The sequence below is a fragment of the Ectothiorhodospira mobilis genome (assembly GCF_016584115.1).
GTDB lineage: Bacteria > Pseudomonadota > Gammaproteobacteria > Ectothiorhodospirales > Ectothiorhodospiraceae > Ectothiorhodospira > Ectothiorhodospira mobilis.
The window spans coordinates 1-57671 of record NZ_NRSK01000004.1; the positions used below are offsets into that span (position 1 = coordinate 1).

45 protein-coding genes (1 of these 45 running past the window's edge) are annotated in these 57671 nt (G+C 67.1%); 2 read left to right on the plus strand and 43 right to left on the minus strand.

All coding sequences use genetic code 11. From position 1 onward, the window contains the following. The first annotated feature begins 271 nt into the window (after positions 1-271). Complete coding sequence (locus CKO33_RS02555) at positions 272-3436, plus strand: bifunctional diguanylate cyclase/phosphodiesterase (protein ID WP_200179004.1); 3165 nt, start codon at positions 272-274, stop codon at positions 3434-3436. Positions 3437-3601: 165 nt separating this feature from the next. Continuing rightward, a complete protein-coding gene (locus CKO33_RS02560; protein ID WP_200179008.1) occupies positions 3602-6787 on the plus strand; it encodes an EAL domain-containing protein in 3186 nt (1061 codons plus the stop codon). Positions 6788-6902: 115 nt separating this feature from the next. Here the strand turns inward: CKO33_RS02560 and CKO33_RS02565 are convergent, their stop codons facing one another. From CKO33_RS02565 to CKO33_RS02775, 43 genes are all read right to left on the minus strand, one after another. Further along, positions 6903-9917: a chemotaxis protein CheB gene (locus CKO33_RS02565; protein ID WP_200179010.1), complete on the minus strand. Its 3015-nt coding sequence runs from the start codon at positions 9915-9917 to the stop codon at positions 6903-6905. Positions 9918-10079: 162 nt separating this feature from the next. Beyond that, complete coding sequence (locus CKO33_RS02570) at positions 10080-11999, minus strand: methyl-accepting chemotaxis protein (RefSeq protein ID WP_200179012.1); 1920 nt, start codon at positions 11997-11999, stop codon at positions 10080-10082. Between the two features lie 195 nt (positions 12000-12194). Continuing rightward, positions 12195-13796 carry a peptide chain release factor 3 gene (locus CKO33_RS02575; RefSeq protein ID WP_200179014.1) on the minus strand — a complete coding sequence of 534 codons (1602 nt, stop codon included), beginning with the start codon at positions 13794-13796 and terminating at the stop codon, positions 12195-12197. Positions 13797-13925: 129 nt separating this feature from the next. Then, complete coding sequence (locus CKO33_RS02580; RefSeq protein ID WP_200179016.1) at positions 13926-14606, minus strand: hypothetical protein; 681 nt, start codon at positions 14604-14606, stop codon at positions 13926-13928. A gap of 73 nt (positions 14607-14679) precedes the next feature. Then, on the minus strand, positions 14680-15267 hold the full coding sequence (locus CKO33_RS02585) for a hypothetical protein (RefSeq protein WP_200179018.1): 588 nt from the start codon (positions 15265-15267) through the stop codon (positions 14680-14682). After that, positions 15260-16519, minus strand: a complete 1260-nt coding sequence (locus CKO33_RS02590) for a reverse transcriptase domain-containing protein (RefSeq protein WP_200179020.1) — start codon at positions 16517-16519, stop codon at positions 15260-15262. The genes CKO33_RS02585 and CKO33_RS02590 overlap by 8 nt, the downstream gene beginning before the upstream one ends. A gap of 22 nt (positions 16520-16541) precedes the next feature. Next, positions 16542-16964, minus strand: coding sequence for a four helix bundle protein (locus tag CKO33_RS02595; RefSeq protein WP_242472436.1), 423 nt, complete (start codon positions 16962-16964; stop codon positions 16542-16544). A 37-nt stretch (positions 16965-17001) separates the two neighbouring features. Beyond that, positions 17002-19701, minus strand: a complete 2700-nt coding sequence (locus CKO33_RS02600) for a hypothetical protein (RefSeq protein WP_200179028.1) — start codon at positions 19699-19701, stop codon at positions 17002-17004. Between the two features lie 9 nt (positions 19702-19710). Further along, positions 19711-20091 carry a phage tail-collar fiber domain-containing protein gene (locus tag CKO33_RS02605; RefSeq protein WP_200179030.1) on the minus strand — a complete coding sequence of 127 codons (381 nt, stop codon included), beginning with the start codon at positions 20089-20091 and terminating at the stop codon, positions 19711-19713. Positions 20092-20099: 8 nt separating this feature from the next. After that, positions 20100-21560: a hypothetical protein gene (locus CKO33_RS02610; RefSeq protein WP_200179032.1), complete on the minus strand. Its 1461-nt coding sequence runs from the start codon at positions 21558-21560 to the stop codon at positions 20100-20102. Next, complete coding sequence (locus CKO33_RS02615) at positions 21557-23056, minus strand: hypothetical protein (protein ID WP_200179034.1); 1500 nt, start codon at positions 23054-23056, stop codon at positions 21557-21559. The genes CKO33_RS02610 and CKO33_RS02615 overlap by 4 nt, the downstream gene beginning before the upstream one ends. Next, the gene (locus CKO33_RS02620) at positions 23056-23361 is read right to left on the minus strand and encodes a hypothetical protein (protein ID WP_200179036.1); all 306 of its coding nucleotides are present in this window, start codon (positions 23359-23361) and stop codon (positions 23056-23058) included. The genes CKO33_RS02615 and CKO33_RS02620 overlap by 1 nt, the downstream gene beginning before the upstream one ends. Before the next feature lie 50 nt (positions 23362-23411). Further along, positions 23412-26300, minus strand: a complete 2889-nt coding sequence (locus CKO33_RS02625; protein ID WP_200179038.1) for a glycoside hydrolase family 19 protein — start codon at positions 26298-26300, stop codon at positions 23412-23414. 2 nt (positions 26301-26302) lie between these two features. Next, positions 26303-27202, minus strand: coding sequence for a hypothetical protein (locus CKO33_RS02630; RefSeq protein WP_200179040.1), 900 nt, complete (start codon positions 27200-27202; stop codon positions 26303-26305). Then, a complete protein-coding gene (locus CKO33_RS02635; RefSeq protein WP_200179042.1) occupies positions 27199-28623 on the minus strand; it encodes a hypothetical protein in 1425 nt (474 codons plus the stop codon). Before CKO33_RS02635 ends, CKO33_RS02630 begins: the two co-directional genes overlap by 4 nt. 170 nt (positions 28624-28793) lie before the next feature. After that, positions 28794-29213 (minus strand): hypothetical protein, encoded by a 420-nt coding sequence (locus CKO33_RS02640; protein WP_200179044.1) that lies wholly within the window; start codon positions 29211-29213, stop codon positions 28794-28796. Between the two features lies 1 nt (position 29214). After that, a complete protein-coding gene (locus CKO33_RS02645; protein WP_200179046.1) occupies positions 29215-35661 on the minus strand; it encodes an N-6 DNA methylase in 6447 nt (2148 codons plus the stop codon). Between the two features lie 12 nt (positions 35662-35673). Next, positions 35674-40266 carry a pyrophosphatase-like OB fold-containing protein gene (locus CKO33_RS02650; RefSeq protein ID WP_200179047.1) on the minus strand — a complete coding sequence of 1531 codons (4593 nt, stop codon included), beginning with the start codon at positions 40264-40266 and terminating at the stop codon, positions 35674-35676. A gap of 165 nt (positions 40267-40431) precedes the next feature. Next, entirely contained in the window at positions 40432-40722 is a 291-nt protein-coding gene (locus CKO33_RS02655) for a PAAR domain-containing protein (RefSeq protein ID WP_200179049.1), read from the minus strand. A gap of 9 nt (positions 40723-40731) precedes the next feature. Then, the gene (locus CKO33_RS02660; RefSeq protein ID WP_200179050.1) at positions 40732-41211 is read right to left on the minus strand and encodes a defense against restriction DarA-related protein; all 480 of its coding nucleotides are present in this window, start codon (positions 41209-41211) and stop codon (positions 40732-40734) included. A 13-nt stretch (positions 41212-41224) separates the two neighbouring features. Next, a complete protein-coding gene (locus CKO33_RS02665) occupies positions 41225-41695 on the minus strand; it encodes a hypothetical protein (RefSeq protein WP_200179051.1) in 471 nt (156 codons plus the stop codon). Then, the gene (locus CKO33_RS02670; RefSeq protein ID WP_200179052.1) at positions 41692-42591 is read right to left on the minus strand and encodes a hypothetical protein; all 900 of its coding nucleotides are present in this window, start codon (positions 42589-42591) and stop codon (positions 41692-41694) included. The genes CKO33_RS02665 and CKO33_RS02670 overlap by 4 nt, the downstream gene beginning before the upstream one ends. Before the next feature lie 10 nt (positions 42592-42601). Further along, the gene (locus tag CKO33_RS02675; protein ID WP_200179053.1) at positions 42602-42979 is read right to left on the minus strand and encodes a hypothetical protein; all 378 of its coding nucleotides are present in this window, start codon (positions 42977-42979) and stop codon (positions 42602-42604) included. Beyond that, positions 42979-43479 (minus strand): hypothetical protein, encoded by a 501-nt coding sequence (locus tag CKO33_RS02680; protein ID WP_200179054.1) that lies wholly within the window; start codon positions 43477-43479, stop codon positions 42979-42981. The genes CKO33_RS02675 and CKO33_RS02680 overlap by 1 nt, the downstream gene beginning before the upstream one ends. A gap of 125 nt (positions 43480-43604) precedes the next feature. After that, positions 43605-44054: a holin family protein gene (locus CKO33_RS02685; protein ID WP_200179056.1), complete on the minus strand. Its 450-nt coding sequence runs from the start codon at positions 44052-44054 to the stop codon at positions 43605-43607. Further along, positions 44051-44851, minus strand: a complete 801-nt coding sequence (locus tag CKO33_RS02690) for an N-acetylmuramidase domain-containing protein (protein WP_200179057.1) — start codon at positions 44849-44851, stop codon at positions 44051-44053. The genes CKO33_RS02685 and CKO33_RS02690 overlap by 4 nt, the downstream gene beginning before the upstream one ends. Next, entirely contained in the window at positions 44826-45134 is a 309-nt protein-coding gene (locus CKO33_RS02695; protein ID WP_200179058.1) for a phage holin family protein, read from the minus strand. Before CKO33_RS02695 ends, CKO33_RS02690 begins: the two co-directional genes overlap by 26 nt. 9 nt (positions 45135-45143) lie before the next feature. Further along, entirely contained in the window at positions 45144-45521 is a 378-nt protein-coding gene (locus CKO33_RS02700; RefSeq protein ID WP_200179059.1) for a putative holin, read from the minus strand. Between the two features lie 22 nt (positions 45522-45543). Beyond that, positions 45544-45714 (minus strand): hypothetical protein, encoded by a 171-nt coding sequence (locus CKO33_RS02705; protein WP_200179060.1) that lies wholly within the window; start codon positions 45712-45714, stop codon positions 45544-45546. 43 nt (positions 45715-45757) lie between these two features. Beyond that, positions 45758-46516, minus strand: a complete 759-nt coding sequence (locus CKO33_RS02710) for a hypothetical protein (RefSeq protein WP_200179061.1) — start codon at positions 46514-46516, stop codon at positions 45758-45760. Continuing rightward, on the minus strand, positions 46513-47274 hold the full coding sequence (locus tag CKO33_RS02715; protein ID WP_200179062.1) for a hypothetical protein: 762 nt from the start codon (positions 47272-47274) through the stop codon (positions 46513-46515). The genes CKO33_RS02710 and CKO33_RS02715 overlap by 4 nt, the downstream gene beginning before the upstream one ends. Before the next feature lie 61 nt (positions 47275-47335). After that, positions 47336-48049, minus strand: a complete 714-nt coding sequence (locus tag CKO33_RS02720) for a hypothetical protein (protein ID WP_200179063.1) — start codon at positions 48047-48049, stop codon at positions 47336-47338. A gap of 9 nt (positions 48050-48058) precedes the next feature. Next, the gene (locus tag CKO33_RS02725) at positions 48059-49711 is read right to left on the minus strand and encodes a hypothetical protein (protein WP_200179064.1); all 1653 of its coding nucleotides are present in this window, start codon (positions 49709-49711) and stop codon (positions 48059-48061) included. A 14-nt stretch (positions 49712-49725) separates the two neighbouring features. Beyond that, positions 49726-50274 carry a hypothetical protein gene (locus CKO33_RS02730; protein ID WP_200179070.1) on the minus strand — a complete coding sequence of 183 codons (549 nt, stop codon included), beginning with the start codon at positions 50272-50274 and terminating at the stop codon, positions 49726-49728. 12 nt (positions 50275-50286) lie between these two features. Next, positions 50287-51963, minus strand: a complete 1677-nt coding sequence (locus tag CKO33_RS02735) for a hypothetical protein (RefSeq protein ID WP_200179072.1) — start codon at positions 51961-51963, stop codon at positions 50287-50289. 161 nt (positions 51964-52124) lie between these two features. Next, complete coding sequence (locus tag CKO33_RS02740) at positions 52125-52652, minus strand: hypothetical protein (protein WP_200179073.1); 528 nt, start codon at positions 52650-52652, stop codon at positions 52125-52127. Beyond that, positions 52653-53705, minus strand: a complete 1053-nt coding sequence (locus tag CKO33_RS02745) for a hypothetical protein (protein ID WP_200179076.1) — start codon at positions 53703-53705, stop codon at positions 52653-52655. Further along, positions 53705-54043 (minus strand): hypothetical protein, encoded by a 339-nt coding sequence (locus CKO33_RS02750; protein WP_200179078.1) that lies wholly within the window; start codon positions 54041-54043, stop codon positions 53705-53707. Before CKO33_RS02750 ends, CKO33_RS02745 begins: the two co-directional genes overlap by 1 nt. Beyond that, positions 54040-54525, minus strand: coding sequence for a hypothetical protein (locus tag CKO33_RS02755; RefSeq protein ID WP_200179079.1), 486 nt, complete (start codon positions 54523-54525; stop codon positions 54040-54042). Before CKO33_RS02755 ends, CKO33_RS02750 begins: the two co-directional genes overlap by 4 nt. Continuing rightward, complete coding sequence (locus tag CKO33_RS02760) at positions 54522-55247, minus strand: hypothetical protein (RefSeq protein ID WP_200179081.1); 726 nt, start codon at positions 55245-55247, stop codon at positions 54522-54524. The genes CKO33_RS02755 and CKO33_RS02760 overlap by 4 nt, the downstream gene beginning before the upstream one ends. Next, positions 55240-56061 carry a hypothetical protein gene (locus tag CKO33_RS02765; protein ID WP_200179083.1) on the minus strand — a complete coding sequence of 274 codons (822 nt, stop codon included), beginning with the start codon at positions 56059-56061 and terminating at the stop codon, positions 55240-55242. Before CKO33_RS02765 ends, CKO33_RS02760 begins: the two co-directional genes overlap by 8 nt. A gap of 45 nt (positions 56062-56106) precedes the next feature. Further along, positions 56107-57144, minus strand: coding sequence for a hypothetical protein (locus tag CKO33_RS02770; RefSeq protein WP_200179085.1), 1038 nt, complete (start codon positions 57142-57144; stop codon positions 56107-56109). A 40-nt stretch (positions 57145-57184) separates the two neighbouring features. After that, on the minus strand, positions 57185-57671 hold the final stretch of the coding sequence (locus tag CKO33_RS02775; RefSeq protein ID WP_200179087.1) for a hypothetical protein. 1037 nt of this gene lie beyond the right edge of the window; the window shows 487 of its 1524 coding nt (coding positions 1038-1524); its start codon lies off the right edge, out of view — the gene reads right to left on this strand; the stop codon is at positions 57185-57187.

The window sequence follows — 57671 nt, forward strand, 5'->3', positions numbered from 1 at the left end:
CCCCCCTGCCGCAGCCCCCTGCCCCAGCGGCAACAGAGGATGCCCTTCATCCCCTCACCTGCAGCAGTGGTGCAGTGCCGCGAAGTACATGTAGACTGTGTCCATGGGTACACGGGCCGGTCCCTGCGTACCCACCCTGATTCACCGGAACTCGGCATTCATCCAAAGCGGTCCCGCGGAGCCGGGCCAGTCCCCGTGGACCCCGTCGGCGTGGCTGGAGCGTACGCCAGCGGTGGGGGTCGGAGCCCCACTCCGACCAAGGACAGGCGTGTTGAAAGCATCGTTCCCGAAGGCCTTGCGTCCCGCGCCCGGCGCCCTGGTCCCATGCCTTATCTACGGCCTCTTCTGCCTGTTGCTGGCGGCGGCCATCGCCTGGGAACTGGGCACCACCCGGGAGCGGGACCTGGCCGCGGCCCGCGAGAACAGCCGGGCCACCAGCGTGCTGGTGGGGGAATGGCTGGTGGGGGCCTTCCAGGCCTCGGACCTGCTGCTGCAGGGAATCGCCCGGGACCTCACCCAGGGCCACGCCCCCCCACCCCGGGAGCAGTCGGCCTGGCTGGAGAGCCGGCGCGCCCTGCTGCCCAGCGCCCGGGCCCTGAGCCTGTTCGATGCCCAGGGCCGGCTCCTGCACACCACCCTGGAGGACCTGCCCCCGGACTATCGCATCGCGGACTATGAGCACTTCCGGGTCCTGCAGGAAGACGCGGACCGCCGCGGGCACGTCTCCCGCGCCTTTATCTCCACGCGCAACGGGGTGGGATTCACCGTGGCCCAGACCCGGGCACTGCAGGGCCCCGACGGGAGACTCAGCGGAGGCCTGGAACTGCGCCTGGGACTGGAGTTCTTCGACCCCTGGCTGCAGCGCATCGATCTGCCGGAGGGCAACAGCCTCACCATCACCGATGATCGGGGCCGCCTCCTGGCCCGCCGTCCCCGGGAGGATATTCAGCATTTCGGTCACCACCTGGGCCAGCGTTTCGACGAGCCCGCCCTGAACCGGCTCATCCGATCGGACCGGCAGTCTCTCACCGCCACCGTCCTCTCTCCGGTGGACGGCCGGCGGCGCATCTACACCGGCTACAAGGTGCCCGACCTGCCCTTTCTGGTACTGGCCGGGGAACCCTATGACATGGTGATGGCCGCCTGGTGGCGCAAGTTCTGGATCCTGGGCCTGGGGTGGGTGGCGGTGACGATCCTGAGCCTTTTGGTGCTGCGGGGGTATCTGCGCACCGCACGCTACGACCGCCAGCTCCAGGCCGGCCATGAATCCCTGCAGCGGATGAACCAGGCACTGAAGCAGGAGATCGGCGAACGCCGCGAGGCGGAGCGGGCCATCAAGGCCAGTGAGACCCGTTTCCGCGCCCTGTTCGACAACTCCCTCAGCGGGGTGGCGGTACACGAACTGATCCTGGACGAGGCGGGCCAGGCCACGGACTACGTCTTCACCCTGGTCAACCCCGCCTTCGAGCGCCACACGGGCATTCCCGCCACCGTGGTGCTGGGACGGCGCGCCACGGAACTCTTCCCCACCGCGGAACTGGAGCCCCTCATCGCCCGCTACGCGCGGGTGGGTCTGGAGGGGGAATCCATCACCTTCGAGCAGTACATGCCCTCCTCCGGGCAATACTTCAGTGTCGGGGCCTTCCAGACGGGACCCGGCCGCTTCGCCGCCATCATCGACAACATCACCGCGCGCAAGCAGGCCGAAGAGGACCTGCGCCGTTCCGAGGAGAAATACCGCTTTTTGGTGGAGAACAGCTACGACATCATCTACCTGTTCACCCCGGATGGACACATCAGCTTCGTCTCCCCCAGCTGGCGCCACCTGATGGGGCATGACCCCCAGAGCGTACTCGGCCATCACTACGCCGAATTCGTCCATCCCGAAGACCTGCCGATCTGTCACCGGGCCTTCACCTCGGTACTGCAGCACGGCCACATGGAGCAGGATATCGAATACCGTGTGCGCCATCAGGACGGCAGCTGGCGCTGGCACAATTCCAGCGCCATGCCCTCCCGGGACGGCCAGGGACACATCACCGGTTTTCAGGGGATCGCCCGGGGCATCACCGCCCGCAAGCAGGCGGAGGACGAGATCCGCACCCTGGCCTTCTTTGACCCCCTCACCCACCTGCCCAACCGCCGCCTGCTCATGGACCGGCTGGAACAGGCCCTGACCACCGCAGCCCGCACCCGCCACCACGGGGCCCTGCTGTTCATCGACCTGGACCACTTCAAGGTCCTCAACGACACCCTGGGCCACGATCAGGGGGACAGCCTGCTCATCCAGGTGGCGGAGCGCATCCGCGGCTGCGTGCGGGACGTGGACAGCGTCGCCCGCCTGGGCGGCGACGAGTTCGTGGTCATGCTGCCGGATCTGGGCGCGGAGCGGGGGACCGCGGCCACCCGGGCCGAGGGGGTCGCGGAGAAGATCCTGGCCGCCCTGAAGGTGCCCTATCTCCTCTGTGGCCGGGAGCACCACACCACGGCCAGCATCGGCATCACCCTGCTGGAGGCCCGCGGCATGCGGGTGGACGAGGTGATGAAGCGGGCGGACCTGGCCATGTACCAGTCCAAGGCCGCCGGGCGCAACACCCTGCGCTTCTTCGATCCCAGCATGCAGGCCATGATCAGCGCCCGTGCCGCCCTGGAGGCGGATCTGCGCCGCGCCCTCCAGGAGGAGGCCTTCCAGCTGCATTACCAGCCCCTGGTGGACGATGCCGGACGCATCACCGGCGCGGAGGCCCTGCTGCGCTGGAATCACCCTGAGCGCGGGCCGGTGCCCCCGTCGGAGTTCATCCCCCTGGCCGAGGACACGGGGCTGATCCTGCCCCTGGGACAATGGGTGCTGGACCGGGCCTGTGCCCAACTGGCCCTCTGGGCACGGGATCCCCATCGCCGGGGGATACGGCTGGCGGTGAACGTCAGTCCCCGCCAGTTCCGCAACCCGGAATTCGCCCAGGAGGTGCTCGCGGCCATCGACCGCCACGGCGCCCCCGGCGGCCAGCTTACCCTGGAGATCACCGAGAGCCTGCTGCTGGAGGACGTGGAGGACACCATCACCAAGATGAAGACCCTCAAGGAACGGGGCGTGGGCTTCGCCCTGGACGACTTCGGTACCGGCTATTCCTCCCTCACCTACCTCAAGCGCCTGCCCCTGGACGCGGTGAAGATCGACCGCTGCTTCGTGCGGGATGTACTCACCGACGCCAATGATGCCGCCATCGCCCGCACCATCCTGGCCCTGGGCGGGGCCCTGGGGCTGCGGGTCATTGCCGAAGGGGTGGAGACGCGGGAACAATGGGCCTGGCTCCGCCACCAGGGATGCCAGGCCCACCAGGGATACCTGTTCGGCCATCCGGTACCCGCGGATGCCCTCCCCGAGGGGCAGACCGACCCGGCGCAGGCGCAGCGGCGCGCCGGCGGGGAGGCCTGATGGGGGCGGCGTGGCGGCAAGTGCAGTATCATGGTCACGGCTCCATTGCGTGAAGCAGTTCACAAGCCCCAAGATATGCGCACCAAATACCCGACAAGCGGCCCGCAGCCGCCCGCTTCGCCGCAACAGCCGGCGCCGGCGACGCCCTGCGCCGGACCATGAGCCATGGCCCGAAGGATCTCCGACAACCCGCAACCGGCCACCATACACGAGCGCGCCCGCCAGGCCCTGCGCCGGGGTGAGTTCGACCTGGCGCAGCAGCTGCTGGAACAGGGCGACCTGGACCTGGGGCAGATCACCGAGCAGCTGCGCATCTATCAGGCGGAGCTGGAGATCCAGAATGCCGAACTGCGGGAATCCCAGCAGGCGGCGGAACAGGCCCTGACGCGCTACCGGGGCCTGTTCTCCGGCATCCCCGTGGCCGCCCTGGTGGTGGACCGCACAGGCCTGGTGCTGGAGTGCAACGCCCACGCCGCCGGTCTCTTCGGTCTGGATACCCGCCACCTGCGCCACCACTTTCTCGGGCGTCTCATCCACCGCCGGGACGAGATGGCCCTCAACCGTACCCTGGGCCAGGCGGATGAGGCGGGCAAGGGGCTGGCCTCCCAGGTGACCTTTCTGCGGGCCACCGGCGGCAGCTTCACCGGCGAACTGCACATCGCCCCCCTGGGCCCCGACGAGCAGGGCCGCCACCAGTTCGTCTGCGCCGTGGTGGATCTTTCCGAGCGCATCCACCAGGAACAGGCCATGGCGCGGGCCCACGAGCGCCTGCGTCAGAGCGAACAGCGCTACCGCATCCTGGCGGACTACTCCCCGGTGTGGGACTACTGGCTCGGCCCCGAGGGCCGCTACCGCTACGTCTCCCCCGCCTGCCTGGGGGTGAGCGGACATCCGCCACAGGACTTTACCGAGGATCCGGAGTTGTTCTCCCGCCTGCTGCTGCCCGGCGACCGGGAGCGCTGGCGGAATCACGAACGGCAGGTGCTGGAGGAGGACGCCGACGCCCCCCACGAACGCATGGAACTGCGCATCCAGCGCCCGGATGGCGAGATCCGCTGGATCGAACATGAATGCCGGGCGGTACTGGGGGAGGATGGCAGCTACCAGGGACGGCGCGGCATCAATCGCGACGTCACCGACCGCAAGCAGGCGGAACTGGAGGTGGCCCAGGTCAGCCTGCTCTACGCCACCCTGAGCGCGGTGAACCAGGCCATCATCCGCATCGAGGATGAGCAGCGCCTGCTGGACAACCTGGTGCGCATCGCGGTGCAGCACGGCGGTTTCTCCGGCTGCATCATCAGCCTCTGCCCCGAGGAAGGAGCGGTACCCGTACCCCGGGCCGTGAGCGGACTCCCGCCGCAGCGGGTGCCCACCCTGCCCATGGAGGAGGCCTGGGACCTCATCAACCGGCAGTCCTACGTCTACGCCAACCGCGACGACCCCGGTGCGCCCCCGGCCTGGAGCCGCTGGGCCCAGCACAACGACGTGCAGACCTTCGGGCACTATCCCCTCATCCGCAATCACCACCTGGTGGGGGTGGCCACCTTCCTCTCCGCCACCCGCGAGGCCTTCAACCCCCAGGTGGACCGGCTGGTGCAGGACATCACCGAGGACTTCTCCTACGCCCTGCAGCATCTGGAGCTGGAAAAGAAGCGCCGCGCCAACGAGGAGCGCCTGCGCCTGGCCGATCAGGTCTTCCAGGCCGCCGACGAGGGCATCATGGTCACCGACACCGACGGCCATATCGTGGCGGTGAACCCCGCCTTCACCCATATCACCGGCTACGGCGAGGACGAGGTGAAGGGGCGCCGGCCCACCTTCCTGCAATCCGGCCGCCAGGACGCCCCCTTCTACCAGAACCTGTGGAGCACCCTGCTGGGCACCGGCCACTGGCGCGGCGAGATCTGGAACCGGCGCAAGAACGGCGAGGTGTACCCGGAATGGCTCACCATCAGCGCCGTGCCCGGGGAATCGGGGCAGATCGAGCACTACGTGGGGGTATTCAGCGATATCGGCCAGGTGAAGGAGGCCCAGCAGCAGCTGGAGTTCATGGCCCATTACGACCCCCTCACCGGCCTGGCCAACCGGGTCCTGTTCCGCGACCGCCTGCGCCAGGCCCTGCGCCGCGCCCGGCGCCATGGCACCTCCCTGGTGCTGCTGTTCATCGATCTGGACCGCTTCAAGACCATCAACGACACCCTGGGCCACAATCTGGGGGACCAGTTGCTGCAGACCGTGGCGCGGCGCATGGAGCACACCACCCGCGCCTCCGACACCCTCAGCCGCCTGGGGGGGGACGAGTTCGTGCTGCTGCTGGACGGTGAGATGAACCGGGATGATATCCAGACCCTGTGCCGCAAGCTGCTGAAGATCCTCGAGGAGCCCATGCACCTGGACGGCCACGAGGTGGCGGTGAGCGCCAGCATCGGCATCGCCACCTACCCGGAGGACGGCGAGGACGCCGACACCCTGCTCAAGCATGCGGACCTGGCCATGTATGAGGCCAAGACCCACGGCCGCAACGGCTACGAATTCTTCGCCCCCAACCTGTCCGAGGGGGTGCTGGACCGGCTGAAGATGGAATCCGCCCTGCGCGGCGCCTCCGCCCGGGACGAGCTCCGGGTGCACTACCAGCCCCAGGTGGATCTGCGGGACGGCAGCCTGCTGGGGGTGGAGGCCCTGGTGCGCTGGCAGCATCCGGCCCTGGGGCTGATCTCCCCCGGACACTTCATCGCCCTGGCCGAGGAGATGGGGGTGATCGGGGAGATCGGCGCCTGGGTGCTGCGGGAGGCCTGCCGCCAGATGCGGGCCTGGCGGGACGCCGGCTTTCATGTACCTCAGGTGGCGGTGAACCTGTCCGTGCAGCAACTGGAGCGGGAATCGCTGGTGGAACGGGTGCAGGATGCCCTGGGGGATTACGGCCTCCCCCCCCGGTGCCTGGAACTGGAGGTGACCGAATCCCTCATCATGAAGGCCCCGGAGAAGACCCTCTCGGTACTCCAGCAGCTCAAGGGGATGGGGGTGAAACTGGCGGTGGACGACTTCGGCACCGGCTACTCCTCCCTCTCCTATCTCAAGCGCCTGCCCCTGGACCGGCTCAAGATCGACCGATCCTTCATCCAGGACGTGGGCCGGGACCCCAACGGCGAGGCCATCATCCGCGCGGTCATCGGCCTGGGGCAGACCCTGGGCCTGGAGACGGTGGCCGAAGGCATCGAGCAGGAGGGCCAGGGGGCCTTCCTGCTGCGCGAGGGCTGCCACATGGGGCAGGGCTTTCTCTTTGGCCGGCCGCGGCCCGCAGCGGAATGGGAGACGGACTGGGAGAGCCCCCCCCAGGGCAGAACCGTTTGACACCCTCCCCACGGCTAAAGCCGGGGGCTTCTCGCGCAATACTGGTGAACCGGATCCGGACCCTCCATGGCGTCCCCGTCGCATCCCTCCCCCGACCGGGGCCATGGGGACGGGATCAGTCCCGGGCGCGGGTGATCCAGTCGGTGATCTCCAGGCGGCTGATGATGGCCCCGCCCTCGGGGTGGTGCAGCTTGCCCACGTGCACCAGGAAGGCGGGGGCCCCCGGCCCCTCCCCCTGCCGGTACTCCAGGGCGAAGCCCTCGGAACGGCACGCCAGCACCCGCTGCAGTTCCTGCGCCAGTTTCTCCCCCGCGCCCTCCGCCTCCATGCGCCCGTCGCGGCAGCGCAGCAGGAAATCCTCCCCCGGTTCGGGCACCCCCATGGGGTCCTTGGGATGGGCCCGGGCGTAGGCCCGCCAGGCGGTGTTCACCATCTGCACCCGGCCCTCCCGGTCCAGCACCGCCACCTGGTGGCTCTGGGAATCCAGCACCGCCTGCAGCCGGGCCACGTCCCGCACCGAGGTGATGTCCACCAGGGTCATCACCGCGCCGCGGCTGGCCTGCCCCTCCAGGGTGTAGGGCAGGATGCGCAGCAGGTAATAGCGGCCCGAGGCGGCAGGCACCTCGTGTTCGCACGGGCGTCCCTCCCGCAGGCTCAGGCGCAGGTCCTGCATCAGTTCCGGGTAGTCCAGGCTGTGGGTGAAGTCATCGATGGGCCGGCCCACGTCCCCGTCCCGGATCTTGAAGATCTGCTGCAGCTCGGGGGTGAAGCGGGTGATGCGCAGGGACTCATCCAGGAACAGGGTGGCGATGGAGGCCGCCTTGGCCATGCTGTCCAGGTCCGCGTTCAGACGGTTGAGGATCTGGATCTTCTCCTGGTTCTCGGCGTTGACGGTGTAGAGTTCCTCGTTCACCGACTGCAGTTCCTCGTTGGAACTCTGCAGTTCCTCGTTGGCGGCCATCATCTCCTCGTTGGTGGCCTGGAGTTCCTCGTTGGAGGCCTCCAGTTCCTCGATGGTGGCCTGCAGGCTCTCCCGCGTGGCGGCCAGTTCCTGCTCCAGGGAGTGGATCCGGTCCATGGCCTCGGCATTCATGTCCAGGGCCGGGGTCTCCCCGTCCCCGGCAGGGGGATCCTCCTGGGCCTCGAAGGAGAGCAGCAGGAACGGGGCGTTGCGGTCCTCCCCGTCCAGGCGGCGCGCGCTCAGGCGCAGGCGCGCCGTGCTCCCGTCGGGCAGCTGGAAGCGTCCGGCCTCCGAGCGGATGATCTCGTCACTCTTCATGGCGCGGCGCAGCAGGGCCTGGGCCACGGGGACGATCCCCGAGGGCAGGAGCCGGGAGACCTCCAGGGTGATGCTGCCGGAGGGGAAGTGCAGGTAGCGCTGGGCGTCCCCGAAGATGTGGATCAGTTCCATGGCATCGGACAGCAGGATGCTGGGAGGGGCATGGTCCCGCAGCAGGGCGTGCTGCGCCGACTCGATGGCCGAGGCATCCCGGGAGCGGGACCCGTTCACCGGCGGGCGGGATGGCCGCGAGGTCCCATGGCGGCCACCGGGGGCGGGTCCTGTGAGACGGGTATCCACCGGCAGGCTGGCGCCGTGCAGCATCTGGAAGAGCTTGTGCTTGCTGCTCACCGGGGTGAAGTCCGGCCCCAGGGCCCCCAGGGACTCGCTGGTCCCCAGGAAGAGATAGCCCCCCGGGGCCAGGGCGTATTGCAGGCGGCGCAGGGCCCGCTCCTGGGTGGCCGGCAGGAAGTAGATGAGCACGTTGCGGCAGCACACCAGGTCCATGCGGGTGAAGGGGGGGTCCTCCACCAGATTATGGCGGGCGAACACCAGGGTCTGGCGCAGTTCCGGCCGCACCACGAAGTGGCTGCCCCGCTTGATGAAGAACCGCTCCAGGCGTTCGGGGGAGACCTCCGCCATGATGGCCTCGGAAAAGGTGCCGGCACTGGCGGCGTCCACGTTCTTCTGCTCCACGTCGGTGGCGAAGATCTTGATATCCGGCCAGCGCTGCAGCCGTTCGAAGGCCTCGGCGAAGAGCATGGCCACGGAATAGGCCTCCTCGCCGGTGGACATGCCCGCCACCCAGACGCGGATGGGATGGGCCTCGCCGGCCTGGCGCATGATGGCGTCCACCGCCCGCTCGGCCAGCATCTCGAAGGCCTCGGGGTCGCGGAAGAAGTTGGTCACGGGGATGAGGATCTCCCGGCGCAGCACGGAGACCTCCCCGGAATCCGCCTCCAGCAGTTCCAGGTAGTGCTCGAAATCCGGCACGTGGCGCACCTGCATGCGCCGTTCGATGCGCCGCAGCACGGTGGCCGGTTTATAGTCCCGGAAGTTCACCCCGCCGTGGTTGTGCAGCAGGTGGAAGATCCCCTCCAGGGCCGACCCCGTGTCCAGATCCCCGGTGGCGCGCGGGGGCGGAGGCACCTGGGTCTCGGGCTTTTGCTGGATGTGATCCCGGATACGCGCCCCCAGGGCATCCGGCGGCAGCACCTCGTCCACCAGGCCGGTGGCGATGATGCTGCGGGGCATGCCGTCGAACTTGGCGCTCTCCGGGTCCTGGGCCAGCAGCAGGCCGCCGGCGTCGTTGATGGCCACGGCACCGCGGGTGCCGTCGGAACCCGTGCCCGAGAGGATCACGCCGATGGCACGATCGGCGAACTCCCGGGCCAGGGAGGAGAAGAACAGGTCGATGGGCAGGGACAGGGCCCCGGGGTTCTTGGGGCTCAGGTGGAGCTGTCCGTCCACCACGGTCATGAGATTGCCCGGAGGGATCAGATAGATGGTCTCCCCCCGGATCGCCATGGCGTCCTCCACCGTCTGCACCGGCATGCGGGTGTGCCGCGACAGGAGGTTGCCCATCAGGCTCTTGTGGTCGGGGGAGAGGTGCTGCACCACCACAAAGGCCGCCCCCGTCCCCTCGGGCATGGCCTCAAACAGCTGTTCCAGGGCCTCCAGGCCCCCGGCGGAGGCCCCCACCCCCACCACATGCCCCTGGAAACCGGCCCCTTCCTGGAGCGGCACCCCATCCGGGGGCTCCAGACGGGGGCCGTCGTTCTCATCCGGGGCCTCGAGCCGGGGGCTGGGGCTGTGCTCCAGGGCCTTGGGGTTGTCGCGGGAGGGGGTCATGGATGGCCGTCGCCCGTGGTTGCATGGTGGCCCCATTATGAACTACTCCCGCCAAGCCTTTCAGGCTATGGCGTGAGTTTCGCGCTTCGACGGGGGTGAGGGCCGCGGTCCGGCGCATCCGGGACACGCACGCTGCAGGACGCTGCCGGGACGGGGTGTCAGTCAGTAGCGGAAGCGTCCCACCACGCCCTGCAGGTCCCGGGTCAGGCGCGCCAGCTCCTCGCCGCTGCCGGCCGTCTGCTTGGCCCCCTCGGCGGTCTCTTCGGAGATGTCGTTGATGTGCACCAGGTTGCGGTTGATCTCGTCCGCCACCGTGCTCTGTTCCTCCGCCGCCGAGGCGATCTGCGCGTTCATGTCGGAGATGCGGCTCACCGCGTCGGTGATGCTGGAGAGGGCCTGCTCGGCGCTGCCCGCCTGCTCCACGGTGCCCGAGGCCCGGTTGCGCCCCTGTTCCATGACCTGTACGGATTCCCTGGCCGCCTGCTGCAGTTGTTCGATCATCCCCTGGATCTCCTGGGTGGAATCCTGGGTGCGGCTGGCCAGGGTGCGCACCTCGTCCGCCACCACGGCGAAGCCCCGCCCCGCCTCCCCGGCCCGGGCCGCCTCGATGGCGGCATTCAGGGCCAGCAGATTGGTCTGCTCGGCGATGCCCCGGATCACGTCCAGGACGGCGCCGATGCCCTCGGAATCCTTGCCCAGGCGGTTGATGCTCTCCGCGGCCCGGTTCACATCCTCGGCCAGCTGGCGGATGGACTGCATGCTCTCCTTCACCACCCGCGAGCCCTCGCCGGCACTGTTGTCCGCCTCCCGGGCCGCCTCGGCGGCGTACTCGGCGTTGCGGGCCACGTCCTGCACCGTGGAGGTCATCTCGTTCATGGCCGTGACCACCTGTTCGATCTCCACCCGCTGGCGCTGCATGCCCTCGTTGGTGCGCGTGGTGACCGTGGACATCTGGTCCGAGGCGGCGGCCAGGTGTTCGGTGGAGCCCCCCACCTGCCGCACCGTCTCCTGCACCCGTTCGGCAAAACGGTTGAAGGCGGCCGCCAGTTCGGCGATCTCGTCCCGCCCGCCGGTCTCCAGGCGGCGGGTGAGATCCCCCTCCCCTTCGGCGATGTCCCGCATGGCCGCCACCGCCCGCTGCATGGGGCGGGTGATGGTGCGCCCCATGAACCAGGCGGTGACCAGTCCGGCCAGCAGGGCCAAAAGCCCCACCCCCAGGACGGTATTGCGGGCCATGGCCGCCGCCTGCACGTAGTAGCTGCGGTCCAGGGAGACCGCCAGCACCCCGACGGGCTCGCCGGAGTAGTCCTGCACCGGCGCGGCGTAGACGGCCACCGGATCCCCACCCAGGCGGGCGGTGGTGAAGGCCTCACCCGTATCCAGGGCCCCCCGCAGGGCATCTTCGGGCATCAGATCCGCGGATCGCCAGGTGCTGGCAAAGGGCTCCAGGCGGCCGTCCCGCAGGGTATGCAGGGCGATGTGCATCCCGGCCCCGGACCACTCATCGCGAATCTGCTGCAAGAAGGGTTCCCCGAAGGACATGCCCAGTTCCAGGGAGCCCACCTGCTCCCCGGCATGGCGCACCGGCACCACGCCGCGGATGCCCAGGCCCGCCACGCCGCTCTCCAGCCCGCGCACCGGCCGGCCCGTGCGGTTCACCTCCACCACCGTGTGACGGAAACCGGAGAGGTCATCGCCGAATTTCCCGGGCCGGTGCAGGCGCAGGAAGGAGGTGGCGGGGGCGGTGTGGAACTGAAACTGGCGCACCGCGTACGCTTCCCTGAGGTAGTCGTACATGGGCATCAGCAGCAGCTGCAGGCCTTGCCGATCCCGCTGTGCAAAGCGCCGGGTGATGCTGTCCAGCTGGGCCAGGGCCCCGGCGACGGCCGCCCCCACCTTGGCCTCGGCGTCGATGCGGCCGACGATCTCGTCGTGCAGGGCCCGCAGCTCCCGTTGCTCCGCCTCCTGGATGATGCCGTTCACCTGGCTCACCACCAGGGGCAGCAGGACCGCCAGCATCACCACGAGGGTCAGGGCCACCCCCAGGATCAACCGCTGACCGATGCGAAGACGTTGCAGCATGACGAGCACTCCCTGTTGCCTGTGGGCGCGGAGTCCGGGCACGAACGCATTCACGCACGGACGAATCCGCCGGCCGGTTCATCCATTATGGCGGCCGGGTTCGGGAAAAGTTGAGTCCGCGCAATGGGTCCGGCCCATGACCGGTAGCAGGGCCGGATGACACGGCCCCCGAGGCACGGGATGCTTCCCGGGGGATCAATTCCCGCCGATGCCGTGCTCCCGGGTGGCGCTGAACTCGATCTCCGGCCACTTCTCCTGGGCCATCTGCAGGTTCACCCGCGTGGGGGCGATGTATACCAGGTCCCCGCCGTGGTCGATGGCCAGGTTGCTGGCGGCCTTGTCCCTGAACTGTTCCAGCTTGCGTTCATCCTCCGAGGTCACCCAGCGGGCCGTCTGCACGTTCACGTTCTCGAAGCTGGCGTCCACGTTGTATTCCGTCTTGAGGCGATGGGCCACCACGTCGAACTGCAGCACCCCCACGGCCCCGAGGATCAGATCATTGTTGTTCAGCGGCTTGAACAACTGGGTGGCCCCCTCCTCACAGAGCTGCTGCAGCCCCTTCTGCAACTGCTTCATCTTCAGCGGGTCCCGCAGCTGGGCGCGGCGGAAGAGTTCGGGGGCGAAGTTGGGGATGCCGGTGAAGGCCAGCTTCTCCCCCTGGGTGAAGGTGTCGCCGATGCGGATGGTACCGTGGTTGTGGATGCCGATGATGTCCCCGGGGAAGGCCTCCTCGGCGTGCTCCCGGTCCGAGGCCAGGAAGGTGAGGGCATCGGAGATGCGCACGTCCTTGCCGATGCGCACGTGGTGCAGCTTCGAGCCCTTTTTGAAGCTGCCGGAGCAGATGCGCATGAAGGCGATGCGGTCCCGGTGCTGCGGGTCCATGTTGGCCTGGATCTTGAAGACGAACCCGGAGAAGGTTTCCTCCTCCGGCGACACCTCGCGGGTCTCCGTGGCCCGGGGCCGCGGCGGCGGGGCGTATTCCACGAAGTCGTCCAGCAGTTCCTGCAGGCCGAAGTTGTTGATGGCCGAACCGAAGAAGACCGGGGTCAGACGGCCCTCCAGATAGGCCTGCAGGTCGAACCCGTGGGACGCCCCCATCACCAGCTCCAGTTCCTCCCGCAGCTCCCGGGCCTGGTCCCCCAGCACCTCGTCCAGGCGCGGGTTGTCCAGCCCCTGGATCACCTCCCCCTGCTGCATCCTGCCGCCGTGGGTGGGGGAGAACAGGTGCACCGCGTCACGGCGGATGTGGTAGACCCCCTTGAAGCGCTTGCCCATGCCGATGGGCCAGGTCACGGGGGCGCAGGGGATCTGCAGCACCTCCTCCACCTCGTCCATGAGCTCGATGGGCTCGCGGCCCTCCCGGTCCAGCTTGTTGATGAAGGTCATGATGGGGGTGTCCCGCAGGCGGCACACCTCCATGAGCTTGATGGTGCGCTCCTCCACGCCCTTGGCCACGTCGATCACCATCAGGGCCGAGTCCACGGCGGTGAGGGTGCGGTAGGTATCCTCGGAGAAGTCCTGGTGCCCGGGGGTGTCCAGCAGGTTGACGATGCGGTCCTTGTAGGGGAACTGCATCACCGATGAGGTGACGGAGATGCCGCGCTGCTTCTCCAGCTCCATCCAGTCGGAGGTGGCGTGGCGGTCGGACTTGCGCCCCTTGACGGTCCCCGCCAGCTGGATGGCGCCGCCGTAGAGCAGGAGCTTCTCGGTGACGGTGGTCTTGCCCGCGTCCGGGTGGGAGATGATGGCAAAAGTGCGTCGAATCGCGGTTTCTAGGGCTTGGTTGGTGTCCTGCATAAGAGTGAGAGCCTAATGTGTACTCAAATATGTACTTAAATGGAAAGATGCCCTTGCCGCGACCTTCGCGCCAACAAGCGCTAAACTTAGCATTATCGCATCCTGTTGCAATTGGCGCACCTTTGCGCTTCACCGAGCCAGGGCCCTCGCAGGGGCAAGTGTGGCGCCGGACGAATGCCGCCACTTCACGGCCGCCTCCCTTTCTGCAAGCATGCCATCAAGGATGGCTGACGCGGCGGCCACCACGGCCTGGCTGTCATGGAAGATGGCCAGGTCGAAGCCCTGGCGGGAATAGGCAACGCCTGGCAAGCGGCGCTCGAGCTCTGCCTCCATGTCGGCTATGACCGTGGCAGCAAAGAGGCTCGAGGCGGGAGCGGAGCACGGCAGTGGCGCCGTCCTTGCCGCGTTGTCGGCATGGGCCTCGGCAACGCTCCCTACCAGATCCGCCGTTCGTCGGCAGCCGGTATGCCGGAGCGTAGCGTCTGCGACAGACAGTGGCGTTGCCGACGCGCAAAGGCCGTCAGGACAGATACTGCCGCGCGCGGAAGCCTGACACCTCTCATCGCCGCCATGACGCCGGAACAGCGTCGCATCAGACGCCGCCAGGACGCCGACCAGGTGCGACTCAATGGCTTCGCTGACAGGCACGGGATGGTCACCGTGCCGATACTCACCCCAGATCAGGGCGCTTTGTATCTCGGCGGCCACTACCTCCATGTGAGTGGGCCGAGGGAGGTGGCACGACAGCGCAGCCATTATTCGCTCATGGTCGCACAGCGTCGCGTAAATCTGGGGGCAGGTGATCATCACTTTGGGCCTCCCTGGCAAAGGCGTGTCAACAAAAAAGGGCCCATGCGGGCCCTTGGTAAAGACTGAGGGCGGCCTACGGCAGCAACTCCTCAACGGCCGGCTTGTAGGTCTCGGCCAGCAGATCGTTGATCCTGGTGTATCGCGCCATCAGGCGCGTCATCATACTGGTGGGATCCTCGAGGTCGGAGCGCATCACCACCTCCCCGGAGTCAATGGCGGCTAGCACGGTCTGGACGCGCTGCGTGTATGCGTCGCGAACAGACGCCTCCATCGCCTGCCCGGTCAGCACCTCGTTGCTGACCCGGAGGCTCAGGGCCAGGGAGAACTCACACAGGCGCATGCAGTCGGCCACCAGGTCGTGAACATCGCCGACCTCGAGCTCGATCCGCTTCCGAACCACGTCCTTGGCGATGGCGACAGGCCGTGCGCGCTTCAGCTGCTCGACAAGATCAGGGGCGGGGGCTGCCACTTCCTGCCAGCTGATCTCTGCCGGTTGGTCGGGCATCACTGCCCCATCGGGGACGCTGACATAGCGCCATCCATCAATCTCGCTGAGCAGCGTGGCTCGCGGCGCATCCTCGTCAGTCGTGTTGCGGAAGTCGATAACCGCCCCGTTGGGGCCGGTCTCGACGTGGCGCTGGTACTTGAACAGCTTAGGCATGCTTCACCTCTCGATACAGGGGTAGGCGTGGAATGAGGTCGGGGCGCTCGTTGGCGATCCGTCGGCATAGGTGGGCGAATGTGGCCGTTCTCAGCGCATTGCCCATGATGCTGGTCAGGCTGGCCACGTCGCCGCGTTTCAGGCTCTTGGAGAAGCGATACAGGCTGTGCTTGCGCACGTAGCGCGTGCGGCGCCAGGTGCGAAAGCCGACGAAGTTGACGCCGCGCGACGCGGGCGCCACCGTCCAGCGGGAGAGCTCTAGCCCCAGGGTGTCGCGGAGGAATTGCTCGATCATGCGACGACACTGGCACGCTCTCTCCCGGCTGAGGCCGAAAAGGATGAAGTCATCGACGTAGCGCACATATCGCTTGATCTTGAGCACTCGCTTCACGTAATGGTCCAGTGGGTTGAGGTAGATCAGGGCGAGCAGCTGTGACAGCAGGTTGCCGATGGGCACGCCGAAACGGCTGTCGCTCTCTGCGAACATCATGATCAATGCGACAAGCCGTCGATCCTTGATTTTCCGCTCCAGGAGGCGCTGGAGGATGCCTCGCCTTATCCGGTAGTAGAAGCGCCGAATGTCCAGCTGCAGCGTGTAGCTGCCGTCCGGGCATTGCCTCAGGAAGCGCTGCGCCTGGTCGTTCGCACGATGCGTGCCCTTACCTACCCGGCAGCCATACGAGTCGTGGATGAAGGTCTTGTCGAACAGCGGGTAGATGACGGCGTAGATGGCGTGCTGAACCACGACATCCCGAAAGGCCGGGGCGGCAATCTCCCGCGGCTTGGGCTCGGTCACCATGAAACGCCGATAGGGCTGTGGCTGGTAGCTGGGGTCGCTGTCGCTCGGGTCGTAGGCGTCCAGCTCCGCCTTGAGCTGAACGATGTTTGCCCCCAGCTCTCTCTCGAACTCCATCACCGAATACTTCTCGCGCTTTCCCGCTCGGGCGCGATAATAGGCTTCAAAAAGTGCCTCCATGGTGAAGCACTCTTCATATAAATTGGCATGACGTTTGGGCATGTGGACTTTCCATTTCGTACTAGAACACCTTGGCCCGCATATTTCGCCAAGATGGCAGGATGACAAGCTCCCTATGTCTCCAGTATTTCCTTCACGGAATGTCAGGATGAAAACATAGTCCGCCGCGCGGAACCCGTTGTTGTTGTTCGAGTTCGACCGGTTGTTGTTCCAGTTGCGATTGAACACGCCGGCACCGGAAGCGTTGCCCCAATTGCCGGCGCAGATCACGAACATCTGTGCACTTCAAGCCGTCACCCTATTCGCCTGCCGCCAGGCTTTTCTCCCTGGCGCTGCGTATTCGTCCGCCGATCATGGCGCCCAGCTCATTGATAAGAACTGAGACGGCCGCGTAGCGGCGCTCGGATTCGCTTCGAGCGCTTCGCTCTCCCTGAATCCGCTTGTTGTCCTTGTATTCGTAATAGCCGAGCTCAAAGGCCAGATTAACCAGCATTCTCAGTTGCTCATGCCGGATATCCAGCCTTTTCAGCGTCGTCTTGTTGTGGTGCTTTTTCTGGTGCTCTACCAGTAGCTGGTACACATCATATGCGGCACTCCTTATCTCCTGGCACAGGGCATACTTTTCATGCCTAGGGAAATGATTTAAGTGAATATTGAGGAGCTTTATCAACTCCCGGCACTTGTGAAATATCTGGGCTGCTGGGTGCGATGAACTGGCCATAATCAGGAAGGGGCGGCGCTACCGCGCCGCCCACAGGTCACGATCCATAGGCCGCCGCGCGGAACCCGTAGCTGCGGTTCGAGTACGACCGGCCGTAGTTCCAGTTGCGAGAGAACACGCCGGCACCGGAAGCGTAGCCCCAATAGCCGGCGCAGAGCACGAACAGGTTCTCGCGGTTGTACTGGTAGCAGTAGTCCTGGCCGAACAGGTTGGTACCTTCGGCGCTGATCGCATCGGTGGTTGCAGGGATGCCGCAAGCAGTGCGAAGCCACCCCTGGCCGTCAGGATCGCTGCTGAACACCTGATTGGCGCCATTGCCGAAATAAGCCGCGCCCGTCGTTGAGCCCCAGGGCAGGATGCCGGCCTGCGCGTCGTAGTTGGCCCCCAGCGCCGTGGCATCGCCCCAGGCGTCGGTCGCCCCACCAAAGCCGGCGGTCAGGTCGGCCAGCGCCACGCTCTCCTTGAGCACGTAGCAGTCGCCGTTGGCGACGTTGGTCGTCGAGGTGCCCGACGACCCCGGCGTGGTGATGCCCAGCGCGGTCTGCCACATAGAGCCGTTGACGTCGGCCACGCCACACGACTGCCCGTTGTGGGTTGTCTTCGCGAACGGAGTGCCGCTGCCTGCCTTGGGCTTGTCAGCAGTGCCGCTGTCGCCGGCCGACTCGAAGGTGACGCCCGCGTCGTCAACGTCTGCCAGCGAGCTGTTGCAGCCCTTCGGGTAGTTGGTGGTACCGGTGCCGTCATACCAGGCGCAGTAGGTGGTGGAGGTCGCGGACTGGCCGTGAGCCTTGGACAGCAGCGCCAGGGCCGAGTACATGAACACGCTGGCACAGTTGAAGCCAGCGCCCCGCGCCCGCGACAGCGTGACGGCATCGGCCAGGATGCCGGTGCAGCCGGTCATGCCATCCGACCGGGTGTATCTGGTCGACGTGGTGAGCGAGATCGGCACACCCCCTTTCACCGACACCCCGGCATCGTTGCCGGCAGACTTCGAGTTCAGGTACTTGTCGACGAAGAAGCCTTGCTTGACGGCCCCGCCATCGATGAAGGCCCGGTGCAGGGCATATCCCTCGAGCGCCGCGGCGTTCTGATCGGCAAAGGCACCCATGCCCACGATATCGAGCGCATTGGCGCCATAGTCGGCAAAGCGCGGCGAGTCGGTATGGCCGAACCGGTAGTAGAAGGCCGGGATGAAGCACAGGATCGAGCCATCGCTGTACTGGTAGTTGCCGTAGTTGTCGCTGGCCGGGTCGTCGTGCCCTGACAAGGCGGTGAAGCCGGTTGGCAGGGTGTCGGGGTATATGCCGACGCCAAAGCCCTGCGTGCCGGCCTCGCCGACGTCAGCGGCGAAGCGTTGCGCCGTGGTGACTGTCACCGCGGCCGACCAGGCAGACCAGCCATACAGCTCGCCCTCGTGCTGCGCATCGATGACGTAGGTCTTGCCCCCCTCCTCCATGATGCCGGCAGGCACCTGAATCGAGGTCAGGTAGCTGGATGTCTGGGTCGACCACAGCACGTTGCCGTCGGCATCGCGCACGCGGTAGCCCGAGCGGGTGTGCGTGTCGCTCTCGGTGCCGGGCTCGACCGCAAAGGCGCTGGTCTCGATCGTCGGCGTTTCCTGCACCTCGGTCTCGCCGTCGGCGGGCGCGATGATCGAGGGTGCCGCGATATAGACACTAGCGGTGGTGAACGAGGTGCGCTCCGACCAAGCGCCTTCCTCGTCGAGCTCGTTGACGTCCTGGTAGTTCCAGGCATAGCCCGACTCGATCGCCAGGGCGCCGGAAGCCACGGTGTGGCTGACGGCAGGCACGCCATTGGATGGCGTCTCCGTCGCCTCGTAGATCATAGCGCCGCTCTGGTCGTACACGCGGAATTTGCGGTGCTTCTGAGGCACGGCGTAGAGCGCGTAGTAATCGGCGCCTGTCAGGGTGGGCTGCGTGGTCAGGCCAGGCTGCCCGTCTGAGGGGCTCACGTTGCCCGGCCGGCGGAGTGCACTGATGGGCAGTGCCGAGATGAGGGCAAAGCGATCAACAGCACCAGTCACCCGGAATCGCCGGACGCCGACGGGAACCTCCCAGCCGCCGCGACGCTCGACCAGATCCTCCCAGCTGCCGCCAATCCAGGCGCGAACGCGAGTCGCGGTGCCGACGACGAAGATCATGCCGCCATAGCCTACCAGGGAGCTATCCAGGTCTGCGGTGACGTACTCGCTGCCGGAGATGCGGCTAAGCACGGCCCCGGCGGGCACGTTCGAGGGCAGCGTTTCCTCAAGCGTGACACGGGTGCTGGACAGCACCTCACGGATCCGGACGATCTGCGAGCTGCCATCGCTGGCAATCAAGTAATGCTGACCGACCACCAGCTCTGCTGTGCTCTCCACGTCCATCGAGTCGTCACCCGCGACAGCACTGGTGATCGCTGTCGATGCAACGCGGCCACGATGCTCGGTGAAAATCTGCTGCGCACCGTGCTCCACCAGGACGTCGATTTTCTCGCTCATGACGATGGGGTCTTCGCCGCGAATCCCTTCGATGTCCTGCTGAATGCTGTCCAGGCGGGCCGGTAGCGACGCCTTGTCGCCCTTGGCCTGGCTCAGCGTCTGCTCGGTGGTCGTCTGGCGCTGGTCCAGACTGCCGAAATTGGCGTCGATCTCTTCGTAGCGCAGATTCCACAGTGACGGCACCGCATCCGGCTCGTCATTGGGAATCGGCGTGATCTTATCGTTGGGCAATGACATGGCTGCTCCTTAGAATCTCAGCTTGATGCTGACCTCGTAGCGCTCATCGGACTCTTTCACCTTGGGCGCGAAGTTCTTGATGCCGATGATCTCGCCGTTGGCGTCGACCAGGGCGGCTTCCGATATCGAGATTCCGACAAGCTCGGAGGCCTCGATCAGGCCGCGACCGGTGATCGAGAAGGGGTCTTCTTGCGAGACCTCGATCAGGGGCTTTCGGAGCACTTCGTGATTCAGCGCTTCCTGCTCTCGGGACGGCGTGATCGCCGTCAGGTCGGCGTTGTGGCCGCCGTCACCGAAAGCCATGTAGGCGGCTTCAGCGATGGGCGGCCCGCCCGCCATTGCGCTCGCCAGGCGGCGGCGGTAGGCGTTGACTGTGATGGCCTCAGCCATGCTTCACCTCACACGCGGGTAATGGTTAGCTCGAATTCGGGTGGCGACAGGCCGCCCAGCTTCCACTGGCCGTTCAGCGGCAGGCTCCAAGTGTGCTCTACCCCATCACCGCCCTCGGCCTCTGTTTTCCGCCTCGGAAGCCGCGCCGGAGACGCGCCGCAAACGGCCGCGACATGCAGGGATGCCGCTGACTCGGCGGCCACGCCCTGTCGCGAAATACGGAAGCCGTTGAGCACCTGTCCCGCCCAGGCATGCGTGAGGCGCCGACCATCGCCCAGGCGCCAGGTGCCGTTGAGGCGCCATGCGCTGCCCAGCTTGCGCGGCGTTTCCGGGTAGTCGATGCGGATATGCTCGTGATGAGTGGCGGAGGCCTCGACAGGCTGGGGAAGATCGACCTCCTTCTCTCCGCGCTTCCAGCTCATGGCGTCCAGCTGGCGACCGGAAAGCCGCCAACCACCATCCAGCTTGCGGCCGGTCTCGCCCAGGGCCGGAACCCGATAAGCCGACGCCTCGGCCGGCGACTTGGCCACGGTGACCTCGCTTTCGGTACGGCAGTTGCGCAGGCGCCAGGCACTCTTGCCGCCCCGCCTCTCCCCCAGTCGGAACGTGCCGAAGGGCTGGGGCAGCCTGACCAGCTCGCCATCGATCCCCAGCGACCACTTATGTGCTGGATCCTCGGTCAGCACGCGGCCACACCACGGGTAGCGAACCGTTGACCGTTTCTCCATCAGCAAGTGGCTGCCCGCGCTGATATCGACACCGATCACGTAGCGCAGCCAGAACTTGAACAGCGGCACCAGGCGGGCGGGGATCACGGATCGAATGATGTCGATCAACCCGGATGTTGCCGCCCGCCCCCCTTCGGAGTAGCGGGACAGCTCCTCGAGGCCGAGCAGTATCTCGACACGTGATGTCAGGAAGAGATCGTTCGTTGCCGGCTTGTAGTACGGCGGCTCATCGGCATCCAGGGCAAGGGGGCGCCCCACCTTCCAACTGCCATCGAGCTTCAGCCCGGGCGAGCCCAGGAAGTGAAACCAATAGGGATTGCGAGGCTCGTTGAGCACGAATCCCTGGCCGTAGGCGGCACTTTTGTAGTGCCACAGCTGCTTGACCTCGGTCTGCCCCGGAAACAGCAGCTGCAAGTAGGTCCGCAGGAAGTGCAGCCCACGCTTCTGCACGTCACCTGACTTCCATGCCCGGTACAGGTAGCGGGTAGCTGCCTCCTCTCGCTCGCCCTTGAGCAGCACCAGGCCGTCATGGTTCACCGTGCGGCGTACCAGCTCGAAGCTCCCCAGGTGCGGTGTGCCCAGCACGCTGGCATCGAAGGTGTCGTGGGCGACACCCTCGAACAGCTCGCCGAACAACGCCTTCAGCTCCTCCTCGATCTTCCCGTTCGCGAAGCTCTCGCGCAGCGGCGCTATGTCGGGGAGCTGCGCCCCCGGGAAGTCGAACTCGTCACTCGCGCTCAAAATCCTGACCCCCAGAACGGCACGTTGACGTTGCCCGCGGAGACGCTGACCTCCAGGCTCTCCGGTGAGACGTAGCGCCACAGCTCGGGCCGGCTGTCGCCGGTGTCGTCACCGATGGTGACGCGCAGATCGGCGCGCCCCACGCTCAGGGCAGGGACGCGCTGGCGAAGCACCTGGTAGACCTGCTGGTAGAGCGGCGTGGTGTTGCCCCGCCGCGATTGATCGGCCTGCTCGCCGAACTCCTCGAGCATGACTTGGCGGACCTGGTCCTTGACCACGCCCTCGTCGTAGCTGGTGGCCACCGTGGCGACGATGCTGACCGGCAGCGGAGCCCGAATGGCGGAGTAGAAGCGGATTCGATAGCTGTCGTCAGCAGCGTGGATCTTGTCGCGGATGGCGCGATGAGTGGCGGTCAGCTCCTCCTCGGCCAGCTCGACAGGCTCCACCACCTCTCCGGGCGCCTGGCTCAGCACGGGCTCGACGCCGGTGGCCGAGAGGCAGGCCACGAACAGTGCATTGATGTTGTCCACGCTCATGCCGCGGTAGCGCTCCTCCACCCCCTCATTCCAGACCGATAGGAACTGCAGGGACGGGAAGTGACGACGCACCAGGAAGTCGAACTCTCCCAGAAAGACGGCGTTGTGGTTGTAGACGCTGGGATACTTGGACAGCTCGCGAAGCGCGCGCATGGAGGGCGGATTCTCGCCACTGGACAGCACCTCGTGGAGGCTCATCTCGAGCTGCGCCTCGGCCGGCCCCTGCATGGTCTCGAAGGCCATCGGCGAGCCGGGGGAGAAGTCGTCGATTCTCCCCAGGGAGTAGTACGTGGTCAGCGACAGCTCAGCCCCTTCACTGGGCTGTACACCGACCACGCCGTCCTGGCCGAAGCGCACGTAGACGCGCTGACGCTCGTCAGCCTCGACGTGATAGACACGCTCGTCGGCCAGGGTGTTGGTGTAGCGCTCGCGATGGGTGTAGGCGCCGTCAGCGTCGGTCACGTGAAGTCCGCACAACCAGGAATCGTCGTCAGCCATGTCGAGCTCCACGGCATAGAAGGCCCGACTCTCCTGCACGGTGTGCGTGCGCGATTTCTCATGCAGCTGCACGGCCTCGAAGGTCACCGTGTCACCGGGACCAGCATCAATGGGCGTCTCGACGCGGAACGGCCGACCGCTGGAGTCGATCAGCGGCCGCCCCGGACTGGCGGAGAAAGCGGTAACGCCAGCGTTGTGCAGGCGCACGCTTACACGTGCGGGCTGAGACTTAGGCACCAGGCCGCGCATGGAAGCATCGGCCAGCACCGTGGCATCGCGCACCTTCTCGAAGGGTTCGGCCTGTGCGACTTCCAGTTGCTGGGAGTACATGGCCAGCATCGTGGCCATCGCGTCCAGGTGCTGGAGGATCCGGGGGTCGCGGGCGCGATGAAGGGCGCCGACCGCCGGGTAGCGCGCAACACTGTCTTCGATGGCTTGCTGGAAGTCTTCACGGGTCAGCATTACCGGGAGCCCTCGATGTCGTTGAGGTCGTAGGAACGCCCGGCAACGTCCAGGGTTAGGCGCAGCCGGTCGACCCCTTCGGGCGTTCCGTACAGCGACACCGCGCTATTGGGAAGAACCTCGAGCACGCTGACGTCCCGCTTCAGCTTGCGCAGATAGCGGTCTGCCTGCTCCTCATCCGACTGCGCACGCTGCAGCAGGCTCTTGGTGTCGGCGCCGTAGCTGGATCCCAGGTAGCCGTTGACTGGTGTTTCCAGCCAGTGGCGCACCATCGCCTGAATGTCATCACCGGTTATCGTCTTCATGACGCCATGCTACGGCGCCGCCGACACAGGCAGGGGGCGGCTTTTCCGGCTCATCCCATGCCGCTATAGGCGCCGGTGACGATGTGAGCGATGCGGCGATCCGGCACGTCGCGACTGACGTCCTCCGGCCCGCGAGAAGGCTGGCGATCGCCTCCTTGGCCCTGCGGTGACGACATCGGCGTGCTGACGCTCGGCGCCTCGGCCAGGGCCGGCGCCCGGGGTGCGGGTATGGTGACGGCCGGCTGCGTCGAGACACCTACCGGGGGGCGTGAAGGAGAAGGCCACACCCCGGTCAGGCCATCGGCTCGCGCGACGCTTGCCGTAGACGCGCTTGCGGTATCGCCTGCGCCCGTCACGACCACCCCAGCCACGGAGGGCGGCCCATCTGGCGATGATGAGACGGCGAACTCGCCGGCTCGGGCGGCAGCCAGGTCAGGGTTGTTCACCAGGTCGACACCCAACGCTTCGCTGGCCGCCGAGTAGTTGTCGCGCCCTGTCAGTTGGGTGAAGCCACGTCCGCGATAACGGTAGCCGTCGCCAGCCTCCGTGTTGCCCATGCGCCCGCCGTACATGAGCTCGGCGACCGCCTCTGGGCCCTGCGCCATGGCCGCCTCGATCGCCTCGCGGCCCTGGTTTCGAGCCGTGGCGCTGACCTCCATGATCCGGTCGGCGCTGCGGTAGTTGAAGCTCTCCTCCATGGTGCGAAAGCCGCCGGACTCGTGGTGCATCTGCCCCATGAAGGCCGCCTGCTCGTTGGGGTCGGTGATGCCGGCCTCGGCCATGGCCTGCGTCAGGGCAGGCACGGCAGCCGCCTCGTTGTGGGCGTTGCGCACCATGCCCACGGCCGACGAGATGCCGGTCTTCTCACCCAGCCAGCTCGCCCCGGATGACAGCTTGTTGCCCAGCCAACCGGCGGCGCGCTCGAATCGGTCGGCGGCCACCTCGGCCCTGTCGGCCGTCCAGGCAGCGGCGGCGTCAGCGCGCTCGCCAGCCCAGTCGGCCGCACTGCCCGCGCGCTCGGAGACCCACGCGGACGTCTCGATGGCGCGGTCAGAGACCCATTGCCCGGTCTCGCGGGCGGTTTCCGCCACGTCGACGCCGGTCTTCTCGGCGATCCAGGCGTTGGCGCCTTCCGCCATGTCGGTCAGCGCCCCCCAGCCCTCGGCGGCCAGGCTGACGGCACTGTCCCACAGCCCCTTCATCTCGTCGGTGACGGCCGTCCAGCGCTCGGCGATGGTGTTCGACAGCGACTCCCAGCGGTCGGACAGGCCTTGCGTGGCGGAATCCCACAGACTGCTGAAGGTGGCGGTCGCCGACTCCCAGCGCGCCGACACGCCTTCGCTGGTCTGCTCCCACAGGCTCGACATGAAGGTGGTGGCGTACTCCCAGCGCTGGGAGAGGCCCTGCACCAGGTTGGACTTGCGAAGGTCGGTGACCCAGCCACCGACCTTCTCGCCGACGACCTCGCCGGCACTGCCGCCGAAGAAGCCGCCCGCCGCGGCGCCGATGATGCCGCCGATGGCGGTGCCGATGCCCGGCACCACGGAGCCGATGGCCGCGCCCGCCGCGGCGCCGCCGGCCATGCCGCCGATGCCGCCCAGGCCGCCGCCGATGGCGCGCCCGGTCGTGACGTCTTTCTCGGCCCGACTGGCGTCGCTGCCTTCGCTGGCGGCGATGTCGCTGGCCATGAACCCCAAGCCCAGCAGCGCACCAATGCCCGGGATGCGACGCGCCCCGCCTTTCAGCAGGCGGCCAAATCGACTGCCGCCTTGAGTCGTCGATGCCCCGGGGCGTGACGTGGTGCCGCCTTGGCCCGACGGTCGAGCGGCTGGCGTTCCGGAAGCCCCGCCCCTGGCGGCAGCCCTTCCGGCCGACCCTCCGCCACCACGGCGAGGCGTGGAGCGGCCGCTGCCGGGCACAGTCATGCGTCTCGCCACGCGGCCAAGACCCATGGCGGTCAACAGCGCCTTTAGGCCGGTGATCACCGCTCCGGCCAGCGCCATCGGTAGGCCGCCCAACAGCGACAGCATGCCGGTGATGGGAGCCAGCAGCAGCATGAGGCCGCGCCACAGCATTGAGCCGTTGTCGCCACCGGACGGCTTGCGTTCGATGTTCTTCAGGATGCGGCGCTGTTGCTTGTCGGCGGCGCGATCCTCGCGGCGAGAGCCGCGCATCATCATCCAGAATCGGCGGTACCAACGTTCCTGCTTGCGGCTATCGCCATCCCCAAGGATCTTGCTGAAGCCGCGCTGAAGCGGCTCGGCAACCTCGTTGAACGCCTTGACCGCCGGGTCGGCCTCCTCGGTACCGGCCCCCATCTCCTGTACAGCACCACTCAGCCGATCACTGAGCCCATCGATGGAGCGCGACAGCAGGCCTGGCTCGTCATCGCCTGCTGAGGGGTCGCGACCACCGCCGGCAGTGAATCGACCGTCCGGCCCTCGGCCACCTCCCGCCTTGTCTCCGGCACTGGAAGTGTCGCGACCAGGAGAAGCGGTCGGGGGGCGGGCGGCAAACTGCCCACTGGCGTCACGCTCACGAAGCGGGGTGGCGACACCTTTGGTCGAAGCAGTGCTGTTTTCGCCTCCGGTGCCGGCGTTACCTGTGGCGCGATAGACGTAGCGCCCAGGCGCCTGCCTGTCCGGCGGCGTGGCTGCCTCGGCGGGACGATCGATGCGGATCAGCACCTCGTCGCGGCTGGCTTCTGCGCCCGATGGCGATGCCAGGCGACTCTGGGGGCTTGGGCTCTCACGACGCTCACCAGCGGTTTCATTGGCCGATGGTCTCGGCGTAGCTGGCGGCATGCTGGCGGAGCCCCGAGAAAGATCGTGGCGCAATGAGCGAACCTCGTCGCGAATGGCGTCGAGGCGGCCAGTGATGTCCTCGGCATCCAGTCGTTCGCCGACTAGAAAGCCTTGGTTGTCGTGGTTCAATGCCATGGCTAGGGACTCATGAAGGTGTCGAGCTGGGTGAAGGTCATCTGCAGCTCCTCCATGGCGTCCTCGCGGCGCGAAAGTCCGACTTCGTAGGACTGGGCGCGACACAGCACTCGGCCGGTAAATGCGCTGGCCTCGCCCACAAAGGCGTGCTGGATGGTGAAGACGATGGCGTAGTCGGCCGGCACGCCGAAGGAGCCGTCCTGAGCCGCGACGGCGGCGATGTGCGCCTCGAACCACCGCTTCAGCGTACCGGCTCGATCATCCATGGTGGTGATGCGTAGGACCACGGGCTCGGCTTGCGTCAGGGTGTCAAGCTGGGCGCTACCGGACCGCACCTTGCCGCCGGAGACCTCACTGGGACCGCGGTCGATATCGGTGCAGAACAGGTTGAACTCGTGAGAGAAGTCGCCGGCGAGCGCGCTCTGCGCCTTGAGGAGAAACAGGTTCTTCTTGGCGCGCCCGGGGCCGATGGCTTCCTGGTAGATGCGCTTGGCCTCGGACGGCGTGATGCCGCCGTACAGCATGTTGGCTCCACTCCAGTAGCGACCCTGGCTGGCCTGCCCGCCCAGCAGATTGCCCAGCGTGTCGCCGGCCAGGCCGGATTCCAGCGCAGTAAGGATGCCACCTTCGACGTCGCCGCCGGCGATCTGGCTGGCCGCCTCGGCGCCGGAATTGATGGCCCCGCGCATGCCGGGCGGGATGTGGCTGTTCACCGCCCGACTGACGGCCTGCCCACCCATGGTGGCGCCCGCCTGGCTGACAGCGCTGGCCAGCTTGCCGCCGCCGGCCAGACTGCCGACCTGCTCGCCGATACTGCTGGCCCCGCTGCGTATCGCGCCATCGGCCCGGCCGAGCACGTTGCCGCTGGCCCCGGCCGCCGATATCTTGTCGAACAGACTCATGGCCACCCCTGGCCGCCGCCGCCTTGATCCTTGCCCATCTCGGCCAGCTCGGCGTAGAGCTTGGCCTGCTCCTCGTCCAGCTGCATGGTGTCGGTCAGGAAGGCCTCCATGATCCGCTTGTCAGCGCCCATGTCGCGCATGGCGCCGATGGCCTGCGTCAGACCGATGCCGACACTCATGCCGTCGTTGAGGGTGCGCTGACGTTCGGCCTCCAGCGCCGAGATGGAGCCGTAGAAGTTGATCTTCCACGGGCGCTCACTGGCCGGAAAGACCATGCCGTAGCGCTTCAGGGTGTGCATGTCGATGATGTGGTTGAAGGCCTCAGCCAGGGCCACGCGGATCACGCGCGCGCTCTCGGCGGCCTGCGCGGAGGTGCGGAAGAAGCCGCCTTCGCCCAGGCCGCCACTCATCTGGTCGGCGAAGCCAATCATCGACAGGTCGACGCCGATGGCGCCGGCCAGCAGGCGGGCGTGCAGCATGACGTCCTCGATGCTGATGCGGTCGGAGCGACCGTTCTGGCCGCCCCCCTCCATCCGGGTCAACTGCTTGTCACCGAACACCGGGATGACGTGGCGCACGCGCTCCATGATGGGCCGGCCGCCCTTCACTGCCTCCTCGGCGATCTCCTTGGAGCGCGTCAGCATGTCCTTGATGGAGCCCATGAACTTCTTCTGCATGTCCTGCGACATGTCGTTAAGGTTCACGGTCAGCATCTGCTCGTCGATCGAGTCCATCCAGCGCTGGCCGACCAGGCCCAGCAGGCTGGCCGTCAGCTTGTCGTAGGGCTCCTCGGCGGGATAAATCAGCGAGCCGCCGGCCATGGCCGGCATCAGCGGCAGGTCGTTGACGTCATCGGTGCTCAGGGCGAGCTTCAGCGACTTCTCGAACACGCCATGCTGCGGCACCCACTGGCTGCGCGGCATCTTGAGCCGCGCCATCTGCGTGGTGTCCAGGCGCTGGAAGTTGCGTTCGCCGGTGTAGATGGCGTAGCCCACGGTGCGGCTGCCGCGGTCGAACGGCTGCACCAGGGGCGGCCTGACCAGCTCGTCCACGTAGAGGTCGACGACGCCGCGCTTGTCCGTGTAGATGCGGGCGTAGCTGTCGCCGAACACGCTGCCCAGGTAGGCCATGGGGTAGGCGGAACGGTTGAGGATGCCCGACAGGTCTTCGCGAATCTCCTCCACGATCTTGCCCAGCTGCTCGTTCTGCTCGGCGGCCGGACGCTTCTCGATGAAGACGATATCGCCCGACGTCTCGTGACCGCCCAGGGCGGAGGTCACCAGCAGCTTGATGGCGGACGACACGATGGGGTCGGCCTCCATCTGCGCCCACTTGTCGTAGATGGCCTGTCGCGTTCGCGCCTGACGTGACCCCGACGCCAGCAGGCTCGCGACCGTGGTCGTGCCGGCACCATAGAGCATGGTGTCGGACGGCGATATTTCGTGGCTCTCGGGGAGGTGCTCGTTCTCCCACTTCTTGGCACCAATGCCGAGTCGTGAGAGAAGCCCTCGCCGATGCCCAGTGGAAGATGATTTAGGCATGGTCCGATGGTGGGCCATGCCGGGGTCGGGTCAGCGGGGCGTTTTCCAGCTTAGGCGCCCGCGAGGCGGGATTCCATGTCCTCGTCTTCCAGGGTGTAGGTGGCACCGGTCTCGCCATCCAGGATGAACTGGTTGGTGCCTACCGCCTGCGTGGCCAGGTAGCGGGTGCGGAACTCGTCGGCCATGACGATGGTCTCGGCCGGCGTCTCGCCCTGGTAGGCGGCGTGCACCATCGGGTCGTCGCGCTCGCCCAGCTCCCGGCCGCTGTCGATCAGCAGCGCTTTGAGCGCCCACCAGTAGGGCCCATAGTCCCGGTACCGAAGCGGATCCTTGGCCAGGCGGCGCTCGACCACCCCCAGCGCGAAGCCGGGAAAGTCTGAGAAGCCGCGATTCTCCTTGAGGGCGGCGGCCCGCTGCCGGGCCAGCGCCTTGATCTCGTCCTTATCGAATAGGTGTTCCGTGAATGCCATGTCAGCCTCTCAGGTTGAGTTCTTGGGCGGCGCGCGGATGGTCGGCGATCAGCGCGCTCCAGGCCTGACGGCGCACGCGCCATGCCGTCTCCTTGCGCACCCAGCGACGGTAGCTGCCGTGCCGGGTGCCGTACTCCTTGATGCGATCCTTCCAGGCGCGGGTCTCGCCCTCGATCAGTACCATCTCGTCGGGGTCGCCGTCGTCGCTTCCCGCGGGCGCGGGCTCGGCTGCCGGCGCGCTGCCGGTGTCGCCAGGCAGCTTCTCGGCGACGGCGACCATCGCTCGGCGCTGGAGGTGATGGGGCAAGTATGAATGGCCTTCGCCGTCGAAGTCGAACCACGGGGCGTGCGCCTCCATGAAGGCCTCGACGTTGCGGCCAATCTCGTCGCCATCCTCGCCGGCCAGGGCCGCGGCGAAAGCCTCCTCATCCAGGCCCTCGCGAATCAGTTGGCGCAGCCGGTAGAGCTCGCCGGGCAGGTCGGACGCCTTGAGCTTGAGGCCATGAGCAATGGCATAGTCGCGCAGCGCCTCGGCCTTGGCGGGCCGGTCTCGAACCACCTCGACGTCGTTGCTGACCACGAAGTCGGCCCCCTCCCAGCGCTTGATGACGGCCTTCTGCTCCTCGACGATCTTGGCCAGCACCTCGGATCCCGCCGGCACCTCCTCGGCGCGCACCGCCAATGGGAAATGCGGGGCCGGCAGCGAGTAGGAATAGCTCGAGTAGGCGGCCGACACGCCGGTCTCGCGGCGCGTGGCCACCGCCGGGCAGGCCGTGGAGTAGGTGTTGAGCGTCTCGCCGGCGCGCTCTGCCGCATCCTCGATGGCGGCGGCCCGGGTCAGGCACTCCTCGTGCTTGGCGGTTCCCGGGTAGACGATTTCGCCCACCGGCACCAAGGCATACAGCAGGGCGCGGCGCTCGCGTCCATCCGCCACGGCCGTGGCCCCGGGGCGGAAGTCGGACAGTCCGCCACGACCGACCACGAAAAGCTCATCGTCGGCCAGTACGAAGCACTCGGCGATCACCGGCTGGTCGCCCACCAGCACGCCGTCTCCGGCCTCGAAGGCCTCGGCCACACCATCGGGTAGGCCGCCGGCCTCCTTGGCTTGGCGCCGGTAACTCTCCACCGCCTGGCGGCGCATCTGGCGCGCCATGTCGACCTCGGACTCCCATTCGTTGACCAGCTCCGACTCGTGGTCGACATCGATATCGACGGCGCCGAAACCCAGCCGGCCCCGCCGCAAGGCCTCCACCAAGTCGGAGGCGCGATTCTCGCCGCGCTTGGCGCGATCCAGGAAGGTGGTCACCACCTCGCGCGGGCTCAACGGGGCATCGCCGCTGCGCTCGTTCTGGCGGGTCTGGTAGTTGTAGCTGGCCCGGTGGAAGGTCGCCGCCTCCTCGATCTGGCGTTGCAGGCCGCGCTCCTTGACCTCCAGCTCGGCCAGCAGGCCCTCGTTCTTGGCGCGGGCCGACTCGCTCATCTTGGGCCGCGACAGCCGCTTGCGGACCTTCTCGGTCTGCCCCATGGCGCTCAGCAGCTGACCCATCTTGCGCGCCACCCAGTCGCTGGCCTGCTCGTTGTCGGCCAGGAACTGATTCTGCTTGTCGATGGTGTCCAGGTTGATGCGCTGACGTTCGCGGTTGGTGGTGGCTCGCCGCTCGGCCTCCTTGGCGGCCATCGCCTCCTGAATGCGGGTCACAGCATCGGCATCGCCCACCACGTCGATCAGCGCCTCCATCTGCTCGCGGCTCATGCCGCCGCTGATGGCCAGGCTGTCGCCACCGTCGGGCTTCATCATGGCGCCAATCCAGTCCGCCTTGCTGTTGACCAGGGAGCGCTTGGCGGTGTCGAAGGTGCCGTCGGCGTCGTAGTGGTAGACCGTGACCTGCTCGGTCTTGTTGCCCTGGCGCACGCCGCGCCCGTTGCGCTGAGTCAGGCTGTCCGGCGTCCAGCCGATGGTCAGGTGGTGGATGGCCTGCGTGCCCTTCTGCAGGTTGATGCCGACCTCAGCCTTCTCGTTGGCGATGATCACGCGGTACTTGTTGGCCTCGCCCGGGGCGTTGAAGCCGTCCTGCACCGCCATGATCTCCTCCGGGCTGTTGTTGCGCTGTCCGGTGACGACGGCGATGGCCGATGCCGGCACGCCGGCCCGGCGGGTCAGCAGTCGGCGGATCTTGTTGTGAAGACCCAGCAGGTCGCAGAAGATGATCTGCTTGGCGTGCGGGATGCGGTCGCCCTCGGCGTCCACGCCGCGCGGGGTCGCCGCCTCGGTCTGGAAGTTCTCGAGCATGGCGGCCAGCTTGGGCGGTACCGAGACATCGAGCTCGACGCCGGCCTTGTCGGCCATGGCCTCGAAGCGGTCCTGCGTGTCCGAGCTCACGGTGTCGAGCACGATGGCGCCGTTCTCGATCCAGGCCTTGACCGGCATCTTGTACTGGCGGCCGACCACCTCGCGATTGGCGTCGCGGATGGTCTTCACGCTGACCGCCTCCTCCGCCGTGGCATTGGGCCCGGGGCGGGTGCGCTGCTCGGTGGGCGGCTTGGCGCTCCACTGCTCCACCAGGGCACGGGCCTGCTCCTCCTCGCCGTCGTTGATCACATAGCGCGACACCCGGGCATCGAGGTCGGGGTCGGCGATGAGCATGGTCATCTTGTTGATCAGGTTGAAGGGATGGCCGATAAGCTCCATCGGCTCGCCGAACTTGCCGGCGATGCGCTCGAAGGCCGCCGCGTCGCCGCGGTTCTCGCCACGCTCCGCCATGGCGTCGGCGGCGTAGCGATAGGCCTGTTTGTACTCCTCCAGCTGCACCACGGTCGCCTCCGGCAACTGGATGTTGCTGGCCCGCTCCGGGGCGTCCGGCACCTTGATCTGACTGCCGACGTCATCGGCGTTCTTGATGGTGGCCACCTGGCGCATGGCGCCGCGCAGCATCTCGACGTTGTTGAGCCCCTTGAACACGTTGATGGCCCGGCTTTCGCCGTCGATGGACTCGTCGTCCTCGTTCTCGATCTGGCACACGGTGTTCATGAAGCCGTCGGCGCCCGATGTGCCGATGAACATGTCGTTCACGCGGTCATGGCCCACGGCCAGGGCCATCATGGAGTAGATCTCCAGAGGGCTGTTGGTGATGGGCGTGGCGGTCAGCAGCATGACGCCATCGCCTCGGGCACCGCTGCCGCCGCGTATGGCCCAGGCCTTGGCCTGCGCATCGAGGCCGCGCTTGGAGGCCGGTGACTGCGACAGGTACTTGCCGCCCTTGAAGTCCACGGTGGTCGCCGAGTTCTTGAACACGTGGGCTTCGTCGATCACCAGGGAGTCGATGCCCATGTCCTCGAGGAAGGGGGCGGCGCCGTCCTTCTTGCCCAGCACGTCGACGATGGTCGCCGCCTTGCCCTTGGCGCGCTCGTCGGCCTTGCGGTCCTCGCTCTCGGCGAAGGACTGGTCGGCGCTGCGCATGTAGGCCTCGTAGCCGGTGATGGTGTCGTCGCGCAGCCGGATCCGCTCGAAGGCCTCCATGGTCATGAAGATCTTGCTGTGGCGGTTCTCCATAATGCGGTTGAGGTCTTCGTCGTAGGCCGACGAATCCACGCTGCCGTCGCGCAGCCCCACGTAGAGGCAGTCGTCGGTGCGGGCGTAGGCCTTGGCGCTCTCCTTCTGCCAGTTGGACAGCACGGAGTTGGGCACCACGAAGACGGTCTTCTTCTTGGCGCCGATGGACTGCACGTACTGGGCTACCGCCAGCGCGGTGAAGGTCTTGCCCAGCCCCACGTCGAAGCCGTTGATGCCGGAGAAGTCACGCGCGCGGGAGCGCACGTAGGCGTTCTGGTAGCCGTGAAGCTCAAGCTCGGGGTTCATGCCCGGAATGGCCAGCGGGCTCTCGTCCTCGGGCTGGGCGAAGCGCAGCTTCTCCGGGTCGTTGGCCTGGCCCTCCAGCCGCGACACCACGTTGGCATTGCCGCGCGCCCAGCCGTTGAACTGTTCGTTGGCCTTGTTGACCAGGGCGCGCAGCTCGCGGATGCCCTCGGCATCGCCCATGTCCAGCTTGGTGCCGCCCAGGGTGATGGTGCCGTTCTTCAGGTAGGCGCCGATGCGGCGGATCAGCTTCTCGCGGTCGGTCAGCTGGCTACCCGGGATGTCGAACTCGATGCGCGGTTCGCTGGTCCTGTCGTCGAAGGTGGCCACGGCACCGGGGTGCACGAAGCGGCGCAGGAACTCCGCCTTCTCCTCGAGGGTGACGTAGGGGCTGAACAGGTTGAAGCTGATACGCGACACGTCCACGCGGTCGATGCGCTCGGAGGCCACCGCCTTCTGGCGCATCAGCTTGGCGCGCACCCTGTCGTTGGGCGCCGCCGCCATCTCGGCGTCGATGCGCTTCACGAACTCGCCGTAGCTGCCCACGTAGTAGTCGTCGGCGCGACTCACCTGGCTGCCGTCGGCGGACACGCACCAGTCGTCCGTCTCGAACGGATCGAAGCCGTCGCCCAGCACGGTGCGCGCCTGCTCCAGGCTGACCCAGCTCGACTGATTCTCGTACAGCAGGCCCTCGAAGCCGTGCTCGGCACTCACCTGCACGGCGGGCGCCTCCTGCACGTCGCCACGCCACAGCGCGCTGAAGCCGGCTTTGCGCTGGTAGTGGGCGGCCAGTTCGCCCAGGCCGCGACGCAGCGCGCCGTCCACGCCCTTGACCCATCGCGCGGCGGCCGCCTGGCGCTTCATCGCCTCGGAGAGCTTGGCGTAGCCGGATAGGAAGTCGGTACCGCTGCCCCGCCCGCTCTCGTCCAGCACCTGCGACACGGCCAGGCCCACCAGGCCGGGCGCCCACGCGCGGGCGCGGGCATCGTCATCGGGCAGCTTGTCCAGGGTGGCCAGCGCCGACGCCAGCCAGGCCGGCATGTCCAGGGTCTGGGAGGTGTCGCGCATGTACTGACGCAGGGTCAGCGCATCGTCATAGCTCATGCCGGCGTCGAAGGCGGTGTAGGCGTCCTTGAACTGCCCCAGCAGCTCGGCACCCCGCACGTCGCGGCTGCCGGCCTGAAGCGGCACCCACTGGCCGTCCTGCAACTGCAGGGTCTGCCCGGCCTGAGTCAGGGTATCGCCCTCGTGGTAGATGATGGGCTGGGTCTCGGCGGCCTCCAGCAGCGTCCAGTCGACACGGCTGCCCGGTAGGCGACGGATCAGCTTGGCCACCTCGGGGATGCTGGCCGGACTCTTGACGCGATCGACGTCGCGGAACTTCTCGGGATCCTTGGGCACGAACTCGCCGAGCACGAAGCGCCGGCCCTCGCCCTTGAAGTAGCGCCCCTCCACGAACTCGCTCCACATGACCTTGGCGTCGGCCAGGGTCGCGGGCGCCTGCTCGTGCAGCTCCTCGATCTTCTCGGCGGCGTCGCGGCCGTACTTGCGGAAGAAGATGACGTCGGTGATGGTGTCGGCGTCGGCCGCCCCGAACACGCTGTTGGGCAGGCGGTAGGCGCCCAGGAACTCGGCCTTCAGGCTGGCCCGCTGGCGTAGCTTGACCTCGGCGCCGCCACGGCCCGACACGCAGCGAGGCGGCACCACGAAGGCCGCCAGGCCGCCGGGCTTCAGCTTGTCCAGGGAGCGCAGGATGAAGTAGGTCTCCAGCGCCTCCTTCTGGTACTTGGGGTCCAGGTTCTGATTGCCGCCACGGTCGGCCACGGTGCCGAACGGCACGTTGGTCACCACCGCGTCATAGCTCTCGTCCGGGGTGGCGGCCGCCACGGCCTCGAAGGGCGACACCGTGGCCGTGTAGCCGGGGCCGGCATTGACCAGGGCATTGATGGAGCCCGACGTCTCGTCGAGCTCCACGGCATCCACGGCGGCATGGCGCGGCGCCGTCGCGCCGAACACGCCGGTACCGGCCGCCGGGTCGAGAATCTTGCCGCCGCTGAAGCCCATCGCGCCCAGGGCGTCCCAGATGCCCTCGGCAATCGGCTTGGGTGTGTAATACTCGTAGGCCGACCCCTTCTTGCCATCGGCGCCGACCAGGGCCCCGCCGTTGCCGGAGTAGCCGGCGAGCACGGCGCGATCCTCGTCGGTCAGCTCCTCGCGGGCGACCTCGCCGGACTGGACGCGGGCCAGCAGCTCGACAGCGGCATTGTTGGCCTTCTGGCGCTGCCCCTTGGTGCGCTTCTCATCGTGGCTGTACAGCCCCGCCGTGGGCTGTCGCGACGTCTCGACGGGCTCCGGCGGGTCGCGCTCGGCCTTCATCGCCTTGCCCGGGTCGGCGGCCAGGGTGGCCGCCTTGAGCTCGGTGCGAATCTCGTTGGCCCGCTTCACCAGCGTCAGGCGCTGCGTCATGGCGGCGATGCCTTGCGGCAGGGCGATCAACTCCTTGCGCACGCGACCCAGCTCGGCCACCAGCTTGAGCCTGGCCATCATCGCCTGAGCACCGCCACCGGCAGAGGCATCGTCGTAGATGTGCTTCATCCTTGGGTCTCCTTACAGGTCTTCGGTGGCGGACAACATGGCGCGCTCATAGGCGGCGCCCGCGCGCTCGATCAGGTCTTCCATCTCGTCGTCGCCGGACTGGCGCTCCATCACGGCCAGGATCCGGTCGGCCAGGTCGGGGGAGAGCATGTCGGGCACCGTGCCGTCGATCACGGATTGCAGGAACTGCCGGTCGTTGCGGCGCATGGCTTCCTCCTCACTTTCCGGCGCGGCCGGCTCGGGAGCTGGGGCGCCCTCGCCGTCACCGGCCTCCTGGCCGTCGCTGGGCGCGGCGTCACGGTTGAATAGGGAGCGATATACCTCCCAGTCGTCGGCGGCCTTCCACACGGCATTGCGCGGAGTGATGGCGGGCTTGCCCCAGTCCTTCTGCTGCTCGGCCAGCCAGGCCAGAAGCACGGCCCCCAGCAGCGGGTCGCGCTTGGCGCGCGTCTTGATCTTGCCGGTGATCGAGTTGACGAACAGTGAGCGCTCCATGCCCGGCATGGTGCCGGCATCGATCCCCTTGATGGTGGCCAGCGAGCGCGTGAAATCGCGAGTCAGCGAGGCGAACTCGTCGCGCTGGGTGACGGCACGGGCCTGCTCCAGCGGGTCGGCGGCGGGCGCCTCCTCGGCAGGCTCCTCGGCGGCAGCAGCGGGCTTTCCCTCGGAGGCGCTCGGCAGCCAGACCTTGAGCTCGTCGATGCTCATCTCCTGCGTGCTGCCCAGGCCATCCCAGCCGGCGCGATAGCTGGACAGGTAGCCCTGCTCGGCATCCTCCCGGGTGGCGAAGCCCAGCATCACCTTGTGCTCGTCCAGCTCGCCGTCCTTGCCGACCTGATTGATGACGAACACGCGCTCGCTCTCCAGGTCGGGGCCGATGAACACGTCGACCTCGTCACCGTCGGCGCCCTTGGCGCCCTTGATGTAGCCGTAGTCGTTCGCCATGAACACCGACCACGCCTCGCCGTCTTGCGTGGTGCCAGAGCGCTCGCTGCCCTTGGGGTTCTCGATGGCCACCGTCAGGCCGTGGATCTCGACCTCGCCCTTGGCGTAGTCGCCGCTTTCCTTCTCAGCCTCGCTGGGGTCGGTATCGGTGGACTGGCGGGCCTGCTCGAGGTCGTCTTCATCGGGCGCCCGGCCGACTTCGCCCTCGGGGGTCAGCTTCGACTCATCAAGGATGATGTAGGTGGTCGGCGGCGCGCCGTCGGTGTACATCTCGCCCACTCTGGGGTCGCCCTCGACGGTCCCGAAGCCTTGATCGGGGAAGGCGATGGCATCGAAGCCTTGATCGCGGGCCTGTTGGATCACTTCCTGCGACTGACTGCCCCGCGGCATGCTGAGCTTGTGCAGCACCTGAGCGCTGGCGTCGAGCGTGAAGGCAAGCACCGTGCCCGAGTTGTCTTCATTGGCCCCGGGGTTGCCGCCGTTCTCGAGCTGCTTCGCCACTTCGGCTTTCTCGGCGAACCACTCCGCCGCCTGGCGGCTCGCCGTCAGGTATATCTGGTCGCCCTGGTCGGCGTGATTCTTGCCGACGCCGCGGCCCGCGCGACTCGCGTCGAACCGGCTGAACGCATTGCCCTTGGCGGTGCCGTGATACAGGCGAACCCCGCCCTGCCCGGCGGATTCGGTCGGATCGGTATCGCCGTCCGGCGCGGCAGGCGGCGCCTCGAACATGTCCAGCGACTCGATGGCGTAGCTGCCCTCGCCGTATTCCTTTTCCAGCTCGCGGTTGACGGCCTCGATGATCTGCTCGAGGCTGGCCCGCTGGCTGTCACCGAACATGTCCACGGTCTGGCCGCGCTCGGCTTCCTGACGCACGAAAGCCGCCATGGCCCTGAAGGCCAGCCCCAGACGCTTGGCGCTGCGGTTGTTCTGGTTGATGAACAGCGCCATGGCAGCAGTAGCCGGCGGGATGTCGCCAAACAGCCCCATCTGATTGACGGCCTCCTCGACGCTCGACCCGTCCGCCTTGGCGCGGCGCACCAGGTTGGTGGCGTCGATGATGGCCTGCACCGCCTGCTCGTTCAGCGAGGTCTCGACGCTATCCACCAGCTGGTTGGTCAGGGCGTCGGTACCCGCCTGGTCGGCGGCTTGCGCGCGAATGAACTCCGGCGCGGCCACGTTGAGGGCGTTGACCACGTTGGCCACTTCGGGCTTGCTGGCGTCGGCGGTCATCTCCAGCAGGCGGTCGTCGTTGTACGCCTTGGCGAAGATGGCGGCCTGCACGCGGGCGATCAGCGCCCCGGTGGGGTTGCCGTCGCTGGTCATGTACTGGGCGGCCTCGGTGTCGCCCAGGGACTGCAGGAAGCCCATGATGAAGTCGCGGTTGGACGCAGCCAGCAGGTTGCCGTCATCGGCCAGCTTGGCGACCAGGCCCTCGTCCAGGCGGTCGGCGTCGGCCCTGGCCTTCTCGGTACCGGTCATGCTCAGCTTGTCGTCCTGGTTGGCCTCGACGGCGAACTCCCGGCGATCGAGCGCGGACGTGCGCACGCGCACGAGCACGGGCGCCTTCATGGCGCGCACGCGGCCGGCATCCAGGTTGTAGTGGTGCGCCTCCTCGATCAGCCATTCGCGGTACTCGTCGGCGTTGCCGCTGCGGTAGGCCTCCTGAATGGCCATGGTGCGGCCGTTGCCGGACTCCACGACGCGATCCGGGCCCACGATGGGCGCCCCGGTATCGGCGCGGCGAGTGCGCCCCAGGCTGTCCGGATCGAGCTGGCGGGCGGTCTTCTTGACCCAGGCAATGGATGCGTCGCGCCCACGGTCGCGGGGCTGAAGCTCGGTCGGGAAGGCGGGATTGGGGTCGCCGTTGATGTCATGGGAGGCGATCAGCTCCTCGGCCTCCACCACGGTGAAGCCGGTCTGCACCTCGGACCCCTTGGCGGTCTTGACCACGTTCTCGGCGCCCTCGGGCTCGAGCTCGCCCTCCTCGTTGACGCCGGTCGCCGTGTCCTTGCCGGTGGGCTCGGCGGGCGGCTCGCCCTCGGCAAGCTCCACGAAGCGCTCCCAGCCAATCTGCTCGGAGAGCGTGTTCTTCACGGCTGCCGCCTGAATCGGGTAGGCCTTCTGGAAGGCGGCCCAGGCCTCGGCGTCGATCTGGCTCGGCGCATCGCCGGCGGCGAGCGACGCCTTCCAGCCGGCGATGGTGGCCTCGGCGGCCTCGCGGCGGGCCGCGGCATCCTCCTCGGGCGCAGACCCCACGGAATCCGCCCACTCCTGCTCGGCCTCGCTCAGCGACAGGTCGGGGCGCCGGGTGTCGATGTAGGCGCGCGCCGCCTCCCGCTTCTCCTCGTCGGGGATGCTGGCCAACCGCTCCTCGATGGCGGCCTCGGCTGCTGCCAGGTCGTCGCGACGCCCGCTCATGTACTCGCCGGCATAGCGACCGCCGCCGCCCATCCGGTAGTCGGTCTCGCGCGCGCTGGACAGCCCCTCGGCGATGCCCACCAGCGGAGCCAGCAGGGCGTTCAGTCGCTCGCGCACGTTGTCGGGGATGTCCGGCGCCGGCTCGGCACCCTCGTCGTCCTGGCTGGCTGTCTGGCTCTCTACCGCCTGGCTCAACGGTTTGGGCTCGAAGTACAGGTCGAGCTCGACACCGGCCCCGGTCAGCTCGTCAACGCCGATATAGCCGAGCTCGCCATGCCCCAGTCCAGGGTCGGCCCAGCCGAAAGCCTGCTCGGTACCGTCACCCATGGCGTCTTTCTCGGTGATGTACCAGTCGCCGCCGCCGCGAAAGTAGTGCAGGTAGGCGGTGGTCTCGTCCATCTCCTTGCCGTCCTGCTCATAGGTCTTGGCCATGCCGTCGATGATGTTGGCCAGCGCCTGCGCGCGATCGATGTAGGCCTCGGACTCCTCGCCCTTTCGAATGACGTCGGCCATGGCCCGGTACTGCTGGCGAGACAGCCAGGGGCGCAGCTCGTTCAGCAGGTCGAGGCCTTCCTGCTTGGTCAGCGGCTTGGGCGTGTTCAGCGCCTTGTCCTCGGCCTCAATCCGGGCAATCTCGATCTGTCGGGTCAGGCCGTCGAGCTCGGTTTCCAGCTCGCCGATCTCGCCCTTCAGGCCTTCGATGTACTCCAGCCGCTCGGCGCGCTTCTGGTTCATGCGCGCGAAGGTCTTGGAGTTCTTCTCGGCCAGTTTCATGATGCGCTTCGCCACCTGGCGAATCGGCAGGTCGCTGCCGCGCTCCGGGGCCACCACGATGGTGATGTCCTTCTTGTTGAGCAGCCACTTCCAGCTGATGAGCTCGTCGGTGGGCTTCAGCGACTTCGCGGTACCGGCGTCGGGGTTGTGGAACATGACGGTCACGGTCTGGCCGTCGCTCAGCTCAAAGATGGCGGCGACGTTGACCACGCCCTGGCGCTTGAAGGGGCTGGATACCTGCGAGGCCACGACCTCCAGCTCGCCACCGCCGGCCGACATGACGCGCTCCAGGCTGCGCACCTTGCGCCCCAGGCTGGATTGGGTGGCGACCAGGGCATCCAGCTCGAAGACGGCCTCGGCCTCCTCCAGGATGTCGTCGAGCGTCACGCTGTCGAAGATCAGGCCGTCGTCGGCGTCGGAGCGCCGGATGCGGTACAGCAGTTGATCCAGCGACATGCCCACCGGCATGGCGCTACTGTCGTTCCACAGAACGGGCGGTGAGGTTCCAGTCATGGCATAGCCCCTATGGTTGCGGGATGGCGCCACGTCGGGCGCGTCATGGGGCCATGCTATGGGAGGGGGAGGGGTGGGCCACGTCGGCTTTTCCTGGCTGCGCCGGGCTCTGTAGCGGGCCTAGCCGCCGGCAAACACGTCGCCGGAGCCGGCCGCCACGGTGGAACCGCAATCCACGGGGTCGCCGATGCGCCCCAGGGACTTGCCGTTGACGTTGACGCTGCCCGAACCGGCTGCCAAAGCACCACCGTGGCAGACCGGTACGTCGTTGCAGTGCGTGGCCCAGCCATCGCCCACGCGGTGGGCCGGAATGCCGTTGACCATGACGTCGGGGCTGCCGCTCGTGCTGTTGCGCGGCGGGAACGCCCCGTGTCCGGTGCAGCTGTCGCCCTGCCTCGTGACCGCTGGCATAGAGCCTCCTTAGGCCGCCGTGAGCTCGGCGAGCTGCTGGCGAGCGTCTTCCACGGCTTCCTTGAGGGCGTCGCGCTTCTCCTCGAGGCGCTTCTCCATGCGCGGGGCCGCCGTCTTCATGCGCTTGGGCAGCTTCACCTTGGCCTTGGCCAGACGCTTCTGAAAGGCCGTCCGACCCCGGTCCATGGCCTGCACGATCTCGCCGATGGCCTTGGTGTGATCGTCCTGGTGGGTCATCGGCATGACCTTGCGGTTGAGCATGACCTGAAAGATGTCGCCCGGGCGCTTCACGCGCAGCTTGACCACCTGGCTATCGGAGAAGGTCAGGCTGATTTCGCGGTAGCTGACGCCGCTGCTGCGCTTGACGCGGGAATCGACGTCGACGCTTACCGGGTTGGCGCCGGCGCGCTTGAAGTGCTTTTCAAGCTCCTTGACGGCCTTGTCCTTGCGGGTCAGGTCGTCGAAGGAGAACAGGAGATTGGCAGCCATGGCGGCCTCCTTGTCAGTTCAGGTTGATCATGCTCGCCAGCTGCGTGATATCGCCTGGCGTCAGGGTGATGGTTGAGCTGCCCACCTGCAGGGTGATGCTGTCCTTGGCGCTGACGTGCACCAGACCGCCGGACTGCAGGCGCATCTCGGCATCGGTGAGCAGCTGCATGTTTTCCTTGTGCCAGCGCCGCCAGCCGATGGAGTTGCCGGTCGTCGGATTCCGCCAGCCGGTGATCAGCGGGTGGCGCGGGTCGCCCTGTATGAACTCGACCCACACCTTGTCGCCGGCCAGCACCTCGATCTCGGTCATGGTCTCGTGGCGCGACTTGTCGCCGATGGGATACTCGATCTCGGCGATCAGCCCACCCTCGGCGCCATCGGTGATGCCCGGGATGCTGACCTCGCAGGTGCGGCTGTCGCCGTCGTAAGACGTGACCACTGCCGGCCACTTGCCGGCCAGCAGGCCGCCTCCGGTCGCGCTCATCGCTCCCACCTCCCCAGCCATACGCGGGTGAATTGCTCCGGGGCGTCGCCATCGGCCCCGGGCGCGAACAGGTTGGCGACCGTCATGGCCACCAGCGGCTCCCCGCCCACGACCTCGATCAGGTCACCGGCGGCAACCTTCTGCGTGTACTTCAGGCGCGTGACCTTGGTCAGCACCAGGCAGCCCGTCATGTTGCGCAGCGTCATCGCGTTGGCGCCGGGCTGGAAGCGCGCGGCGCGCGGCTTGCCCCGGTTGCCGTACACGAACTCGCCATCGGCATTCAGGCTGTAGAACCACGGGATGTCGTGGCGCTCCAGAAAGCCGGACTCCACGTCATCGGAGGCGGAGTCGACGATAGTGTCCACCGGCTCTTGGTCGAACAGCGAGCCCAGCGGAATGAACGCCAGGCGGCCGTTGCGCCACCTGACGACGCCGCCCGCCTCCTGCAGGGCGCGGGCGATGTGATAGGTGTGGGCCTCGCCGGCCAGACAGACGAAGCGCGGTACCGCGAAGTCGCCCTCGATGCCGCGCAGCGTGGCCCCGCACGCGCGGTAGACCTCGGCCAGGGTGGCGCCGTGCTTGATCACCGCCCGGGGCTTGATGAATGCCACCGGCGTCACCGGCTTCAAAGTGGCGATCAGCCGCACGTAGCCGGACAGGTCGTCGCCCTGCATGCGCGCCTGCTGGACGTGCTCGGACTTGATGATCTCCAGCTCATCGCCGTCATAGGTGGTGATCGAGCGCCCGACCTCGAAGTGCTGGGCGGTCTCGGTGCCGACGCGGATCTCGGCCTCCAGGGTCAGCGGTATCGGCACCAGGTCGGAGCGCAGCACCGCCCGGCGAATGAAGTCGCCGCGAATGCGCTGGTCGCCGTTCTCGCCGAAATACAGCTCCATGCCCTACCCCCTAGATCGTGATGACCGGGTGATGGAAGACGCGGCGTGGCAGCTCGGCCTCCATCTGAGCGATCTCGCCGCCGACCTCGGAGCTGGAGCGCCCAAAGCCGCCGCCGGCACTCAGGATGCCAGTCGCCTCGAGCTGTAGCGCGTTCTCGCGTTCGACGTAGAGCACGAACAGCGGGCGAATCTCCGCCCACTCGGACACCGTGACCTCCAGGCTGTCGTCGATCTCCGCGCCATCGGCCAGGTGCGTGAGCTCGGCGAAGCCGGCATAGAACGACACCGCCGCCACGGCCAGGGCCGTGACGGACTCGGGCGGCAGGATGTTGGCGGCGCCGCGCTCGTGCTCGGCGAACCGGGTCGCCAGGCTCGCCAGGGTGGCCATCAGCGGTAATCCGTGCTGTTGCCTTCCACGATCTCGCCGAAGTAGTGGAAGAACATGGTGCCGCTGAAGGTGAGAACCTGGCTGCGGTTCTCCCAGTCGCGGTCCGGATCGTCGATCTGGACGAAGGCATCGGTGATGCGCTTGTAGCGCAGGTAGCGCTCGGGCGTGCCCTCGTAGATCTTGGCGTTGAAGGTGCCGCCGTTGGCGATGATGTCGACCAGCATCTGGTCAATGGTGCCGGCCGTCACTTCCATCAGGGTCACCTGCCCCTGGTGGTTGGTGCGGATCTGCTGCGGCTCGAACGCCGCGGCACCCAGCGGGGTCGGCACCTCGATTTCGCCTTGCGTGGCAACCGTCGGCCACGGGCACTGGCGGGCCAGCAGGTAGGTCTGCTCGAACCCCTCGATCTCGAAGGTGAAGTCGGAGTTCACGACCTTTTGGCCCATGGCCTTCATCTGGTCGTAAAAACCCTTGAGGTAGTTGGCGGTAGATACGGTCATGGCGTTATTCCCGTTGGGTCAGCGTGGTTCGGAGGCGACGCAGCCATGGCGCAGCATGGCCTTGGGGTGCCAGCGTATCGCCGCCCCAAGGCCGCAAGGGTCTCGGTTTTCCTGGTCGACTACCGTTACCGCGTGTCGATGCGGCCCATCAGGTTGCCACCCCCTGAATCGCTGCCCCGCTTGAGCGTGCCGGCAATCTTCTCCCCCGACCGGCCGGCGATGTAGCCGCCGACGCCCAGCGTCATCAGGTTCCACATGTGCTCGGGCAGCTCGAGCTGGAGCCCGACGCCGAACATGGCCCCCAGGTAAGGCGCAAGCAGGTAGTTGTTGGCGATGATCGCGACGATGACCAGCATCAACACCGGGCGCCAGTTGCGCTGCGCCCAGCTCTCGCCCGTCGCCTCGGCGAGGATGATCTGCATCTGCGCCTTCAGGCCGGCATCCTGCTGGTCGATCAGGCGACGCTGCAAATCGGCCTTGAGTCGGGCAGCCTGGTCCTTGTCGGTGACCGCTTTGTCGATGATGTCGAACACGGGCTTCGCCACGGTGCCGACGATATTGGTGATCAGGTTCATGCCGCCTCCCTCAGTGCCTCGCTGTGGTTGTCGAATGCCGCCGCCATGCGGCCGTGGTAGTCGTGCTTGGCATACGCGGGGCCGTTGTAGATCCGGGCGAAGGTCTCCCAGTTGCGCTCGCGCAGGGCGCGATGCAACCGCGGATCGGACTCGATGAAGGCGGCGAACATTTCCAGCTGCGCGCCCTCGCTCTCGCCGGCCGCCGCTTCCATGGCTTGCGGCGATTCAAAGCCCAGCCTCGCGTAATGGTGACCCATGATCTGGAACAGCCCCCAGGAGGCCGCACAGATGGCACAGCCCTCGTCGATCTGGCGCGCCAGGTGCAGACGGTCATGCTCGGCAGCGCCGCCGTCGTAGCCGCCGGACGCGCGGTTGATGACACCCGGCAAGTAGCGAGCCAAAAGGTCAGCATCCCGCCCGATGCCGCGAAGGTTGCGGCGCATGACGTGGCGCTCGAACAAGATCACCGGCCGACCATCATCGAGGAAGCCGCTACCTCGGGACTCGACCTCATTGACCGCCATGACGGCCGCCACCTCGACTCCCAGGCGCGCGGCGACGCGCTCGATATCGCCCTGACCAAGGCGCCGCGCCGCGTCCATGCCGGACAACGCCTCGAACGTCTTCGGACCGGCGATGCCGTCGGCAACCAGCCCCTTCGCCGCCTGGAAGCGACGCACGGCGCGATCGGTCGCCGGCCCATAGATGCCGTCGACATCATCGCCAGTGAAGCCAAGGTCGCGTTGCAGGTGGCGCACCGCGTCGCCGCGGCTACCGCGCTTGAGTAGAACCGTCATGGGGCATCCTCATCAGGGTGGCGACATTGCCCCGCGCACGCAGCGTCAGGACGCAAAACAACAGGGCCAGTGCGCTCTGGAAGACACTCACCTCCGGCTCGAGAAACACGATCTCGAGCCCGGCGCACAACAGGGTGCCAATGAGGGCGCTGGCGAATAGCGACAGGTGGCGCTTGTAACGACGACTGCCGCGACGGAAGGTAGCCAGCCGCAGGGCGGCGATGAAGTAGCTGCAAGCCGCCACGACGGGTGCGATGCTCTGGATAACGCTTGTCTCAGCCATTGCCTCGCCTCACTTGCCTTTGCGGCGATCAAGCCACGTCGCAAGGTCGAACCCCTCGACGTGCTGGATGAGTTTCAGCGACAGCGGGACGATCACGATGGCACCGATGAAGCCGCCTGCCCCGTCATGAGTGACCGGGGTTTGGGCGACGATCTCGGGCGTCATGAAGTAGCCACACAGGGCGGAGAACAGCAGTGCGCCGATGCGCTGCCAGGCCCGGAGGTCGGTCTTGGTGTAGGCCACCAGCCCGGCCCCCAGGGCGGCGCCCATCAGGGCGTTGGCGTTGATCCAGGGCAGCAGGGCCGCCAGCCCGATACCGGTCGCTGTCGCCGTTGCCGCCGCTGCGCTGGTCGTTGGTTCTGCCACATCGCCCTCCTCATTGCGCATGGCCGGCACCTTGCGGCGCCTGTCACCGGCGCCCTAGCGATGCCACTGTCTTCACGATTGCGCCGCAGGCACGAATCACCCCGTTGAGCCGATCATTCACGGCCGCCTGCAGCTTCAGTTCCTGCTCCTTGCCCTTGCGCCAATCGGCATAGGCCTTGCCCTCGAAGAAGGCTTCGGCTTCGCTGTGGGTCATGCGTAGCGCGCCGGGCAACGATGTCGACGAATATAGGGTCAGGCTATGGGCCAGCAGCCGCTGGTTTTCCGCCCAGGCAGCGCGCGAGGTCGGTGATGCAGGCGCCAACTGGAAATCGCGCCGGCGGCTTTTCAGCCGCGCTGTCCTCCCTTGGCAGGGCCATCAGGCCGTGCTCGTCCGCGTCCACCAGGAACAGGTGATCGAGTTCTGTCCGTCCTCGCTCGAAGGCGTCCAGCAGCTGCACGAAGACGCTCTCCGGGTAGCCGGCGATAACCCGCATTCGCTCGATCAGCGCGGCATCGACGTCGCCGGAGGACGGCACAGCATTGCCATTGGGGATCAGCTGGGCCGCCATGCGACCAATGCGCCAATGGGCATGGCCGGATACGCCGGCAAGCTCGCCCTGCAGGCGCTCGATGGCCCCGGCCAGGGCGCCGGTCAGGTGGCGCACCTCCCAGCGGTCGCCCTCGAGCGTGCCGACCTCGGCGCTATCGCCCGGGTAGTCCTGTTCGCCCAGCAGGTAGTCGGAGAAGCGCGCCTTGCCGCTGGCCAAGGTGAAGTCCGGGCCATCGTCCAGGGTCGAGGCCATGTAGTGGCAGACGGCCATGGTGCGCTCCTGCACCGTCCAGTCCTCGGGGCTTTCCACGCCCTGCACGTCATCGACGGCGGCGCGCAGAAAGGCGGTGGTGGCCTCCTCGTTGAGGTGCGGCGGTATCGCCGCCAGGGCGATGGCGTCGATCATCGCCAGTTCCTTCATGCGCACCGTCAGTCGGCGGGTGCGCAGCACCGGGAAGTGGATCATCGGGACTCTCCTTTCATGGCATCCCAGTCATGGCGATCGATGGCGGTCAGCGTGCTGAACGTCACCGGCAGCTGGAGTTGGATGAAGCGGCCGAACTTGTCGGAGGGTGAGTTGAGCGGCACACCGATGCTCTCGACGACCATCGGGGCATAGGTGCGCCCCTTGTAGCGGATAGCCAGCAGGGATGGTGCTGCCGACGGCATGGCGGCCTCGACGAAACCGTTCACGTCGCGCTCACCCTGCTGATACCAATCCAGCGCCGCGGTCAGCAGCGTTCCCTCGGGGGCCAGGTACTGCGGCAGCACCCAGCGCATGAGCTGGTCCAGCGGCTCCTCGACTTCGGCGCCGGGGTCGCGCCAGGCGCGGAGCATGAGCGTGGTTTGCAGGCGAATGGGCGGCATGCCGCTGAACACCTGCGTGCTGTTGAGCTTGGTGATGCCCGTGCGCCCCCGAGCGGTCTCGCTGACCTCCTTGGTAGCGTTCCCCGCGCCCTCTCCAAGCCGCTCGGCAATGGGCTGAATGGCCCCGCTTTGCAGCATGGCGGCCAGCGTCGGCGCCCGGGCTTCGGGGCCGGCGCCGTCGAACGGCGATTGCCAGTTGAAGGTCGCCTCCAGGTTGGCATCGTCGACGAACAGGCAGCGCACGCGCGCGCTCTCGTCCAGAGGCTCGCCCTTGTGATCCACCTCGTAGATCGAGGCGATCAAGCTGGGATTGATGCCGTCCCACAGCGATCCCATGCCGGTAAATGGCAGCACCATGTCAGACTCCCGTCAGAAAAAAGGCGGCCACTGGCCGCCAAACACCCCACCCATCGTCGGGCTACTTACCCATGCGACGGCGCACCTTCATGGACTTCAGGCGACGCGCTTTTGCCCGCGGGCTGTGTGCCTTCTTGCGCGCCTTGCGGATAGCCAGCTTCTGCTTGCCGGACAGCCGCACGTTGCCGGAGACGCGCTTGTTGACGCGCATCTTCTTGCCGCCACGCACGACAGTGCGCTTGCGGTAGGTGGCGTCGAATACCGGCTCCTGGTCGGCCTCGTCGAAGGTGAAGTCGTCGATGGCATCGAAGGCTTCGTCGCCATCGGGGAGCGCGGCCGCCACGGCGTCGCGGATGCGCTCGGCCGCCTCGTCATCCCAGTCGTCAAGCAGCAGGGCGATGTCCTCGTCGTCGATCCCCACGGCGGACAGGTAGTCCCAGGCCGCCTCGCGGGCGACGTCGACCACCTCGTTCTCGTCTTCGTCGAGTTCGCCGTCCTGGTTGTCGTCGGCGATACCGACCATCATGGCCAGTAGCCGGTCGGCACTGCTCTCGCCATCGTCCAGGTCGTCTTCCTCGATCCACTGCTGGATGACGGCAACCGCATCCATGCGCAGGCTCATGTGCTCGTACTCGCCGGCGGAGTCGAGCACGGGCTCGCCCGCGTCATCGAGCACCAGGAAGCGCCGGGGCACCCCCTCGGGCTCCGCGGCTGCCTTGGGTTCACGCTTCGCGGGGTACATCAGCCCGCGGAGCACGTTCTGCAGTTCACTCATGGTCTCTCCTTAGCGGCTCAGCGTCTGGGTCACGTGGATCTGGCGGGTGGTGCCGTCGTAGCGCAGCCAGTAGCGGACATCCATCAGCTCATAGGGCCGCTGCTCGTTGGGCTGCACCTCGAAACGCCATGCGGCGCCGCCCATGGCCGGGTCGTCGGACGGCACCAGCCAGCCGGACGCCTGAGCCGCCTCGAAGTGCGTGGTCAGGAAGTCGCGCATCTTCTTGATGGCGACCGTCATCGGCAACTGCAGGATGTCCTTGCCGAAACGGGTCACGGCGTCGTCGATGGAGGTCGACATGTCGGCGACGGCGATCAGCTTCTTCAGGCTGGAGTCGACCATCGCGCTGGTCAGCGAGTCGCGGAACACGTAACGCCCGCCCCCGGAGTAGTTCTCGAAGATCACCGGGTTGATCTTCGCCCGGGCCAGGGCGTTGAGCTCCTGGTTGTTGGGGCTGTAGGTCTGCACGATGCCCTGGCGGCTGATGGGCCATTCGCGACCAGCCACCGGGTAGTGCTTGGGCGCGAAGCCCTTGGCGTTGATACGCGCGTTGCGGCCGCACGCCATCGCGATGTTGAGCGTCGCCGTGCCGAAGTGGCGCTTGCCGTTGATGCCGGTCGGGTCCATGGATTTCAGCGGCGCCCAGAAGGCATGCAGCAGGTGGGCCTCGGGCTGGCCGCCCAGGTTCATCTGCTCCACGAACGCGATGGCGCCCTCGACGTCCAGGCCGCCGGGCACGTCGATGCGCAGCTGGCGATTGGTGTCGAAGGCCAGGCTGGCCAGCTCGGCAATCAGTCCCGGCGCCTCGCTGCCGCCGGAAGCGATGTAGGCATAGCCGTGCTGGGTGCCGTACAGCTGCTCGCGAGCGCGCACGTAATCGTCGACGGTGTAGGCGGTACCGCCCTCATCGAAATAGTCCATGACCGCGGAGGTCGACCACTTCTCGCGATACAGGGCGTCGTAGCCGTAGGCGTCAGACTCTGGCGCGATAGTGGTCGTGGCGCCGGTGATCACCTCCAGGCGGTCGGTGCGCGCCTCGATGACAGTCGGCAGGTAGTAGCTGTTGCCGTTGTCGTCCTTGGCGTCACGATCCAGGGAGCCGGTGATCTCGATCAGTTTCTCGCCGTTGGGCTCGAGCAGGCGCAGCGTGATGACGTCATTGGCGACGTTGACCCCGCCCTCGCGCTTCTCGTCGGCGCGGAACTCGACCATGACGCCATCGTTGAAACACTCCAGGTGCTTCACGGCGAACAGGAAGTCGGTTGCCGGCTCGGTCTCGGAGACGCTGAACGCGATCTCGCCGGTCGGCTCGCTGGTGGTCTCGTCCAGCACCTCGGTGGCGACGATCCAGCTCAACGCCGCGGTCTCGGAGTGCAGGCGCGCCACCACGGCCTCGTAGGCGCCGCTGTCCAGCGCCTCGCGGACGTGGACATAGGCCTCGTTGAGCTCGTTGTCGCGCATCGGCTCGCCGTGCCCCAGGCGCTGCCGGACGTCGCTACGGTTGACCTTGAAGGCGCGATCGATGCGCCCGCGCGTGGCGCGCATGGCGATGGCGAACACCTGGTCTTGCATCCCGGTCGTCGGGATCTCGGAGTTGTCGACCAGGGGGTTCAGCTGAACCCCCGATTCGGCTCCGAGCTGTCGAACGAATGACACGCTCATTGGATGCTACCCCCTTACTCTGCGGACTCGGCGGCGGCCTTGGCTTCCTCGAAGGCCTTGAGCCCACCAGCGGTCAGCGTGCCGTCCTCCCGCACCTGGTTGCGTAGTGGCTCGAAGCGAACGCCTTGCAGCTCGACGATAAAGCCCTCGTCGTCGTCCTGAATCACGGTCACCGCCGGGTCGCCGGACTGACCGCCCCCGGCTTCGCTTTCGTTCGACGCCTGACCACCACTCTCGCCAGCAGTCTCGTCGCCGCCTCCCTGGTCGGCTTCGCTATCAGCCTCGCCGGCCACGAGCTCGACCAGCGCCTTGGCATTGTTGAGCCGCGCAATCTGCTCGAGGCTCGACACCGCGCGCTGGAGACGATCGAAGTCGCGGAAGGTGGCTGCGCCGCTGGCCAGCGGGCGGAGCTTGATGCCGGCCTCGGGCAGGCTGAGGACGACGGTCATCTTGTTGACGACCCGCACGGTCAGCGGGAACTTCTCTCCGCTGAACGCCTGCTTGGCCGCTTCATTGGCGCCGGTCTTGCCCACCACGGGGCGCCCAATCACCAGTCGAGTCATGTGCTACTCCCCTTAAAACAGGTTGGTGACGTTGATCAGCGCACAGCCGGTGGAGCTGGGCTGGTGCGGGTTCACGCTGGTGAAGTTGCGCGCATAGAAACCGGCGCCGGACTTCAGGTCAGCGTTGGTCGCCAGCGGAATCACGGTCGGCGGCACGGCATCGCCCAGCACGAACGGGTTGCGGGTGACGTCGGTGGCGCGCCCCACGCACAGCACCTCGGCACTGCCGCCGCTCTCAAGCACCACCTTCGGGCTGTAGTAGACGTCGTAGCGGCCAAACAGGCGGCCCAGGCGGAAGATGCCGGGGCGCTCGACGACACCGGAGGGCTCCCAGATATCGGCGGGCAGGCCCTGCATCTGGGCGGCGACGTTCTCGCCCACGTAGAGGTGGGTAACGCCGTGGTTCATGGTGGTCAGCGCCATGCGCTGGCTGACGGCGCCGACGACGGCATTGAAGTCGCGCCACACGTCGGAGCGTGACTTGTAGTCGCCCTGCGTCGCCCAGGCGAAGTCGAAGCTCTCCTGATTGCGGGACGCCAGGCGGCGCGCCTTGCGCAGCACCTCGTAGTGACGCTCGTTGGCGAACTGCGACTGAATGCCGAGCACGCCCTCGCTGTACGGATCCAGGCCGAGCTCGTTGGCCATCTGAGTGCGGCTGTCGATGGTCTGGTGGGTGGTCACGCGCCACGGCTTGGCGAACAGCTGGAAGGTGTCGACCGCGGTGATGATCTCCGGAGTCAGCTCCGGGGCCCGCTCGTAGTCGATGAAGGCTTCCACCAGTACGTGCGCGGACTCGGGCAGCGCCGGGTTGGCGGTCAACGCAATGTCGCCGTTATCCGGGTTGATGGTGCCGCCGATCTGGTGGGTGGTGCCGTCGATCTCGGCCTGACCGCTGACGGTGGAGGCGCCGGTACCGGTGGCGTTGACCTCCTTGGCGACGATCATGCCATCGAGGTAGACCAGGGAGCGGCCGCGCAGCAGCTTGACGGTGGTCGCGTTGGGGTCGCAGGTCTCCGGCGTGGCCTGCACGGCGGTGATCTTGCCGGTGATGTCGCCGGTCGGGCCGTCGACGTCGGTCACGATGGTGCACTTGTGCTCGCGCCCGGAAGTGATGTAGGCGTCGCCGCTGTTGCCGCCGTCCATGATGTCGCCCACGCCATAGCTGCCGTAGTCGCGGCCGGCCTGGTGGGTCATGATGGCCAGCTTGGCCTCGTTGGAGTTGATGTCCGCCGGCAGGTAGTGGGCAAACGGGATGGCCTCGGTCAGGGTGGCCAGGATGGCGACCACCGCCCGGTTGGGCTGGAGCGACAGCGCGTCATGGCCTTCGCTGGTCGCGGAGTCGAGCTGCATGCCCATCTTGCGACGCGCATCATTGGTGGTGGCGTAGGCCAGGTGCATGGCCTGTTGCAGCACGTCGGCCGGGCAGGACGCGCCGTGGGTCTGCTCATAGACGGAAACGCCGTCCAGAATGGCGCGGGTCACCATGCTGGCAGTCTTGTCGTCGGCCTCATCGAGGGCGACCTGCAGCTTCTCCGGCACCTTGACGCCGGTCGACTGGTTGATGGCGTTCGCCAGGAAGTCGTCAGCGGCGGCCGAATCGAAGACGCCGCCCTTGACCGACTCCTGTTTCAGGTTGTCGATGAACTCGGCGACCTCGGCGGTCTCGCGGCTGTAGTAGTGCTGAGGCATAGCCCTCTCTCCTTTGCTCACAGGGAAGTGCAAGGCCGACCAGGTGGCCGGATGATTCGAGTCTGAGGGTGTCGAGACGGCCGAATTCGGGCGTTTTTCCGGGTTTGCGGCACAAAAAAGCCGGCGCTAGGCCGGCAACGATCGACAGCAGCAGCCTGCATTCAGGCGATGGTGTCGTCCTCGGGGGCGGAGGGGTCGATGATGTCCAGGTCGTCACGGCGGTTGACCACGTAGCGCGGCACGAACGGCGGCACGTTGACCACGGCCTCCACGTCGACGATCTCGTAGGCCACCTTGGGCGCGTTTTCGCCCTCCCCCAGCAGCAGGTAGATGACGTCACGCTTCAGCACCTCGAAGCCGCCGGGGTCGCCGATCATCTCCTCGGGTTCGACCAGGAAGCGTAGCTCGTCGGCATAGCCGTTGTGGGCGTCGCGGCGATCCATCATCGGCGAGGGCTGGAACTGCTCGGCCGGCAGCGCGAAGCCCAGGCCGACCAGCTCCCAGCGGATGTCGTCCTCATCCTCGGAGCTCATGACCGCCATGCCACCCAGCGTGGGCGCGCCACCGACCTCATCGGCACTGGTGCGACCGACGCGGCGCCGATAGACCTCGCAGTTGTAGGCATTGGGGTGGTTGATGATGACGTTGCGGGCCATGGCATTGATGCCGGTCGGCACGTTGTTGAGCATTTACTTGCCCCCCTGAAGAATGGCGATGGCCTGTTCGGGCGTCAGGCCCAGCTCGCGGGCGGTGGCGATCAGTTTGTCACGGGCAGCGGGCGAGGCGCCCAGGGCCTGCATGCGCTTGCTGCCGCTAGCCGTGCGCTTCGGCTTGGTCGTAGTGGCGCGACTCTGCCGGCGAAGGGCTCGCCGGGCGCGATCGAAGTCGCGGTCGCCGGTATTGGATGGCCCGCCCCGGGGTCGTTTGGCCTGCTTGTCGGCCAGTCGCTCGGCCTCCTTCTGCCGCTGGCGGATGTGGCCGCTGCCGTCCTCGGTCTGACGCCCCTTCTCGATGGCGCGGGCCAGGAAGGCCTGCACGGCGCTGCCGCCCTCGATCTCCGACATGACGCGCAGCACGTGCTTGCACGCTACGCCGTTGAGCTTGGGGTTGCGGATCTTGGGGAAGCCGGTTTCCGGGCGCCCAGCGTTGTAGCGACCGATGGTGGCGATGTAGCGGTACCAGTAGCGGTGGCGGCCACAGTCGCAGTCGAAGCGGATATTCTCCTTGCGCAGGCGGGCGGCCGCGCGCTTCACGCTCTCCGCCCCGGAGGCGATGGCCGTCTGGTAGCCGGTGAACTCCACGGTGACGTGGTGGCGGCTGACGTCGCTGTCCGGGCCGGCATTGGTGATGAAGCGCACCTCGAGCGAGGACACTTGGCGATTACTGCTGCGCACGCCGCGGGCCGCCGACGGCACCGCCATGGTGATCTGCCGTCGGGCGCGGTCGCGATCAACGGACAGCGACATGTCGATCACCTGGCGTGCGGTGATGCCGCCCTTGAAGCGCTGCCCGGCCACCCTCGCGTTATGGCGGAACTGAGCCAGGTCGTCGGCGGTGACGGGCCGCACCTCGCCGCCCAGGGTGGTCATCAGCATGCGGCTGGCGTCGTAGTCGCCGCGCACCTCGTTGGGGTTGAGGATATTGGGCGCCGCCTGGCGCTCCTGCCTGTCTTCCGCGGCGCGGGCGCGGGCCTCGGCGGCGCTGCCGCTGAGACGGGATATTGCCCTCGGGTCGCCTGCCATCAGTCACTCCTCCATGTCGCGCCGTTACGGTCGCGATGATCGGCCCGCGACTCGAAGCCGGCACGTCGCTTGAAGGCGCGCAGCCGGTCAGCGGTTGGCAGCACCAGGCGTTGCTGCTCCAGGGGCTGATCGACGGTCTCCATGCCGGCGGCGGCCATGATGGTCAGGAACTCACCGGCATCGCCGTAGACCTTGCGCGCGGTCAACGTGATATCCCAGCGCTCGTCCGGGGCCACGTCGTGATAGATGGCCTGCTCCCACGGCTGCACCGATTGCGAGAAGTCGCGCACCAGGCGATAGAACACCCGGGCGGCCTGGCTGTGGCGATCAATGCTCATATGGTCACCGCCTGCCCGGACAGCAGTCGGGAGAGCTCGTCGGCCATGGCCAGGGTGTCGGCCACCGCGCCGTAGTGCTTGGCGTAGCGGCACAGCGCCAGGGCGCCCACCTGTGCGTTGCCGGCATCCGGCGAGATGCGGTAGATGGGGCCGGTCGTGTCCACGCCATCCATCTCGATGCCGCCGGCCGGGTCGGCTCGCATGGCGCGCTCCATGAAGCGCAGACAGGCACTGCGGCCGTCGGCGGCCACCGTGCCCTTGAGGTCGTAATAGGCGGTGATGGCCTCCTTCAGGTCGCCGTACTCGAACAGCGAATCACGGTCGGCCCGCGTGTTGGTATCGATCACCACGCAGCCTTCGCGCCGGGGCATGACGTCAGTCACGGCGGCCACCACCAGGATGCCGGTCTCCTCGTCGAGGGCGCCCAGCACCGTGGCCGGACGGCCGGCGAAGCCGCTGATATTGGCCTGCAGCTGGATCATGGGGTGACCTCCTTCTCCTCGGGGTCGACCTCGGTGACCAACGGATAGCCAGCCGGGTCGTCGGTACCGGGTACGCCCTTGCCATCATTGGGCTCGCCGGCCTTGGGCGCCATGAACAACGGCACCGTGACCTTGAGCACCAGGTCGACGGCCAGCACGGACAGGTTCTTGTTGCCGGTCTCGACGCTCATCGCCGGGTTGTCCGGCGCCTCCACCTGTGCCGGATATTCGTGCTCGAGGCCGGCGAACGGGTAGCGGGCCAAGAAGCGGCGGCGGCTGGCCGAGTCCAGATAGAGCAGGAACTGGGCGGCCAGGCTCTTGGCCGTGGGCTCGTCGCTGGCGAAGAACGCCAGCTGGGCGCGGACCTCGCCGGCCACGGTGCGCACGCGGAAGTAGCGCTGCTTGGGGTCGTCGGGGAAGGTGATGTCCACCGGGTCAGCGATCTGCGTGGTGAAGCTGCGCTCGGTCGGCGTCCAGTCCTTGGCCACGGCGACCAGAATCACCGGCAGGCTGGGCGGTCGGGTCGCGGCCTGGTGCGTGTCGTTGCGCTGCCACTGCGACAGCATCTCCTCGGCCTTGTCGACCATGCGCGCCGGCGCCCAGGCCGCGCAGTACGGGAAGCCGCGCTCGACGAACTCCTGCAGGGGCTTGGTGGTGGGCACCACCTCGGCGTAGAAGTCCTGCAGGAACTCGCCGAGACCGACCTTCACGGGCTCAAACATGGAAGAACATCCGGCGCTTCAGGCGCAGGTAGTCGCGGTCGTGCTCCTCCCGGGCCTCGGGATCCTGAAAGCGCGGCAGCGCGGAATCCATGAAGAAGCGACGGTCACGATCCAGCTGGCGAGCGGTGTCGGCGGCGGCCGCACTGTCGGTGACCAGGGCGGCCTGCTCCTCGCGCTTGCTCAGCAGGCCGAGAAGTTCGCTGTTCTCCTCCTCGAAGCGGGTCGCCGAATCCATGGCCAGGCGCAGGTTGGCCTCCATCATCTCGAACAGCCGGTTCATGGCGTCAACCTGCTCGGCATGCTCGGCGGACAGCACGTCGTCGAAGGTCATCTCGCCACTGGTCACGCTGTCCAGCACCAGGTCATAGCCGCGGTTGGTCGAGTAGTTCGGGTCGTTGACCCAATCGAAGCCGTAGAGCTCGGGCTTGCGCGGATCAATGGCGGTCGAGAAGCCGCCCACCCGGTTGGCGTACATGCGAGACGCCAGCTGCCCGGTGGCGGTGTCCAGGAACTCGGTCTGGTGCTCGATGGTACCGTCGTCGTAGGCCTGCAGGTGGGTGGTGACCACGGCGGGCTCGATGGCGTGCGCCTTGCCCTCGGCCAGGCCGCCCTCGGCGGGCTCCATGCCGAAGCGCACGCGCGGCCAGTGGCCGAAATAACCCAGCATGCCGCGCGTCTGCACGCGCTCCTGAGTGGCCGGGCCGTTGATGCTGGCCACGATGGCTGGAATGTCGAAGTGGCGCTCGACGCCGCGATGCTGGCGGCCGCGCTCCTTCAGGTTGTACTTGATCAGCGGAGGTTGCTGCATGGTCATGCCCCTCACGGTTGTTTCCCATGGAGGCATGATGCGGGAGGGATGTCAGGGCTTGAGGCGGGGTTTTCCGGGGTTAGCGGGCGGCATCGCCAAGGGTATAGTGGCAACGGTCTGCATGTGCGGCGCAAGCGTCTCGGCCTTCATGCGCTCAATGGAGGCCTGTCCAAATCGGTTATCAGCCATTCGTTCCTCGATGCGCGCAATAGTGGCGTCTCCTTGGTATTCTTGGGCCGGCTGACGCCCTTCTCCTTCCGCGCTTCCAGTCTCGATGGTTGACCCTGTCAAGGCTGCGATGCCGCACGCAGCGGCGATTACCTCGGCGTCGCCGGTGGCAGCGGCCAGGTCCTGCCAGCACTGACGCTCAGCCCGATACATTCCCGCCACCCCTTCATCTCGATACGCCTCCGCCATCATCGTGGCGATTTGCCGGACCTGCTCGGCCGATAAAAGGGCGCTGGCAGGCCCTGCCTCGGAGCCAGAAGGCACCTGCTCACGCGACGCAATCGTGCCGCCATCTGGACTCATCCCCAGAATCTCCCGGTCTTCGCCCGCCAAACGCCGGACGAAGTAGAGGTACTGGGTACCGTCATACCCGGTCAGTACCGCCATATTGGCCGACCTCTGCATGGTGGCCAGTCTCCCGCCTCCAATGCGGAAGTTAAATGATCGGTTCTCCTCGTCGACTGATTCGACGACAGGGTTCAGCGACCGGTTGGCGAAGGCCATGTGGAGGCGACCACCTTCGACGCCTACGCGAAGCATGGACTGAGGCACACTGCCGACACCAGCAACGTACTCGTCCGATTGCGAGTAGGCGCCGCCGAAAACGTCGTCGATGAACTGTGCCTGACGATCGGTCAAGAGAGAGGCGCTCTCCCATGCAGACACGGCCTGCTCTCTCGCTTGACGGCGCGACTCGGCGATCTCTTGCTGCCTACGCTCGTACTCGACTTCAAGCTCGGCTCGCTCTGCCGCCCTTCTCTCCGCCGCTTGGCTCGCATAGGCCGTGTCGGCATGAGCTGTGCTGGCGAACAGGGCGGCAGCACCCAAGGCGGCTGCGACAGCGTGGCGGATTCGGGTCATTCCATGGCTCCGTGGCGTTGCGATGATGAGAGCGATCAGTTTACACCACGTCACCAAAGAGCGCTTCGACCTCGCTCTCCAGCGACTCGCCCAGGGTGCGGCCCTCGCCCGGCCCTTCCTGGCTGGCGGTGTAGACCAGCCCCTCGATGAAGGCGAAGCACACCGCATCCCAGAGGTCGGGCGAGGGCATGCCCTCCCACTCCTTGCTGTGCTTGGGCGGCACGCGGATGCGCCCCTTGTCGGTGAACGTCTTGGGGATGCGGCTCGACTGCGACAGCATGGCGTTGCGGTGCTCGCCGGTGAGGATCGACAGCCGCCCCTCCTTGGCGGCGCGCGCGGCCTGGTGCATGGCCTGAGCGCGAAGGTTCAGGTAGCGCTCCTTGTTCTTGTTCTGGAAGCACGGATTGCCCCAGTTGATGCGATGCAGGGGCTTGCCCATGTCCTCCAGGTCCTGGCAGACGTTGATGCCCAGACCCCCGGAGTCGACGGCATAGGTCACGCCGTCATAGGGGTCGCCCTGCTCGGCC

What these genes read in the sequence shown, in the direction of transcription:
- CKO33_RS02560 (WP_200179008.1), top strand. Translation starts at nt 3,602, where the DNA reads ATGGCCCGAAGGATCTCCGACAACCCGCAACCGGCCACCATACACGAG.
- CKO33_RS02565 (WP_200179010.1), bottom strand. Translation starts at nt 9,917, where the DNA reads ATGACCCCCTCCCGCGACAACCCCAAGGCCCTGGAGCACAGCCCCAGC.
- CKO33_RS02570 (WP_200179012.1), bottom strand. Translation starts at nt 11,999, where the DNA reads ATGCTGCAACGTCTTCGCATCGGTCAGCGGTTGATCCTGGGGGTGGCC.
- CKO33_RS02575 (WP_200179014.1), bottom strand. Translation starts at nt 13,796, where the DNA reads ATGCAGGACACCAACCAAGCCCTAGAAACCGCGATTCGACGCACTTTT.
- CKO33_RS02585 (WP_200179018.1), bottom strand. Translation starts at nt 15,267, where the DNA reads ATGCCTAAGCTGTTCAAGTACCAGCGCCACGTCGAGACCGGCCCCAAC.
- CKO33_RS02590 (WP_200179020.1), bottom strand. Translation starts at nt 16,519, where the DNA reads ATGTTCGTGATCTGCGCCGGCAATTGGGGCAACGCTTCCGGTGCCGGC.
- CKO33_RS02595 (WP_242472436.1), bottom strand. Translation starts at nt 16,964, where the DNA reads ATGGCCAGTTCATCGCACCCAGCAGCCCAGATATTTCACAAGTGCCGG.
- CKO33_RS02600 (WP_200179028.1), bottom strand. Translation starts at nt 19,701, where the DNA reads ATGTCATTGCCCAACGATAAGATCACGCCGATTCCCAATGACGAGCCG.
- CKO33_RS02605 (WP_200179030.1), bottom strand. Translation starts at nt 20,091, where the DNA reads ATGGCTGAGGCCATCACAGTCAACGCCTACCGCCGCCGCCTGGCGAGC.
- CKO33_RS02615 (WP_200179034.1), bottom strand. Translation starts at nt 23,056, where the DNA reads ATGCTGACCCGTGAAGACTTCCAGCAAGCCATCGAAGACAGTGTTGCG.
- CKO33_RS02620 (WP_200179036.1), bottom strand. Translation starts at nt 23,361, where the DNA reads ATGAAGACGATAACCGGTGATGACATTCAGGCGATGGTGCGCCACTGG.
- CKO33_RS02625 (WP_200179038.1), bottom strand. Translation starts at nt 26,300, where the DNA reads ATGGCATTGAACCACGACAACCAAGGCTTTCTAGTCGGCGAACGACTG.
- CKO33_RS02630 (WP_200179040.1), bottom strand. Translation starts at nt 27,202, where the DNA reads ATGAGTCTGTTCGACAAGATATCGGCGGCCGGGGCCAGCGGCAACGTG.
- CKO33_RS02635 (WP_200179042.1), bottom strand. Translation starts at nt 28,623, where the DNA reads ATGCTCTATGGTGCCGGCACGACCACGGTCGCGAGCCTGCTGGCGTCG.
- CKO33_RS02640 (WP_200179044.1), bottom strand. Translation starts at nt 29,213, where the DNA reads ATGGCATTCACGGAACACCTATTCGATAAGGACGAGATCAAGGCGCTG.
- CKO33_RS02645 (WP_200179046.1), bottom strand. Translation starts at nt 35,661, where the DNA reads ATGAAGCACATCTACGACGATGCCTCTGCCGGTGGCGGTGCTCAGGCG.
- CKO33_RS02650 (WP_200179047.1), bottom strand. Translation starts at nt 40,266, where the DNA reads ATGCCGGTGGGCATGTCGCTGGATCAACTGCTGTACCGCATCCGGCGC.
- CKO33_RS02655 (WP_200179049.1), bottom strand. Translation starts at nt 40,722, where the DNA reads ATGCCAGCGGTCACGAGGCAGGGCGACAGCTGCACCGGACACGGGGCG.
- CKO33_RS02660 (WP_200179050.1), bottom strand. Translation starts at nt 41,211, where the DNA reads ATGGCTGCCAATCTCCTGTTCTCCTTCGACGACCTGACCCGCAAGGAC.
- CKO33_RS02665 (WP_200179051.1), bottom strand. Translation starts at nt 41,695, where the DNA reads ATGAGCGCGACCGGAGGCGGCCTGCTGGCCGGCAAGTGGCCGGCAGTG.
- CKO33_RS02670 (WP_200179052.1), bottom strand. Translation starts at nt 42,591, where the DNA reads ATGGAGCTGTATTTCGGCGAGAACGGCGACCAGCGCATTCGCGGCGAC.
- CKO33_RS02675 (WP_200179053.1), bottom strand. Translation starts at nt 42,979, where the DNA reads ATGGCCACCCTGGCGAGCCTGGCGACCCGGTTCGCCGAGCACGAGCGC.
- CKO33_RS02680 (WP_200179054.1), bottom strand. Translation starts at nt 43,479, where the DNA reads ATGACCGTATCTACCGCCAACTACCTCAAGGGTTTTTACGACCAGATG.
- CKO33_RS02685 (WP_200179056.1), bottom strand. Translation starts at nt 44,054, where the DNA reads ATGAACCTGATCACCAATATCGTCGGCACCGTGGCGAAGCCCGTGTTC.
- CKO33_RS02690 (WP_200179057.1), bottom strand. Translation starts at nt 44,851, where the DNA reads ATGACGGTTCTACTCAAGCGCGGTAGCCGCGGCGACGCGGTGCGCCAC.
- CKO33_RS02695 (WP_200179058.1), bottom strand. Translation starts at nt 45,134, where the DNA reads ATGGCTGAGACAAGCGTTATCCAGAGCATCGCACCCGTCGTGGCGGCT.
- CKO33_RS02700 (WP_200179059.1), bottom strand. Translation starts at nt 45,521, where the DNA reads ATGCGCAATGAGGAGGGCGATGTGGCAGAACCAACGACCAGCGCAGCG.
- CKO33_RS02705 (WP_200179060.1), bottom strand. Translation starts at nt 45,714, where the DNA reads ATGACCCACAGCGAAGCCGAAGCCTTCTTCGAGGGCAAGGCCTATGCC.
- CKO33_RS02710 (WP_200179061.1), bottom strand. Translation starts at nt 46,516, where the DNA reads ATGATCCACTTCCCGGTGCTGCGCACCCGCCGACTGACGGTGCGCATG.
- CKO33_RS02715 (WP_200179062.1), bottom strand. Translation starts at nt 47,274, where the DNA reads ATGGTGCTGCCATTTACCGGCATGGGATCGCTGTGGGACGGCATCAAT.
- CKO33_RS02720 (WP_200179063.1), bottom strand. Translation starts at nt 48,049, where the DNA reads ATGAGTGAACTGCAGAACGTGCTCCGCGGGCTGATGTACCCCGCGAAG.
- CKO33_RS02725 (WP_200179064.1), bottom strand. Translation starts at nt 49,711, where the DNA reads ATGAGCGTGTCATTCGTTCGACAGCTCGGAGCCGAATCGGGGGTTCAG.
- CKO33_RS02730 (WP_200179070.1), bottom strand. Translation starts at nt 50,274, where the DNA reads ATGACTCGACTGGTGATTGGGCGCCCCGTGGTGGGCAAGACCGGCGCC.
- CKO33_RS02735 (WP_200179072.1), bottom strand. Translation starts at nt 51,963, where the DNA reads ATGCCTCAGCACTACTACAGCCGCGAGACCGCCGAGGTCGCCGAGTTC.
- CKO33_RS02740 (WP_200179073.1), bottom strand. Translation starts at nt 52,652, where the DNA reads ATGCTCAACAACGTGCCGACCGGCATCAATGCCATGGCCCGCAACGTC.
- CKO33_RS02745 (WP_200179076.1), bottom strand. Translation starts at nt 53,705, where the DNA reads ATGGCAGGCGACCCGAGGGCAATATCCCGTCTCAGCGGCAGCGCCGCC.
- CKO33_RS02750 (WP_200179078.1), bottom strand. Translation starts at nt 54,043, where the DNA reads ATGAGCATTGATCGCCACAGCCAGGCCGCCCGGGTGTTCTATCGCCTG.
- CKO33_RS02755 (WP_200179079.1), bottom strand. Translation starts at nt 54,525, where the DNA reads ATGATCCAGCTGCAGGCCAATATCAGCGGCTTCGCCGGCCGTCCGGCC.
- CKO33_RS02760 (WP_200179081.1), bottom strand. Translation starts at nt 55,247, where the DNA reads ATGTTTGAGCCCGTGAAGGTCGGTCTCGGCGAGTTCCTGCAGGACTTC.
- CKO33_RS02765 (WP_200179083.1), bottom strand. Translation starts at nt 56,061, where the DNA reads ATGACCATGCAGCAACCTCCGCTGATCAAGTACAACCTGAAGGAGCGC.
- CKO33_RS02770 (WP_200179085.1), bottom strand. Translation starts at nt 57,144, where the DNA reads ATGACCCGAATCCGCCACGCTGTCGCAGCCGCCTTGGGTGCTGCCGCC.